General features: G+C 39.4%; 56 protein-coding genes and 1 other annotated feature (2 of these 57 running past the window's edge). Of the genes, 11 read left to right on the top strand and 45 right to left on the bottom strand.

Annotation, left to right across the window (positions count from 1 at the left end; genetic code table 11):
- The 10 genes from NFR27_RS01075 to NFR27_RS01030 form a co-directional block, all read right to left on the bottom strand.
- Window positions 1-714, bottom strand: partial view of a CdaR family protein gene (locus NFR27_RS01075; protein WP_251441585.1) — the 5' portion only. 243 nt of this gene lie to the left of the window's left edge; the window shows 714 of its 957 coding nt (coding positions 1-714); it begins with the start codon at window positions 712-714; the stop codon falls past the left edge of the window.
- Complete coding sequence (gene cdaA, locus NFR27_RS01070) at window positions 711-1,529, bottom strand: diadenylate cyclase CdaA (RefSeq protein WP_251441584.1); 819 nt, start codon at window positions 1,527-1,529, stop codon at window positions 711-713. The genes NFR27_RS01075 and cdaA overlap by 4 nt, the downstream gene beginning before the upstream one ends.
- 127 nt (window positions 1,530-1,656) lie before the next feature.
- The gene (locus NFR27_RS01065; RefSeq protein WP_251441583.1) at window positions 1,657-1,971 is read right to left on the bottom strand and encodes an XdhC family protein; all 315 of its coding nucleotides are present in this window, start codon (window positions 1,969-1,971) and stop codon (window positions 1,657-1,659) included.
- On the bottom strand, window positions 1,968-2,690 hold the full coding sequence (locus NFR27_RS01060; protein WP_251441582.1) for an XdhC family protein: 723 nt from the start codon (window positions 2,688-2,690) through the stop codon (window positions 1,968-1,970). Before NFR27_RS01060 ends, NFR27_RS01065 begins: the two co-directional genes overlap by 4 nt.
- An 8-nt stretch (window positions 2,691-2,698) precedes the next feature.
- Window positions 2,699-3,517 carry a selenium-dependent molybdenum cofactor biosynthesis protein YqeB gene (gene yqeB, locus NFR27_RS01055; RefSeq protein WP_251441581.1) on the bottom strand — a complete coding sequence of 273 codons (819 nt, stop codon included), beginning with the start codon at window positions 3,515-3,517 and terminating at the stop codon, window positions 2,699-2,701.
- Entirely contained in the window at window positions 3,514-4,122 is a 609-nt protein-coding gene (locus NFR27_RS01050) for a nucleotidyltransferase family protein (RefSeq protein ID WP_251441580.1), read from the bottom strand. Before NFR27_RS01050 ends, yqeB begins: the two co-directional genes overlap by 4 nt.
- 15 nt (window positions 4,123-4,137) lie before the next feature.
- The gene (gene yqeC, locus NFR27_RS01045) at window positions 4,138-4,896 is read right to left on the bottom strand and encodes a selenium cofactor biosynthesis protein YqeC (RefSeq protein WP_251441579.1); all 759 of its coding nucleotides are present in this window, start codon (window positions 4,894-4,896) and stop codon (window positions 4,138-4,140) included.
- Between the two features lie 56 nt (window positions 4,897-4,952).
- Window positions 4,953-7,262 (bottom strand): xanthine dehydrogenase family protein molybdopterin-binding subunit, encoded by a 2,310-nt coding sequence (locus tag NFR27_RS01040; protein ID WP_251453868.1) that lies wholly within the window; start codon window positions 7,260-7,262, stop codon window positions 4,953-4,955.
- A complete protein-coding gene (locus NFR27_RS01035; RefSeq protein ID WP_251441576.1) occupies window positions 7,259-7,714 on the bottom strand; it encodes a (2Fe-2S)-binding protein in 456 nt (151 codons plus the stop codon). Before NFR27_RS01035 ends, NFR27_RS01040 begins: the two co-directional genes overlap by 4 nt.
- Entirely contained in the window at window positions 7,705-8,493 is a 789-nt protein-coding gene (locus tag NFR27_RS01030) for an FAD binding domain-containing protein (RefSeq protein ID WP_251441575.1), read from the bottom strand. The genes NFR27_RS01035 and NFR27_RS01030 overlap by 10 nt, the downstream gene beginning before the upstream one ends.
- A gap of 74 nt (window positions 8,494-8,567) precedes the next feature.
- On the opposite strand from NFR27_RS01030, the gene NFR27_RS01025 reads away from it, so the two are divergent.
- Window positions 8,568-9,536: an epoxyqueuosine reductase gene (locus tag NFR27_RS01025; RefSeq protein WP_251441574.1), complete on the top strand. Its 969-nt coding sequence runs from the start codon at window positions 8,568-8,570 to the stop codon at window positions 9,534-9,536.
- Here NFR27_RS01025 and yfbR read toward each other — a convergent pair.
- From yfbR to NFR27_RS01010, 3 genes are read right to left on the bottom strand one after another with little or no spacing between them, the layout of a single operon-like run.
- Window positions 9,515-10,123, bottom strand: coding sequence for a 5'-deoxynucleotidase (gene yfbR, locus NFR27_RS01020; protein WP_277612516.1), 609 nt, complete (start codon window positions 10,121-10,123; stop codon window positions 9,515-9,517). The two genes, NFR27_RS01025 and yfbR, sit on opposite strands and share 22 nt — an antisense overlap.
- A 39-nt stretch (window positions 10,124-10,162) precedes the next feature.
- Complete coding sequence (locus NFR27_RS01015; RefSeq protein ID WP_251441573.1) at window positions 10,163-11,041, bottom strand: D-alanyl-D-alanine carboxypeptidase family protein; 879 nt, start codon at window positions 11,039-11,041, stop codon at window positions 10,163-10,165.
- Window positions 11,042-11,053: 12 nt separating this feature from the next.
- Entirely contained in the window at window positions 11,054-11,974 is a 921-nt protein-coding gene (locus NFR27_RS01010; protein ID WP_251441572.1) for a mechanosensitive ion channel family protein, read from the bottom strand.
- A gap of 214 nt (window positions 11,975-12,188) precedes the next feature.
- Between NFR27_RS01010 and NFR27_RS01005 the strand changes: the two genes are divergently transcribed.
- The gene (locus NFR27_RS01005; protein ID WP_251441571.1) at window positions 12,189-12,956 is read left to right on the top strand and encodes an adenosylcobinamide amidohydrolase; all 768 of its coding nucleotides are present in this window, start codon (window positions 12,189-12,191) and stop codon (window positions 12,954-12,956) included.
- A 10-nt stretch (window positions 12,957-12,966) separates the two neighbouring features.
- On the opposite strand, the gene NFR27_RS01000 is transcribed toward NFR27_RS01005, so the two are convergent.
- Window positions 12,967-13,950 (bottom strand): asparaginase, encoded by a 984-nt coding sequence (locus tag NFR27_RS01000; protein ID WP_251441570.1) that lies wholly within the window; start codon window positions 13,948-13,950, stop codon window positions 12,967-12,969.
- 211 nt (window positions 13,951-14,161) lie between these two features.
- Between NFR27_RS01000 and NFR27_RS00995 the strand changes: the two genes are divergently transcribed.
- The gene (locus NFR27_RS00995) at window positions 14,162-15,598 is read left to right on the top strand and encodes an aminoacyl-histidine dipeptidase (RefSeq protein WP_251441568.1); all 1,437 of its coding nucleotides are present in this window, start codon (window positions 14,162-14,164) and stop codon (window positions 15,596-15,598) included.
- Between the two features lie 197 nt (window positions 15,599-15,795).
- Here the strand turns inward: NFR27_RS00995 and NFR27_RS10080 are convergent, their stop codons facing one another.
- Window positions 15,796-15,939, bottom strand: coding sequence for a hypothetical protein (locus NFR27_RS10080; RefSeq protein WP_277612515.1), 144 nt, complete (start codon window positions 15,937-15,939; stop codon window positions 15,796-15,798).
- Between the two features lie 69 nt (window positions 15,940-16,008).
- On the opposite strand from NFR27_RS10080, the gene NFR27_RS00990 reads away from it, so the two are divergent.
- Window positions 16,009-16,524: a flavin reductase family protein gene (locus NFR27_RS00990; RefSeq protein ID WP_251441567.1), complete on the top strand. Its 516-nt coding sequence runs from the start codon at window positions 16,009-16,011 to the stop codon at window positions 16,522-16,524.
- Window positions 16,525-16,652: 128 nt separating this feature from the next.
- On the opposite strand, the gene NFR27_RS00985 is transcribed toward NFR27_RS00990, so the two are convergent.
- Window positions 16,653-17,057, bottom strand: coding sequence for a MerR family transcriptional regulator (locus NFR27_RS00985; protein ID WP_251441566.1), 405 nt, complete (start codon window positions 17,055-17,057; stop codon window positions 16,653-16,655).
- Between the two features lie 216 nt (window positions 17,058-17,273).
- On the opposite strand from NFR27_RS00985, the gene NFR27_RS00980 reads away from it, so the two are divergent.
- Together NFR27_RS00980 and NFR27_RS00975 are read left to right on the top strand one after the other, a co-directional pair.
- Entirely contained in the window at window positions 17,274-17,462 is a 189-nt protein-coding gene (locus tag NFR27_RS00980; protein WP_251441565.1) for a MerR family DNA-binding transcriptional regulator, read from the top strand.
- Complete coding sequence (locus tag NFR27_RS00975) at window positions 17,452-18,105, top strand: MerR family transcriptional regulator (RefSeq protein ID WP_251441564.1); 654 nt, start codon at window positions 17,452-17,454, stop codon at window positions 18,103-18,105. Before NFR27_RS00980 ends, NFR27_RS00975 begins: the two co-directional genes overlap by 11 nt.
- A 136-nt stretch (window positions 18,106-18,241) precedes the next feature.
- On the opposite strand, the gene NFR27_RS00970 is transcribed toward NFR27_RS00975, so the two are convergent.
- From NFR27_RS00970 to NFR27_RS00885, 19 genes are all read right to left on the bottom strand, one after another.
- Entirely contained in the window at window positions 18,242-19,519 is a 1,278-nt protein-coding gene (locus tag NFR27_RS00970; protein ID WP_251441563.1) for an O-acetylhomoserine aminocarboxypropyltransferase/cysteine synthase family protein, read from the bottom strand.
- A 198-nt stretch (window positions 19,520-19,717) separates the two neighbouring features.
- On the bottom strand, window positions 19,718-20,665 hold the full coding sequence (metA, locus tag NFR27_RS00965; RefSeq protein WP_251441562.1) for a homoserine O-acetyltransferase MetA: 948 nt from the start codon (window positions 20,663-20,665) through the stop codon (window positions 19,718-19,720).
- A gap of 201 nt (window positions 20,666-20,866) precedes the next feature.
- Window positions 20,867-21,120: a binding site (T-box leader), on the bottom strand.
- A gap of 399 nt (window positions 21,121-21,519) precedes the next feature.
- A complete protein-coding gene (locus NFR27_RS00960) occupies window positions 21,520-21,936 on the bottom strand; it encodes a F0F1 ATP synthase subunit epsilon (protein WP_251441561.1) in 417 nt (138 codons plus the stop codon).
- A gap of 3 nt (window positions 21,937-21,939) precedes the next feature.
- Window positions 21,940-23,364: a F0F1 ATP synthase subunit beta gene (gene atpD / locus NFR27_RS00955; protein ID WP_251441560.1), complete on the bottom strand. Its 1,425-nt coding sequence runs from the start codon at window positions 23,362-23,364 to the stop codon at window positions 21,940-21,942.
- A 30-nt stretch (window positions 23,365-23,394) separates the two neighbouring features.
- Window positions 23,395-24,261: an ATP synthase F1 subunit gamma gene (gene atpG / locus NFR27_RS00950; protein ID WP_251441559.1), complete on the bottom strand. Its 867-nt coding sequence runs from the start codon at window positions 24,259-24,261 to the stop codon at window positions 23,395-23,397.
- Window positions 24,262-24,265: 4 nt separating this feature from the next.
- Complete coding sequence (atpA, locus tag NFR27_RS00945) at window positions 24,266-25,801, bottom strand: F0F1 ATP synthase subunit alpha (protein ID WP_251441558.1); 1,536 nt, start codon at window positions 25,799-25,801, stop codon at window positions 24,266-24,268.
- 2 nt (window positions 25,802-25,803) lie between these two features.
- Window positions 25,804-26,370 (bottom strand): ATP synthase F1 subunit delta, encoded by a 567-nt coding sequence (atpH, locus tag NFR27_RS00940; protein WP_251441557.1) that lies wholly within the window; start codon window positions 26,368-26,370, stop codon window positions 25,804-25,806.
- A 5-nt stretch (window positions 26,371-26,375) separates the two neighbouring features.
- Window positions 26,376-26,867: a F0F1 ATP synthase subunit B gene (gene atpF / locus NFR27_RS00935; RefSeq protein WP_251441556.1), complete on the bottom strand. Its 492-nt coding sequence runs from the start codon at window positions 26,865-26,867 to the stop codon at window positions 26,376-26,378.
- A 72-nt stretch (window positions 26,868-26,939) separates the two neighbouring features.
- Window positions 26,940-27,197, bottom strand: a complete 258-nt coding sequence (atpE, locus tag NFR27_RS00930) for a F0F1 ATP synthase subunit C (RefSeq protein WP_115310381.1) — start codon at window positions 27,195-27,197, stop codon at window positions 26,940-26,942.
- Window positions 27,198-27,270: 73 nt separating this feature from the next.
- Complete coding sequence (gene atpB, locus NFR27_RS00925) at window positions 27,271-27,942, bottom strand: F0F1 ATP synthase subunit A (RefSeq protein ID WP_251441555.1); 672 nt, start codon at window positions 27,940-27,942, stop codon at window positions 27,271-27,273.
- A gap of 58 nt (window positions 27,943-28,000) precedes the next feature.
- The gene (locus NFR27_RS00920) at window positions 28,001-28,390 is read right to left on the bottom strand and encodes a hypothetical protein (protein WP_251441554.1); all 390 of its coding nucleotides are present in this window, start codon (window positions 28,388-28,390) and stop codon (window positions 28,001-28,003) included.
- 13 nt (window positions 28,391-28,403) lie between these two features.
- Complete coding sequence (locus NFR27_RS10130; protein WP_371875183.1) at window positions 28,404-28,610, bottom strand: AtpZ/AtpI family protein; 207 nt, start codon at window positions 28,608-28,610, stop codon at window positions 28,404-28,406.
- 546 nt (window positions 28,611-29,156) lie between these two features.
- A complete protein-coding gene (wecB, locus tag NFR27_RS00915) occupies window positions 29,157-30,302 on the bottom strand; it encodes a non-hydrolyzing UDP-N-acetylglucosamine 2-epimerase (protein ID WP_251441553.1) in 1,146 nt (381 codons plus the stop codon).
- A gap of 85 nt (window positions 30,303-30,387) precedes the next feature.
- Window positions 30,388-31,437 (bottom strand): glycosyltransferase family 4 protein, encoded by a 1,050-nt coding sequence (locus tag NFR27_RS00910; RefSeq protein ID WP_251441552.1) that lies wholly within the window; start codon window positions 31,435-31,437, stop codon window positions 30,388-30,390.
- Between the two features lie 24 nt (window positions 31,438-31,461).
- Window positions 31,462-32,820 carry a PFL family protein gene (locus tag NFR27_RS00905; RefSeq protein WP_251441551.1) on the bottom strand — a complete coding sequence of 453 codons (1,359 nt, stop codon included), beginning with the start codon at window positions 32,818-32,820 and terminating at the stop codon, window positions 31,462-31,464.
- An 8-nt stretch (window positions 32,821-32,828) separates the two neighbouring features.
- Entirely contained in the window at window positions 32,829-33,098 is a 270-nt protein-coding gene (locus tag NFR27_RS00900; protein WP_251441550.1) for an ACT domain-containing protein, read from the bottom strand.
- A gap of 87 nt (window positions 33,099-33,185) precedes the next feature.
- Entirely contained in the window at window positions 33,186-34,865 is a 1,680-nt protein-coding gene (locus tag NFR27_RS00895; RefSeq protein ID WP_251441549.1) for a phosphoglucomutase, read from the bottom strand.
- Between the two features lie 132 nt (window positions 34,866-34,997).
- Complete coding sequence (locus tag NFR27_RS00890) at window positions 34,998-35,906, bottom strand: YitT family protein (RefSeq protein WP_251441548.1); 909 nt, start codon at window positions 35,904-35,906, stop codon at window positions 34,998-35,000.
- Window positions 35,907-35,930: 24 nt separating this feature from the next.
- The gene (locus NFR27_RS00885) at window positions 35,931-36,893 is read right to left on the bottom strand and encodes a YitT family protein (protein ID WP_251441546.1); all 963 of its coding nucleotides are present in this window, start codon (window positions 36,891-36,893) and stop codon (window positions 35,931-35,933) included.
- Window positions 36,894-37,063: 170 nt separating this feature from the next.
- Here NFR27_RS00885 and ispE point away from each other — a divergent pair, with 170 nt between their 5' ends.
- From ispE to NFR27_RS00870, 3 genes are all read left to right on the top strand, one after another.
- A complete protein-coding gene (gene ispE, locus NFR27_RS00880; protein ID WP_251441544.1) occupies window positions 37,064-37,948 on the top strand; it encodes a 4-(cytidine 5'-diphospho)-2-C-methyl-D-erythritol kinase in 885 nt (294 codons plus the stop codon).
- Entirely contained in the window at window positions 37,948-38,637 is a 690-nt protein-coding gene (locus tag NFR27_RS00875) for a GntR family transcriptional regulator (protein WP_251441543.1), read from the top strand. Before ispE ends, NFR27_RS00875 begins: the two co-directional genes overlap by 1 nt.
- Before the next feature lie 386 nt (window positions 38,638-39,023).
- Window positions 39,024-40,523, top strand: coding sequence for an SLC13 family permease (locus tag NFR27_RS00870; RefSeq protein ID WP_251441542.1), 1,500 nt, complete (start codon window positions 39,024-39,026; stop codon window positions 40,521-40,523).
- Between the two features lie 239 nt (window positions 40,524-40,762).
- On the opposite strand, the gene NFR27_RS00865 is transcribed toward NFR27_RS00870, so the two are convergent.
- From NFR27_RS00865 to dapF, 6 genes are all read right to left on the bottom strand, one after another.
- Window positions 40,763-44,527: an ESPR-type extended signal peptide-containing protein gene (locus NFR27_RS00865; RefSeq protein ID WP_251441541.1), complete on the bottom strand. Its 3,765-nt coding sequence runs from the start codon at window positions 44,525-44,527 to the stop codon at window positions 40,763-40,765.
- A gap of 837 nt (window positions 44,528-45,364) precedes the next feature.
- Window positions 45,365-46,501, bottom strand: a complete 1,137-nt coding sequence (locus NFR27_RS00860; RefSeq protein ID WP_251441540.1) for a DUF2827 family protein — start codon at window positions 46,499-46,501, stop codon at window positions 45,365-45,367.
- A gap of 274 nt (window positions 46,502-46,775) precedes the next feature.
- Complete coding sequence (locus tag NFR27_RS00855; RefSeq protein WP_251441539.1) at window positions 46,776-47,246, bottom strand: pyridoxamine 5'-phosphate oxidase family protein; 471 nt, start codon at window positions 47,244-47,246, stop codon at window positions 46,776-46,778.
- A gap of 9 nt (window positions 47,247-47,255) precedes the next feature.
- Window positions 47,256-47,516 carry an HPr family phosphocarrier protein gene (locus NFR27_RS00850; RefSeq protein WP_251441538.1) on the bottom strand — a complete coding sequence of 87 codons (261 nt, stop codon included), beginning with the start codon at window positions 47,514-47,516 and terminating at the stop codon, window positions 47,256-47,258.
- Between the two features lie 273 nt (window positions 47,517-47,789).
- Window positions 47,790-49,529, bottom strand: a complete 1,740-nt coding sequence (gene ptsP / locus NFR27_RS00845) for a phosphoenolpyruvate--protein phosphotransferase (protein WP_251441537.1) — start codon at window positions 49,527-49,529, stop codon at window positions 47,790-47,792.
- 44 nt (window positions 49,530-49,573) lie between these two features.
- Window positions 49,574-50,404 carry a diaminopimelate epimerase gene (dapF, locus tag NFR27_RS00840; protein ID WP_251441536.1) on the bottom strand — a complete coding sequence of 277 codons (831 nt, stop codon included), beginning with the start codon at window positions 50,402-50,404 and terminating at the stop codon, window positions 49,574-49,576.
- 882 nt (window positions 50,405-51,286) lie between these two features.
- On the opposite strand from dapF, the gene NFR27_RS00835 reads away from it, so the two are divergent.
- Window positions 51,287-52,909 carry an L-lactate permease gene (locus NFR27_RS00835; RefSeq protein ID WP_251441535.1) on the top strand — a complete coding sequence of 541 codons (1,623 nt, stop codon included), beginning with the start codon at window positions 51,287-51,289 and terminating at the stop codon, window positions 52,907-52,909.
- A gap of 180 nt (window positions 52,910-53,089) precedes the next feature.
- Here NFR27_RS00835 and NFR27_RS00830 read toward each other — a convergent pair whose 3' ends face one another.
- The gene (locus NFR27_RS00830; protein WP_251441534.1) at window positions 53,090-53,680 is read right to left on the bottom strand and encodes a 2-thiouracil desulfurase family protein; all 591 of its coding nucleotides are present in this window, start codon (window positions 53,678-53,680) and stop codon (window positions 53,090-53,092) included.
- A 63-nt stretch (window positions 53,681-53,743) separates the two neighbouring features.
- The gene (locus NFR27_RS00825; protein WP_251441532.1) at window positions 53,744-54,652 is read right to left on the bottom strand and encodes an EamA family transporter; all 909 of its coding nucleotides are present in this window, start codon (window positions 54,650-54,652) and stop codon (window positions 53,744-53,746) included.
- 147 nt (window positions 54,653-54,799) lie between these two features.
- Between NFR27_RS00825 and NFR27_RS00820 the strand changes: the two genes are divergently transcribed.
- On the top strand, window positions 54,800-55,309 hold the full coding sequence (locus NFR27_RS00820; RefSeq protein WP_251441531.1) for a GNAT family N-acetyltransferase: 510 nt from the start codon (window positions 54,800-54,802) through the stop codon (window positions 55,307-55,309).
- Between the two features lie 137 nt (window positions 55,310-55,446).
- Here the strand turns inward: NFR27_RS00820 and fic are convergent, their stop codons facing one another.
- Window positions 55,447-56,049: a protein adenylyltransferase Fic gene (gene fic / locus NFR27_RS00815; protein ID WP_251441530.1), complete on the bottom strand. Its 603-nt coding sequence runs from the start codon at window positions 56,047-56,049 to the stop codon at window positions 55,447-55,449.
- A gap of 214 nt (window positions 56,050-56,263) precedes the next feature.
- A protein-coding gene (gene guaA, locus NFR27_RS00810; protein ID WP_251441529.1) for a glutamine-hydrolyzing GMP synthase crosses the window boundary here: on the bottom strand, window positions 56,264-57,671 show its 3' portion. The gene runs 128 nt beyond the window's last position; 1,408 of the gene's 1,536 nt are visible here — the last part of the coding sequence; the start codon falls outside the window, past its right edge; the stop codon is at window positions 56,264-56,266.

Raw genomic sequence — 57,671 nt, 5'->3', positions numbered from 1 at the left:
CTCATTGCTCACTGTCCCGGTTACATTAGCCACTACAGGTAAATTCTTTTCAAAGCGAATTTGTTCCAGCTCAATCTGAGCTTGCCCTTGTCGTGGTGTAATCGTTACATTATCTACAGTCTTACCAGCCGCATCAACGGCAACCATCATACCAGAAGCAGTAAAGTTAGCTCGACGATCATTCATTTTAATACGCAAAATTACATGCGCAACGCTTTCTACTTCTTGTTTAGCACCACTAATCGTCACTACTTTAGGTACTGTATTTACAGATTTAATGGCAATGTCTTCTGGCACTTTTCCCAACTGTTGCACCTCTACCGGCACTTCTTTGAGCATGTATTCATCCACATTTACATTAACTGTATCCGGTGTCATACTTACCACGGTAACACCTGCTGGTGGTGTGAATAAAATTTGTAAGCTCTGCTGCCCTGGCGACACATCACCCATATCTAAATGCGCTTTTAGCGAGCTTTGATTAATCGATAGAATGGAGTTACGAGGTCCCCGTAAATGTACATGAACCTCTGATGGTATATTATCTACCACATACTGCGAGTTCAAATTCTGTACTTGTACAGGCACGGTATAATTAATATCTACAATAGGATTTTGTTCTTTCATAACGAAGAACCATAATAGAATGGCACCCAATAGGGATAAAATTTTTGCCATCCAATGACCTTGAATTTTGTGGAAAAATTGCATCATTTTTTAGCCCTCCATTTCTTTAAGAAGGACAAGGCTGATTTAGGACGTTCCATAAAGGCACGTAAGGATTCACGCAATTGCTCTTCAGGTAAATGACGATAAATATGCCCCCCATAGGTATAAGAAATTTTACCCGTCTCTTCACTAACAACTAGCACCACTGCATCAGCCTGCTCACTCAGACCAATCGCCGCTCTGTGGCGCGTTCCCAATTCAGTACTTAAACTTCTATCCTGAGTTAATGGTAATAAACAGGCCGCTGCCATAACCCGATTGTTGCGAATAACAACAGCTCCATCATGAAGGGGTGTATTAGGAATAAATATATTATTTAACAATTCACGGGATACTTTACCGTCAATTTCAATGCCCGTATCAATAATTTCTCCCAAGCCTACTTCGCGTTCAAATACGATAAGGGCCCCTATTTTTTCACGAGACATAACCTTAGCTGATGCCATGACTTCATTGACTAGACTTTCAATCTCCATTTCACTTACATCTTGGGATTTGGAAAATAGTCGGCCACGACCTAATCGTTCCAAAGCCCGACGTAATTCTGGTTGAAATACCACTGGCAATGCAACCAATAGAACGGTCATACCTTGTTGTAATATCCAGCTAATTACATGTAAATCAAAGAATCGGCTGGCTACATTAATTAACCCTAGTACAACCAACCCTTTTAACAGGGCCATAGCTCTAGTATCTCTAATTTGTTTGTATAAATAGTATATTAAAACCGCTACGGATAAGATATCGACTAAATCTCCAAAGCGGAATGTTTCAATTAAGCCTTGCAGCTGTGTCATCATATAAAACCACTCCTCAAGGGGTACGAAAATAAATAAGAGTACACTGTGTATAATGCACAGGTACTCTTTTATTTTACCTTATTTTCAGTTCGCTGTAAAATATTGTCAACCAAGGATGTAACCTATTTTATACATTTTGGGTTTCAATCCAAACATCTAAATTGCCACCGCAAACCATACCTTCTTTAACGGCTACATCATCATTAAGGTCTACTAAAATACGGCGATGATTTTCTTTTTTTTGCAAAGCGTCTAATGCGTTTAAACGAATTTCGTTCTCTGCACGGCCACCACCAATCGTACCAAAAATAGAGCCATCAGGATGAACTACCATAGTTGTCCCCGCCTTACGCGGCGTAGATCCTTTCGTTTGCAAAATAGTGGCCACCGCTAAGGTATCGGTTTCACGACCTTGCAAATATTTAACAAATTCACGTTTCATCGACCTTGACCTCCTCGCGATAAAAATCCTGCCTTACGACCACGCGTTACGGCCAAGAACTCACTCACTATAGATAGAGCAATTTCTTCGGGTGTTTCAGCCCCTAAGGATAGACCTATAGGCGCATAAATCTTATCTAATTCAGTTTGCGTCCAGCCACTTTCTTTCAATACTTCAAAAGCATGGAATACACGTTTATGACTCCCCATAACGCCCATGTAGGTAGTATCTACTAAATGACGCACTTGATTTAAACAAATACTATCATATTCATGTGCTCTCGTTACTATGATAATCCCTTTATAACTATTTAAAGGTAATTGAGACGCCAAGTCATTAAAATCTAAACATAAACGGCGTACTCGTTCATCAAAGAAATCAGGCCTCAAATATTCAGCTCGATCATCCACTACCGTTACATGACAACCAATAAATAAAAGCATATCCGCAATACAACGACTGACATGACCCGCGCCGAGTACTAATACTTCTGGGTCTTTTTCAACAGGCTGGACAAAACATTCCATAGCGCCTAGATTTAATACACTAGGCCGCTGATCTGGTTTTATCGCCAAACCGTCGATGGGCTGACCATATACAACATCGCCCGTTTCCCCATATACTACTTTATCCCCTTGACGTTCTCCCGTCAGCACCGTTACCATAATTGACTTTTTATCTTCACTAAGGCGCTGCTCAATTACATCATATACATTCATAAGTCTCCTCATTTTGTTGTTATTTCTTGTTCTTGCTCATAACAAAAGGCTAACACAGCTTCTAAAACACCACCAGCTACAGCTAATGCTTTATCAGAAATCGTATAACAGTGAAATTTTTCACACCGCGCATCCACATCAGCTAATTTAAAGCCTTTAGTTACCATCAAACCGGATGCCAAAACGCCTCGCAATATACCGGCAATTTGCGATTTAACTGGTGTTTCATCTACAAAGCCAATAATTTCACCAGCTTCAACTTCCTCACCAATATGACGCTTTGCCGTAAATAAACCTTCACAAGGAGCATGCATTACCCGTTCAATGGTATAACCACCCACACTACCAGGGATACCCGTATTAGGCAAAGCCGCCCCTTCATAAATACAGCGTCCCAAAGTATGACCACGCATAGTTTCCACTACGACATCAACATCCTCACCAGCCACAAAACCAGGGCCACAAGCGATAACTAATGCTGCATCATCATTATGTGTACCTACATTGCGTTTAGCTAAAATCGCATCGACAACAATATCTGGTTGTAATGTTTTTAATACTGTTTCATACGCTTCTGTTACTACGGGAATAATATCATGCCCTTCTTGTACCATGGCCTGTGCTTCAGCCAACGTTACATGACGAGCTGCTAATCGCTCTAATAACACTTCACCACGATGGACAGCGGCACCATAACAAACTTTGCGCCGAATCATCGTAGGAATGGGTAATTCATTAATTACAACACGAAAACCAGCGCGACGCAAGCGGTATACACAGCCAGAAGCAATATCACCGCCGCCACGCATCAATACTAAAGGTTTCATAGTTTACCCCACATATTATACAACTGTTCATATTCATCAGGCGTATCTACATCTACGCCTGCCGGTTCTTTAATTTCGACGAACCTAATATAGGGTTTACCAATTCCCTGCAAAATTTCTCGACCGCCATGATCAGCGGTAATGTTTTGAAGCCCTTGCTTCCAATACGGACCAAAGATAACCGGATTGCCCCGCTCTTTACTAGGGCCATATAACGGACAAATAATAGTCTTACCATCCTGAGCCTCTTGTTCATAAGCTTGTACTAACGCTTGAACAATCGCCTCAGTCATCAAAGGTTGATCCACAACAGCACATAATACAGGATTTGCTGTTGTATCTACTGCTTGTATACCAAGCGCAAGTGATCCCCCTTGACCTAATTCAGGTTGCTCATTCACCACAACTTGAAATCCATAAGTATGTGCAAGAGGCTTCATTAAATCCGCCTCTTTTCCAACTACTACAATGCGCTGGCCACTTAAATGCCGATATACTTTACAAGCTTGCTCTAACAAAGTCCCTTCGCCCCAAGGCAACAGACCTTTACAAAGCCCCATGCGTCGACTAAGACCAGCCGCTAATATAACTACATCTATGACCATATCAATATGCCTGCCTTATTGCCAACGAATAACACGGGCAATTTCACAACTTGCTTTATAACCATCAGCTAATACTACCATAGCCAATTTACTATCAGCTAAGCGGTCTAAAAAGTCATCAATAATGCGATGCTGCACCGTATCGTAACCAGTACAGAATAATATACGGCGACCGCGGCTATATTGGAATAAACCTTCTGGATGAAGCACTAAGCGAGCCAACATAGAAGGCGTAACAACTGCGCCTTCTGGGCGTTCCATAATGGCAGAAACCCCTTCTAAATTATGCACATGCTCTTCCGTAAGTTGTGTCCCTAGCATCTGTAAATTTACAACCCCAATGGTAGTAGTCGTTTTAGCAGGAATCACTGGCTCAGATGTTTTAGGTGCTTTCAACCATTTTTCTTTCGCCCCATCAGCCTCAACTAAAATCTGCCACTTAGGATGAACCATATGCATTTCATCAATGGCATTCGCAGATAAGGAAGTCACCTTTGTCCCTTCTATGCCACTAAACCAAGCAGCACAGCGACCTCGATGCATAGCTTTATGACAGGCCTCTTCAGCCTCATTAAAATCAGTACCATAATAAGGATTCCACAAAGCCACTTGTGACTCATATAATTTTGTCGTAGTCGTCACTAATGTTGGTTGCCCTTGTAACCCACCATATTCTACCAATTTAGCGAGTACCGTTGTTTTACCACCAGCCCCTACAATGGCTGTAATGCCTGGTTGAATCAACGAACTCCAATGTTTTGCTTGCATCGTCATGGCTATTCCTCCTCAGTGCGAGCCTACAGTTCTGCTCGAAATTAAATACCTACCCTTTACTCTTTCGCCATCAAAGCCTGAAATACCTTTTCTGAATTCATAGGTAATGTTGTTAATTCCGCACCACAGGCATTTAAAATAGCGCCTTGAATCGCCGGACAAGAAGTATTAATAACTACTTCACCAATGGATTTAACCCCAAAAGCCCCCGTTGGCTCATGAGATTCTACAAAATCTACATGAATACGACCTATATCACGACGAGTTGGTATTTTATAACTCATAAAGTTATTAGTCTCTAAGACACCACGCGAGGAATATCGTATGTCCTCTGTCAAAGCCATACCAATACCTTGTACTATACCACCCTCTGCTTGAACTCTTGCTAACGCTGGATTTACGATGGTACCACAGTCAACGACCGCATAAAAATCAAGCGGCGTCACTTGGCCCGTTTCCATATCTACACTCACTTCAGCAATCCCTACCATAAATGGTGGTGGTGATGTATGGCTACCCCAAGTAGCAAATCCTACTAATTGTTCTGGCTTATGACCTAAACTAACCATTAATTTAGGCGCTAATTCTTTAGTAGTCATCGTTTTACTACCATCTTTTGTATTTGCCATAACGCCATCAAATTCAATATCTTCTTCAGGCACCTCTAAATAAGTAGCAAAGGTACGAATTAATTTGGCTTTTAAATCTTCAGCTGCCAATTTAGCCGCTGTGCCTGTTACATAAGTAGTACTCGATGCATAAGAGCCTGGATCAAAAGGCACAACATCTGTATCCGCTTCATAACAGGTCATATGATCTAACGGACAGCCTAACACTTCACAGGCCATCTGTAACAATACGGTATTAGCACCCGTCCCCATATCGGTAGAGCCAGTGTATAACGTATAATAGCCATCATCTTGTAACTTTATTTCTACCGAGGCTGTATCAATTTTAGCTACTCCAGAACCTTGGAAAGCCAACGCCATACCTAGTCCACCCCGATGGGTTTCATCAATTTGCCAACTATGAGGTCGTTCATCCCAGCGAGCCATTTTTTTAGCTTTTGCAATGGCTTCTTTTAATAGACCAGATTCCAATATTTCATCAGGCTCATAAACTAAGGAAGTTTCGCCTACGCCAATCAAATTTTTTAAGCGTAATTCACTCTCATCCATATCCATAGCTTTAGCCAACTTAGTAACAGCACATTCTAATGGCCAAAGAGCTTCGGTTGCGCCATAACCACGGAAAGCCCCCCCTGCCATATGGTTTGTGTACACAATATTGGACTCATAGCGCACGGCTTTGCCTTTATTATACAAAGGCACTGACTTATGTTCGCCAGCTGTAAAAGTAGTAAACGCATGCGTGCCATAAGCACCCGCATCAGATGTTGCTACCATGTCAATCACTTGAATAATGCCATCCTTAGTAGCCCCTAAACGCACCTTCCACTCACGGGCATGACGACTGGTTGAGCAATTGCTTGCCTCATGACGGCTATACACTAATACAGCGGGCTTCTTCAAAGTCCAAGTTACAAAGGCACAATACAGCTCTGTACACGCGGTTTGCTTAGAACCAAAGCCTCCGCCAATACGCGGTTTAATAACGCGAATTTTAGTGGCCGGAATTTCCAAAGCACGTGCAATGTGACGTCTTACATGGAACGGAATTTGCGTCGAACTAGTACACACTAAACGACCAAACTGATCGATAGTACAAAATGTTCTAAACGTTTCCATCGCTGTTTGCAATGTCGCTTGGTCAAAATAAGTTTCTTCTACCACATAGTCACAGTTAGCTAACTCGCCTTCTAAATCGCCAGCTACACGACTATAGGAGCATGCTAAGTTTCGTTTTGGGTCGCCCCCTACCGGCAAATTATAATGCAAATCATCTTCTGGATGAACTACCGTAGGATGATCTAACGCTGTATGAATATCTAATACAGGCTCCATCACATCGTATTTTACATGAATGACCTGCATAGCTTGAAAGGCTGTTTTTTCATCTTTAGCTACTACAATAGCTACGGCATCCCCTACATAGCGCACATATTGATCAAGAATTAACGAATCATACGCCGATGGCTCTGGATAGCTTTGCCCTGCCAAAGTAAAGCGTGTCTTAGGCACATCTTTATATGTAAAAATAGCCTCTACCCCAGGTATACGCAAAGCAGATTTTAAATCAATATCAATGATTTTAGCCATTGCATAAGGACTACGTAAAATTTTAATAACTAACGCATGAGGGGGAATAAAATCTTCCGTATACGCAGGACGACCACTTAAAATCGTACTGGCGTCTACTTTTTTATAGGATTTACCTACATGCTTTCGCTGTTGTTGCTCCCTCATGCTTCCACCTCCGCTAAATAGCGTCGAATACCACGTAAATGAGATTCATAACCAGTACAACGACATAAATTTCCCACTAAAAAGTCTTTAATTTCCTCATCTGTAGGATTGGGATTTTTACGGCGCAAAGCCATGGCACTCATCATCATGCCCGTAGTGCAATAGCCACATTGATCGGCCCCTTCAGCAGCTAAACAATCTGCTAACAAAGCCGCTTCATCCGCCAATCCTTCTAATGTGATTACTTCATGGCCATGAGCCCGAAATGTAGGATAGGAACATGACAAAATTGTATTTCCATCAAGCCACACTGTGCAAAGACCACAGTTCATAGTATCGCAACCACGGCGCATGCTGAAATAGCCTTGCTTGCGCAATGTAGTCAATAACATTTCATCGGCTTCAATCGTAGTTTCTAAAACTTTCCCATTAACAGTTAATTTTACGTCCACTGCTCTACCTCCTGCACCAAGCGTTTCACTATTACTTTTGTCATCGCTTGGCGATAACTAGACGACGCATGTGAATTAGTTTGAAACGGAATTTCCCTAGCAGCTGCTTCCATAGCCTCAGTTAAACCAGCCGTCCCTTTAGCTGTTAAAATCTCGCCTGCCTGGACGGCTTCTCTTGCCACCGCCGGCCGACAGCCAATATATAGGTGGTAACCCGTCTCATCTTTACGCAAAGCCCCCGTTAAATACGGAAAATCAGACACAGATTTACGTAAATTTTCAGCCGCTATAATGGCTTTTGTTTTAGGAATACGAATTTCGACTAACACATCACGCTCCCGCAACGCCAAGAACTCAGTTAAGCTCATAATCCCATGCTTATATAAGACTACGTCTGCCTGTAACGCTAATAACGAAGGAATAATATCAGAAAAACCAAACCGAGCCGCTACAGAACCACCCATCGTAGCCATATTACGAAATTGTACACCTAGTACGGAATGCACAACCTTAGGTAACACGCCATTGCCAAAGGTCTGAAATGGCTCAAATCGCTCCACATCACCTTGAGTCGCCATAGCACCAATAGCAAAATAGGTATCGTTTTCACGAATATAATCGAGTCCTAAACCAGACATATCAATAACCATAGGCCAGCGCCAACTACCTAAGCCAATCCAAGCACCGCCAGCCAGAAGTGGCATAAAACGATATTTCATCGCCAAATCATAGGCTTCTGCTACCGTTTTCGGTTGCAATAATTGCCGATACATCAACATGATGAGCCTCCTACATCTATACCTGTAAAATAAGTATCGCTTTTTTTCACGAAATTTGTAATAATAACTTTATTATGATAACACGAAACGATTTGAATAAAATAGCAAAACAATTAAATATTCCGGCTTTTGGGATTGCCCCTTGGCCCTTACCCAAAGAAGCCACTCAATTTATCGCAACCGATAATCCTTGCCCTTTTATTAATGGCTCTTTAGAAGAACGCTTAACGGGGAACACGCAACTATCTCAACCTCGAAGTGCTATTGTGTGCCTCTTTCCCTACTATATACGGCCTGAGGATATGCCCGTTGAGCAACCAATCAACCTACCTCGTTATGCTTGGGGCCCTGACTATCATTTAGTCATTCCTGACTACTTAACACGATTTGGCAAAGCTTTGCAAGCACTAGATGAAACAGTAGAATTTGAAATCCACTGCGACACCTCCCCCTTAGCCGACCGTTATATGGCCTATCTAGCAGGTCTTGGTGTATTTGGTAGAAATCGAGCTCTTATCCATCCTACTTGGGGGAGTTACACCTCTATCGGCACCTTACTCACTACTTGCCCCCTACCGGCTGATACACCTATGGAAGGAGCCTGCATGAGTTGCAATAGTTGTGTTAGAGCTTGCCCTGGCCAATCACTGGGACGTTCCGATTTTGGCTATGAAACTTGCAAAAGTTATCTTACCCAAAAGAAAGGCGAACTAACCAACGAAGAACTAACGATTCTACGCCGTTCTCCCCTAATCTGGGGCTGCGATATTTGTCAAGAAGTGTGTCCTCATAATCGAGACCTTCCCACAACCCCAATTCCTGAATTCCGTCACATTGAACCCTATGTGAGTGCATCGGAATTAGAACCTTTGACTAATAGAACCTTTAAGGCAGCCTTTGGTCACAGGGCTTTTGCTTGGCGCGGCAAGGCTACTTTACTACGCAATGCTCACATTATGGAAAACACATCGTCTTCCCCAAGTAGCAACAACACGCCGTCTTCCGAAGGGATTCAAAGCATTCAATCTTCTAAAGAAGAATAATTCAAAGTATCTAAGGACGCTGTTAATGGCTCCATATATAAATCTAAAAATTGCTCCACTGCTGGTAACTCCATGGCGTGGAGCTTTTTTAATATACTCTCATAAGCCTCATTAAACTCCCCATTGCCAGCCTGCTTCTCTATGGCACATTTCATAAAGGCCGCCAAAGTATCAGCCGCTTTTAATAACTTAGCCTCTTCATCACTCATTTTACCTAATAGCATAGGTTCATAAGCAGCTTGTAATTCTGGGGGTAATGTATGGAGAATTTTTTCCTGCGCCAATCGTTCCACCTCACCATATAATTCACGTAACGTAGGGTGAAAATACTTAATAGGCGTAGGCATATCACCAGTAAAAATCTCACTTACATCATGATACATAGCCAATACGGCCAACCGATTCACATCGACTTGGCCACCTTTTAAATTATGTAACAAGCCTAAATTATGAGCAATAAAGGCTACATCTAAACTATGTTCTTGATTATTTTCTACTTCCGTATTACGCATAAGGCCCCAACGACGAATAAAGCGCAATCGCCGTAAGAACGCAAAAAACGCACTTTTTGTCTTTGTTAGTTCCAAACTAAACTCCTCTTATCTCCTCACTTATTATTTATCACATTACTTATTACTATTCAATACAGCAAAGCCATAGTCTAATAAAGCTGGCGCATCAACCCAACGATTATCGTCATTTAACAATACAACGATTAATGTACGGCCATCACGAGTCGCTGAAGCAATCAAACATTCTCCAGCGGCCTCTGTATATCCAGTTTTTAAACCATTAGCACCAGCATATTTGCTACGAATGAAATGATTCGTTGTTCTCACCCATTGTGGCGATCTATTTTCATAAGGCACCTTATAAAAATCATCGCCCACAAAGTCACGGAACATAGGCATGCGCATACCATACGCCGCTATTTTAGCTAAATCCATAGCCGTCGAATAATGCCCCATTTCAGTTAAACCATGAGGATTTAAGAAATAACTATTCGTCGCCCCTGCTTCTTTAGCCATTTCGTTCATAGCCAACGAAAAGCGATATACAGAGCCACTTACATTCTCCGCTACCACTACTGCCGCATCGTTGCCACTGGCTACCATCATACCTTCAGCCACCGCTTGTAGTGGCAACTGGTCGGTCGTACGAACCCCTAAATTAGATTCCTCCATAGACGCTGCATAAGGGCTAATAGTTGCCAACTCATCAAGGCGTGTACCTTGATGCTTTAACGCCGTCAATAAAGTCACCATTTTAGTCGTACTCGCTGGATGAAGGCGTTTATTAGCATTATGAGAAACTAAAACCCGCCCCGTTTCAGCTTCAATTAATACTGCCGCTTCAGCTGCAAAGGAAGGTACTGGCAACGCATTACTCACCACTACATCGTTAGCCGATGTAGTGGCCGCCAATACTGGCACTTCAGTCATACTAAAACTACTCACAAGTAAACCTACTAACATAGGCCACACAATTTTTTTACAACACTTCATGCTATTAAATCCTTATTTCATATACTGACTCATATCACCTAAAGGCTTAGCCCCTTCATCCATCCCACTGCGCTGCACATGCACTACTCGTTGTGGATATGGAATATCAATACCTTCTTCATCAAAGCGATCTTTCACCGATGACATAGTGTCATAAAAAACAGCCATATAATCACCATTTTTTACAACAGGATATGCAGAAATGCGAACGGAGTTCTCTCCAAATTCACTAATACCAATCTCAACAGTTTCTCGGTTTACTATGCGCTCATCATTTTGCATAATTTCTTTAATCACTTCAATTGCTTGATGGTGGTTGTTATTATAGCCTATGTCAAAGACAAAAGGAACCACTCTCGTTTCATAATATGTACTATTAGTAACTTGCTGAGACGTTAACATAGAATTAGGAATAAATACAGTACGCATTTCCTTAGTCATAATCGTAGTATTCATAAATTGAATGCTTCGTACTGTCCCTGAAATTTCCCCTACTGTAATAAAGTCCCCTGCTTTAAATGGCTTAAAAATCAGAATTAATAAACCCGATGCAAAGTTTGATAGATTGTTTTGTAAAGAAAGGCCAATGGCTAAACCAAAGGCACCAAAGGCGGCCAATAACGAATTTGTTGGGAACCCTGCCGAGTTTAAAGCTGTTAATAAAACAATCGCTAGAATTCCATAGTAAATAATTTGGCTTACAAAGGAAATAACTGTGTGGTCATAATTAGCACGTGTCATCATGCGCATCGCCACATCACGAATAAAACGTGCAATATACATACCCACTAAAAATATAAGAATAGCGACAATGATACTAGGACCATGGTCTAAAAAAAAGTCTATCAATTTATCTAAATAACTTACACTATCTGCCACTTGTGTTTTTACCGTAGTCGATACAGACTCAGTTGTTGCACTAGCTAATAACATACAAACTCCTCTCTCCCCATATAAGCCCCATCAAGGATGACACTTACACAGAATTAACATAAAACAATGATGACAAAAACTAAAAAAGCATATATGATAACAATATGCTAAGATATATTAATAGGCTAACAAAAAGCCCTTTTACTTGCATTTAAAATGTATGCATACCTCAGTATATACTATCTATACGAATGTATCATGAATCGGAGTTCCTATGACTAAACATCCTGTTAATAACCCTTACCAAGTGCCTGCGCACTTAGCGGTTGGTGGTCAAGTAACCGTAAATAATACGTCCATTGTTGTCGCTTTTGACGAAGTTCGTTATAGCCTCAGCACAGGACCATTAAACGGTGGCCTTCATCACATAATGGCCATTCGCAATCAAAATTTACCCTTCTTTGTGAATACAGAAAAGGAATTACCTGGCGGTTCTGCGGCAGGCTATTTAAGCGCTGAATTTGAGCAAGAAGATTATCCCTTAAACTTTTGCACGGGCCTTATTACCAGTGCCACTATGGAATTTCATGTCTATGCCCAAGTAACGGCAGGCGATGTAATTGTTGAAACGATTGCAACCGCCGGCTTTGAAGCTACTGCTCACTGTGCCGGAGATGGCTTCTACTACGAAGAAAAAGATGGTGAATTCCATCAACCGGGCACCATCAATTTACTAGTGTTCACCAACAAAGCCCTTACTGATGGTGCTTTAACCAAAGCTTTGATTACCATTACAGAAGCTAAAAGTGCAGCCTTTAGAGACGCAGAAATTAAAAGTCTAATTAGTGGTGCCTATGCCACTGGTACGGCTACTGATGGTGTCATTCTTACTATCGATACCAATGGGGATGTATTAACTGACTCTGGCACCTATTCGCTCTTTGGCGACACCTTAGCCAAATGCGTGCGTCTCGCTATGGCACGGGCTTTTGAGAACATTGAACGGAAAGCTGAGCATGAACGTGCTCTTATAAATCAATAACAAGCAAGAATTAATATTCGTGAAAATAACGTTGTAACTGCTTTCGATCTGAGGTTTTCGTCAAACCTAACATCAATAATAAACGCGCTTTCGATGGTGTTAAGGTATCGCTCACAATAAAGCCATCCCGACTATCACTTGCCATGGCTGATACCATGCCACTACCCGTGCGTGAAGCTCGAACAATAGGAATATCACTGTGTTCTACAATTTGCTGAATTTTTTTAGGCAAAATGCCATGACCAAGCCCTGCGATTACCAACCCGCGGGGCTTTCCTTGTAGTACATAGTGAATTAACTCTGGATCTACACCACCATACAAAGTAAGTAATACTACTTTAGGTAAAGGCTCCGCAGTTAGTGGGGCAAATTCACTGTGTAAGGTATGTGTACGCAATGACTGATAATAAAAATGAGCCTCCCCAGCTTGCACAAAACCTAAATGACCAAAAAAGGCATTACCAAAAGCATCGACATCGGTTGTATGTTGCTTCACTACATCACGAGCACAATTAATCGTCCCATTTAAAGTAACAAGCACGCCCTGTCCTTGTGCTTGAGATGAACGGGCAACCTGCACAGCTTGCAATAAATTTAAAGGTCCGTCTGCACTAATGGCAGTGGCGGGGCGCATAGCCCCCACCATAACAATGGGCTTCTCCGTCCGTACTGTCAAATGTAGAAAATACGCCCCTTCTTCTAATGTGTCAGTGCCATGAGTAATTACCACAGCAGCCACATCATCTCGTTCCACATAAGTCTGCACCTTGCGTGAGAGCTCCGACCATATAGCAATTGTCATATCAGAACTATCTATATTACACAGTTGATGGCTTTCAAAAGGCCCATAGCCTTCTACACCAGGTACTGTTGCTAATACTTGGTCAATACTCAATTCACCAGCCTGATAGCCCGTTAAATCTTCGGCAGCCGAACTTTGTCCTGCAATAGTACCTCCAGTTCCAATGACAACAATTTTTTTGTCATAGACCATAGCGTAACCTCCTCTATGTTTACAGTTTTTTCATATCTATTATAACAAAGATTACTTCCTACTGGCTATGGAAAGAGAGGATTTTTCTCCTAGCGCTATCATATAAACTATGCAAGATTTTTATTACAAATTCTCGTAAATATGATACTATTAAAGTATGAAAATATTGTAAAACAAATTGTTAACCCTATTTAAAAAACGAGGTGTAACTATGAGTGCAACAAAAGTATTAGAATTTTTTAAAGCTATGAATCAAATCCCTCGCGGCTCCGGCAACGAAAAAGCGGTTAGTGATTGGCTCGCACAATTTGCCAAAGACCGTCAACTCGAAGTGAATCAAGACGAGGCGTACAATGTAATTATTCGTAAACCAGCAACACCAGGCTACGAAGATCGCCCAAGTGTAATCCTTCAAGGCCATATGGATATGGTTTGTGAAAAAAGTGAAACCTCTACCCACGACTTTACAAAAGATCCGATTGAATATATCGTCGATGGTGAATGGCTTCATGCCAATGAAACAACCTTAGGCGCTGATAATGGTATTGCTGTCGCTATGTCCTTAGCCATTTTAGACTCTGATAGCATTGCTCACGGCCCATTAGAATGTCTTTTCACAACAGCAGAAGAAACTGGTATGGACGGGGCCCTAGCAATCAAAGAAGGACAAACTCACGGTCAATATTTATTAAACATTGATACTGAAGTAGAAGGCGAATTTGTTGTTAGTTGTGCCGGTGGTTGCCGTGTAGATGTAGAAATTCCACGTTTACGAGATAATCGCGATTCCCAATTCACTAAAGCACTCAAATTAACCCTTAACGGCTTTTTAGGGGGCCACTCTGGCATTGAAATTCATAAAGAACGAGCTAATGGCAATCAAATTCTTGGTCGTCTACTTTATGAATTAGCTGGTCAATACAACTTCCAATTAGCCTCCTTCACTGGTGGCACTAAACACAATGCCATTCCTCGTGTAGGTTCCGCTACTATTTTATTAAAAGAAGCCGATGTTAAACCAGTAATGGCTTGGATTCAATCTAAAATAAAATCCTATCGCAGTGAGTATACACCACAGGATGAAAATATCGATATTCTCATTAGTGATGCAGACTTACCAGACACTGTATACGGTGGTGATACAGCAGAATCCTTATTAACCTTCTTATACTTAGCACCTAATGGTGTATTCGCTATGAATCATTCCTTAAAAGGATTAGTAGAAACAAGTAACAATGTAGCCATTGTAGAAGAATTGGAGCATAATATTCATTTGCTCATTTCCATTCGTAGCTTATCAGCTAGCTCCTTAGATTTCTTAACAAAGAAAATCCAATTATTAGCTAGCACCCTTGGTTTACCTGTCAAAATTGCTGGCGCTTATCCAGCATGGGAATATGAACCAGGTAGCCCATTAGAAGAACAAGCTACTGCCATTTATGAAAAAGTAACTGGTGAAAAACCAACTGTAACCGCCATTCATGCAGGCCTTGAATGTGGTCTCTTAAAAGCTGTTATGCCTAAAACACAGATGATTAGTTTTGGCCCAACAATTACCCATGCCCATACCCCTCAAGAACGGTTACATTTACCATCAGTAGAACATATCTATGAATATTTAAAAGTGTTGTTGAAAGAATTGAAATAAGTCTTTTAATGCACTGACACATAAAAGACAAGACAGTCCCTTTTACGCCCAGAGCTAACATGTAGCAATGGTCGTTTCAAGGGACTGTCTTTTTTCATTTTTTCTTTTTTTCATTTTTTTGTTTTACGTTTTTCTTATTAGTTTAAATCCTATTACAATGCTTCCCAGCACAAAGGATCCGAACTAACAAATTTTTATTAATCCTTGGTTCTAAAACCTGTATCATCTGGAACAAGAATTTGAATGGTTTCACCATCTTTACGACGTTCTTCAATTAAATTGGTACCCCAATCAGACATTTTTTCCAATATATGCCGTAAACTACAACCTCGTTCTGTCAAGCTATATACAACTCATTCTTATTAATCAATATATAATTAAACAAAGTAAATTAAGAAAGGACATCAACTATGAAAGAAATAGCAGTAAGTGAATTAAACTTAAATCCTATGACATTAATTGCCAAAGACTGGTTATTAATTACAGCTGGTAATGAAGAACGCGGATATAATACTATGACCGCTAGTTGGGGGCATCTAGGCGCGCTTTGGGCTCATAATAACGGCTTACCTACAGCCATTGTATATGTGCGTCCGCAACGATACACCAAAGAATTCATTGACCGTGAAGGCGAGTTTACCCTCTCATTCTTTACGAAAGAATATAAACGGGAGTTAGCTTACTTAGGGACTCACTCAGGCCGTGACGAAGATAAAGTTGCTAAAGCCGGTTTGACACCTGTATTTGACGGCGACCATACCTATTTCGGCGAGGCAGATTTAGTGCTTGTTTGCCGCAAAATTTATAGAGCCCCTATTATTGAAGAAGGTTTCATTGACAAAAAGGTGATGGAAGACACTTATCCTGAACGTGATTTCCACGATATGTATGTTGGTGAAATCACCAAAGTTCTTGTTAAAGACTAAGATACAAAACTAAAAAACAGGCGCAATCTTTATGTACTTACTTAATGTATCTTATACATAGTAATAAAAAAGGTTGCGCCTGTTTTCTTTTATACTATCCCGCTATTTTTTATCAACAGAATAAAGTTTTATTCATTTTCCTGTGTTGCTTTCCAATCATCCACTAATTTAGCCGTTGCTTGATTGCAGTCTTTATATACAACATCAATTTTATAATCTAATACTTTCAAACATTCTTGAATTTCGTGGAATTTTTCTAATAACTGTTCCCTCGTTTCCACCAAAATATCGCGCCGAGCTTCTTGGGTATGATCCCCTTCAATAGCCAATTTAACATATTCAACAATGCTCTCTAATGGAACTCCGGCTTTTTTAAAACAGAGGACAAATTCAAGCCATTTTACTGTAATTTCATCAAAATCACGAATCCCTGATGCGGTGCGTGGTACGGCGGGAATTAAACCAATGCGTTCATAATACCGCAATGTATCTGTTGTAATATCAAATTGCTCGGCTACTTCTTTAATTGTCACTATATCATCTCCTTATGCCTATTTTAAACTGACTTCATTTCAACATCTATTTGTTATCTATTGTAATACTTGAAGTAGACTCCAAGTCAAGTCTATCTTTCTAAAAGACTATCTTCCTTCTATTTGCTGTATACCTATCATACAGTAGTATAATATAGTATTATACTTACACTAAGTTCATGATAAAAACTATCAAAATTACTGTTGGAGCGTATTATGAAAGAGTTAATTTCGATCAGTGAAATGGCTAAACTACACGGCATGAGCCGACAAACCTTAATCCATTATGATAAGATTGGCCTTTTTAAGCCAATATATACTAATAATCGTGGCTTTCGCTACTATAGCAAACAGCAAATTCCCTTTATGAGAAAAATTGACTTTTTAAAAAAACTTGGGCATTAGTTTAAAAGATATTGCTGATTGTGTGCAGGATAATAAATTAGACAATACACTAGCTTTACTACAAAAACATCGAACTCATATAGCCGAAGAAATTGCTAATTTACAAATTATTGAACAGCGTATAAGCCAACAAATTAATTTACTGGAAGATGCTCGCGAAGTAACAAGTCAATCTGTACATACGCCGTTCATAACTAAACGAAGTGAACATCAAATTATTTACAAAGAATATATTAAACCGATTAGTCGCGAAAACTTAAGTTTAACACTGGTCAATTTATGGCACGAATTATTTAAAGGACAACTACTACCGTCCGCTGGCTTCGGTTCATATTTCCCAAAAGACAGCATAATCAAAGGCCAACCCTTAGAAGGGGCCGGCAGTTGTATCTTCGTCCCCCTTATGGATTTGCCGCAACTGCGTACCGCCACTTTGCCCGCCGGACTATATGCTTGTCTTTATAAATATGGCATGCCTTATGAAACAAAACACATAGAATACTTGTACGACTGGCTCACTCAAGAAGGCTATGAATTAGCTGGCGGAAGTATCGATACCTGCCTATTAGATACTACCCTTTATGACGGTAATCAAGATGTAGATTTTTGCCTCTTAGAAATGCCGATTAGAAAAAAAGTATAATTAAATATTGCCTATTAAAAAGGCTGTAACAACCTAAGGATAGTATCCCCATGTTGTTACAGCCTTTTATCAATCTATTAATTAATACCACCAATACTCTGTATATGCATATGGATTCTTAATAGTTTTTATCTCTTTATACGTGTTCCAAAGCTTGTGCCAAGTCATCGATTAAGTCCTCCACATTTTCAATCCCTACAGAAATACGAATCATGTCTGGCGTTACCCCTGCCGCTTTTTGTTCCTCTTCATTAAGCTGTGCATGAGTTGTACTGGATGGGTGAATGACTAAGGATTTAGCATCCCCTACATTTGCCAAATTAGAGAAAATCTGAAGTTCATCTACAAATTTAATGCCTTCCGCTTTACCACCTTTAATGCCAAAGGTAAAAATAGAGCCAACTCCTTTTGGATAGTATTTATCAGCCAATGCTTTATACTTACTATCCTTTAATTCAGGATAATTAACCCAAGCTACTTTCGGATGATTAACAAGGAAATCAATAATTTTGCGCGTATTGGCTACATGTCGTTCTACACGGAGCGATAATGTTTCAATCCCTTGAAGAATTAACCACGCTGCTAATGGTGTTAATGTGGCCCCTGTATCACGAAGCAATTGAGCACGTACCTTCACAGTAAACGGAATTGGTAAATCACCATATACAAGGCCATTATAATGTACATCCCCAGCTACAAAATCAGGATAACGACCACTCGCTTTATAATCAAAAGTACCACTTTCTACAATAACCCCAGCAATAGTTGTACCATGACCGCCTAGGAATTTAGTGGCAGAGTGAACCACCACATCAGCACCATGTTCAATAGGACGAATTAAATAAGGTGTACCAAAGGTATTGTCTACAATAAGAATAATGCCATGTTTATGTGCAATATCAGCTACTGCTTGAATGTCAATTAGATTAATATTAGGATTACCAATCGATTCAATATAAATAGCTTTAGTATTCTCATCAATAGCTGCTTCATATCCAGCTAAATCATCAGGATCAACAAACTTAGTGGTAATGCCAAAGCGTGGCAAGGTTGCACTAAATAGATTATAAGTACCACCATATAAAGTAGAGGCTGCAATAATGTTGTCCCCTGTACCAGCCACATTTTGAATAGCATAGGTAATCGCCGCTGAACCAGAACCTACTGATAAAGCGCCAGCCCCACCTTCTAAAGCAGCTACACGTTTTTCAAGCACATCATTCGTTGGTGTACCAAGGCGAGAATAAATAGCGCCTGGATCACGTAGAGCAAAGCGGTCAGCTGCTTGCTGAGCATCTTTAAAGACATAACTTGTAGTTTGATGGATAGGTACTGCACGAGCCCCTGTCTCATCAACAACTTGACCTTCATGTAATTGAATTGTTTCGAATTTGTACTGTTTGTTGTTGCTCATAATAAATCTCTCCTTTTTCTCTCCGTTAGTGTTTCCGTCGGTTTCTCACGCCGACTTCCCTCTTTTCTCAAATACTTCTTATACCTCTCCAGCTAAGCTATCATTGAAGGCATTTATTTTATTTTATTTTATTTTTTATTTTATTTTTTATTTTATTTTTTATTTTGTTTTAATTTCTAATTTCGAATTAGCCTTAACTTAATCGCGATGAAGTCTTTGTCGCTTCATCTTCTTTATTTGCTCAATAATATACGGTGTTTCTTGGTACACATAATAATTAAGCCAATTGGTAAATAATAAAGTACCAGTGGAACGCCAACGCACAATGGGTTCTTTAGTAGGATCATCATCAGGATAATAGTTTTCAGGAACCGTTATCCCTAAGCCTAAGCCAATATCTCGTTCATATTCGCGCTGCAATGTATCCCTATCGTACTCAGAATGTCCAAAGACAAAAATATGTTTATTATCTAAACTTCGTACAATAGCAGCCCCCGCTTTATCTGAAGCCGCTAAAATTTCCAACTGTTTATTCGCCCTAATTTCATCGATGGATACTGTCGTATGCCTAGAATGAGGCATATAAAACACTTCATCCATACCACGTAATAACATAGGCTGTGTATTCAATACATCATTTTCAAAAACACCAAATAATTTAGTTGGTAATACACTCTTATCAATACCAAAGTGATAATACAAACCCGCTTGCGCCCCCCAACAAATATATAGGGTAGAGTATACATGATCTTCACTCCACGCCATAATCCGTGTTAGTTCGTGCCAATAATTAACTTCTTCAAAAGGCATTAACTCAATAGGTGCTCCCGTAATAATCATACCATCAAAGAATTGCTCTTTAATTTCATCAAAGGTCCGATAAAAAGAAATTAAATGATCTTCTGACGTATGCGCTGCTTTATGTGTCACCATGTGAAGTAAGGTAATATCTAGCTGCAACGGCGTATTGCTTAAGGCTCTTAAAATTTGTGTTTCTGTAATTTCCTTAGTAGGCATCAAATTCACAATTAAAATTTGTAGCGGTCGAATATCTTGCGATTCAGCTCTTACCGTATCCATGACAAATATGTTTTCTTCTGCCAACCTAGCAATAGCCGGCAAATCTTTGACTACTGTAATGGGCATTTACTATCTCGCCTCCCCCTATACCTCAACTCTCTGTTTTCTCTAAACTCTCTACTTTCTCAATCCCCTAATTCTCTCTTTTTTCTCAAGCACTACTTTCATCCCATAAAATTTGACGTTTGCAAAAGGTCTCTCACCTCTTTTGTTCCGTCTAAAGCCACAAATACAGGTATAAAAAAACATCCTCTATTCACAATCGTGAACAAGGACGTCAAAAACGTGTTACCACCTTGATTTAGCTAAACTTCACAGTTTACCCCTCAACCAGTACGTCTTATTTATCAATAAGATTATACTGTGGCATTGTAACGGTTGCATCCGCCGAGACTAAAGCTTACGCATTCCACCTCGGATACTCCAAGACCATTTTCCTCGCAATCTTTTGCATCCCCTTCCACCTACCGGGACTCTCTGTGCCAACGCCATACGAATACTTATCTCTTCATCGTCAATTCTGTATTTGTCTGCTATCGATGTCATATTGTTGTTGTATCGATGTGATTACTATACCAGTGGACAAAAAAACTGTCAACACAGTTTTTAAGGCAGTCCATTACAAATGGACTTTCCTAGCATTACTTAATCTACCACTATCTACCTCTTATTCTGAATGCAACCAACCTTAATCCTATACATACTCTAGGAAATTTAATAATCAAGTATAATTAAATTCCCCATTTGCTATAGTCTCAAACTATAACAAACCACAAAGAAGAACTATAAACTTGTCCACTCCAGATATAACAAAAAAAGTTGCTTATATAAATTCTAAGAGAAATTATATAAGCAACTTTTGAATACATTCTTACCTATTACAGTCTAAACAAAGTATTAAACTAATTAACAAACTTTAATTAGCCTACTTTATTTTTAATATCTAAACGTAATAAGGAGCGTTTTAGGGCTAATTGGGCACGTTGGAAATCTATTTCTTCGCTTTTACTTTGCAAGCGTTCTTCCGCCCGTGCTTTAGCTCGTTTAGCACGTTCTACATCAATATCTTCCGGCAATTCACAATTTGGCGTCACAACAGTGATTTCATTATCTTTAATTTCTAAAAAACCACCAAAGTTAGCTAAAAATATTTTTTTACCTTCTACCGTATCAATGCGCAAAGGTGCAATTTCTAAAGCAGCTACTAAATTAGCATGACGTGGTAGAATCCCTAAATCACCAATTTCTGTACGGGCTACTACAAAACTAACGTCACCAGAATAGACTGTCGCATCTGGGGTGATAATATTCAAATGCATAGTTTTACCACTACTCATGAATTATTCCCCCTTCTCCAACAATTCCTTTCCTTTTTCAACCGCTTCATCAATCGTGCCGACCATATAGAATGCATTTTCTGGTAAATTATCGTGTTTACCTTCCAAAATTTCTTTAAAACCACGTAAGGTTTCTTTTAATGGCACATATTTCCCTGGCGAACCAGTAAATACTTCAGCTACGAAGAATGGTTGGCTGAGGAAACGTTGAATCTTACGAGCACGTGCTACTGTTAATTTATCTTCTTCAGACAATTCTTCCATACCAAGAATAGCAATAATATCTTGCAAATCTTTGTATTTCTGTAATACTTCCTGTACACCACGAGCTATTTTATAATGTTCTTCCCCTAATACTAATGGGTCAAGAATACGACTCGTTGAATCCAATGGATCCACCGCTGGATAAATCCCGATTTCTGCAATAGAACGAGATAATACAGTCGTAGCATCCAAATGCGCGAATGTAGCTGCTGGCGCTGGGTCAGTCAAGTCATCGGCTGGTACATATACTGCTTGTACAGATGTAATGGAACCTTCTTTAGTAGACGTAATACGTTCTTGAAGGGCCCCTACGTCATTTGCCAAAGTTGGCTGATACCCTACGGCAGATGGCATACGACCTAACAATGCGGATACTTCAGAACCGGCCTGAATGAAACGGAAAATGTTATCTACGAATAACAATACGTCCTGTTTCTGCACGTCACGGAAGTATTCTGCCATAGTCAAACCAGTTAACGCTACACGCATACGAGCTCCTGGTGGCTCATTCATCTGACCATATACTAAGGCAGTCTTAGAAATAACGCCAGATTCCTTCATTTCATTCCAAAGGTCATTCCCTTCACGAGTACGTTCCCCTACACCGGAGAAAACAGAATAACCACCATGTTCTGTAGCGATATTATGGATTAATTCCATGATTAATACGGTTTTACCTACACCGGCACCACCGAACAAACCAATTTTACCACCTTTTACATAAGGTGCAATCAAGTCAACTACTTTAATACCAGTTTCAAGAATTGTTGTTTCTGGTGCTAAATCATCAAATTTAGGTGCTGGACGGTGAATTGGCCACATTTCCTCAGACTTAACTGGTGTATCATCATGGTCAACAGTCTCACCAAGCACGTTAAAGATACGGCCAAGCACGCCATCACCAACTGGTACAGAGATAGCAGCACCTGTATCGACTGCTTCCATACCGCGAGTAAGGCCATCGGTAGAGCTCATAGCAACGGCACGAACTGTGTCGTCCCCTAAGTGTTGCATAACTTCAACTACAATCACTTCTTCTTTACCGGAGTCGCTTGTCTTTTTAATATGAATTGCGTTGTAAATAGCTGGTAAGTTCCCTGCCGTAAAAAGAACGTCAACTACTGGTCCAATAACCTGTACAACTTTACCTATATTATTACTCATTTAAGAGGTCTCTCCTCCTTTGTCGTTACCCTATTGCAAGGCATTCGCGCCGCCCACAATTTCCGAAATTTCGTTTGTAATGCCAGCTTGGCGTAGTTTATTGTATTCCAAATTCAATGTACTAATTAATTCACCTGCATTATCGGTTGCGGACGTCATAGCCGTCATACGAGCACCAAGCTCACTAGCAGAAGCCTGCAATAATGCATTATACATAGTAATTTCTAAATATTTAGGTAACAATTGATCGTAAATGGTTTCTACATTTGGCTCATAAATATATAAATCATTTAATGCGCCATCCTCATGTGCTTCTGTTTCAATAGGGAGTAATTTAAGACTTTGCACAGTCTGTGTTAAAGAATTAACAAAGTGTGTATAAATCAAAACTACTTCATCCACAGTGCCTTCTAAGAATAGATTCGTCGCTTCTTGTACGATTTGACGGGCATGGCTATATTCAGGTTTATCTGAAAAGCCTACATGGGAGTGAGCAAGATCATAATGATGATATTGCAAGAATTCCGTTGCTTTACGGCCTACTGTAATAGTTTCAAAATTATTTGCATCTTTACCTTCGGTAGCTTGCAAAAAGAATTTAATCAAATTACTAGTATATGCACCAGCTAAGCCTTTATCAGCACCAACCAAGATATAACACGTGCGATTAACTTCTCTCACCTGCATCAGTGGATAGGCGGCTAATACTTCACTATCTAATGTACTTGCTACATTAGTAAGAATCTGACCTAGTTTTTCCGCATATGGTTCTGTAGATTTGGCTTTGGTCTGTGCACGGCGCAATCGAGCAGACGCTACCATCTTCATGGCTTTAGTAATCTGCTGCGTATTAGACACACTTTTGATGCGCTTACGCAAATCTTGTGCACTACTCATAACCCTATGCCTCCTCAGTAATTAAGTGATGGGATTCGCCAAAAGCTTTAATGCATTCTTGAATTGCTTTTTTCAATAGTTCTTCAGTTGCTTCATCTAATTTTTTAGAAGACGCAATGTTAGTAAGAATTTCACTATAATTACCATGTACATAGCGCAATAATTCAGTTTGGAATGCTGGCACATCGGCTACTTCAATAGTGGCAAAATAGCCATTAATCCCTGCATATAAACATACAACCTGCTCTTCTACCTTCAATGGTGAATACTGTGGTTGTTTCAACATTTCAGTCAAACGTTCACCACGATCAAGTTGTGCTTTTGTGGATTTATCAAGGTCAGAACCAAACTGAGCAAACGCTGCCAATTCACGATACTGTGCTAAGTCAAGACGTAATTTACCAGCTACTTGTTTCATCGCTTTAATCTGAGCACTACCACCTACACGGGATACGGATAAACCAACGTCAACGGCTGGTCGAATACCAGAATAGAACATATCTGTGCCAAGGAAAATCTGACCGTCCGTAATGGAAATTACGTTCGTAGGAATATAGGCTGATACGTCACCAGCTTGCGTTTCAATAATTGGCAACGCTGTAATGGAACCGCCACCTAATTCATCAGATAATTTAGCAGCTCGTTCTAATAGACGAGAATGTAAATAGAATACGTCACCAGGATATGCTTCACGTCCTGGTGGACGACGAAGTAATAAACTCATGGCACGATATGCGGCCGCTTGTTTGGATAAGTCATCATATACGCAAAGTACGTGTTTACCTTGATACATGAAGTGTTCACCCATAGCAACACCAGCATATGGCGCAATATACTGCATTGGTGCCCCTTCAGAAGCGCCAGCAGATACTACAATCGTGTAGTCCATAGCGCCTGCTTCTTGTAATTTTTGTACTACACGAGCTACCGTAGATTCTTTTTGACCAATGGCTACATAAATACAAATAACATCTTGCCCTTTTTGATTCAAGATTGTATCAATAGCAATCGCAGATTTACCTGTACCACGGTCACCGATAATTAACTCACGTTGACCACGACCAATTGGAACCATAGCATCAATCGCTTTTAAACCAGTTTGTAATGGTTCAAATACAGATTTACGGTCAGCAATACCAGGTGCAGGATATTCAATTGGACGATGACCTTCTGGCGTAATCGCCCCTTTGCCATCAATTGGTTGACCTAAGGCATTAACTACACGGCCAATCAATTGTTCACCTACTGGAACCTGCATGATACGACCAGTACGACGCACTTGATCGCCTTCTTTAATTAAAAAATCATTACCTAGTAGTACAGCCCCTACATTGTCTAACTCTAAGTTCTGTACCATACCATATACACCATGAGGTAATTCTAACAATTCACCTGCCATGGCCTTTTCAAGACCGTAAATATGTGCAATACCATCGCCTACTTCAAGCACAGTACCCACATCATCAACGTTAAGTTCCACATCGTAGTCCTGAATCTGCTGTTTAATTATGGCAGTAATTTCTTCAGGCTTCATTTTCATACTTAACCATTCACCCCAATCTCTGTTGTATCGGATTTAAGCAAATGCTTCTTCAAATCATCCATACGACGCAATACACTGGCATCAATGCGTGTATCGCCAATTTGGATAATTAACCCACCCACAATCGTAGGATCTACTTTAATGGTAAAAACATATTGCTTACCCGTAATTGCTTTTAATTTATCTGCCAACTGTGTATATACTTCTTCTGGCATAGCTTGACTCACTGTAACGGTGGCTGCAAATATACCACGGGCTTCCCGTGCTTTATTAATAAACTCTGCAATGGTAGCCTGAATATACCGTATACGCCCTCGTTTCACCATGATATACAAGGTATTTAACGCCATTTTATGAATTGCTTGACCAAAAATTTTAGTCAATATATCACATTTGGCTTGTGCTTCTAGGGCAGGGTACAACAACAATGTGCCTAGTCCAGGTTGCGTATCCATAACTTCTTTTACGTAGGAAAGATCCGTTTCCATTTGTTCAAGGATTTGCTGTTCCTGCGCCAATTCAAAGATAGCGGTACTGTATTTATCTGTTACAATGTTTACGCTCATACCAATCACCCTAATGCTTTACTGTCAAGCTTAGCAATTGCTTCTTTTACAAGTTCCACATTAGCTTGACTATCCATATTTTTAGCCACAAGTTTGCCAGCAATAGCTACCGACAAGGTAACCATGTCTTCACGCATTTTTTCTAATGCTTTGGCTTGTTCACGGGCAATTTCATTACGAGCTTCTTCTTTTTCACGTACTAGCTGTTCTTTTAATTCCTTAATTTGAGCTTGCGTATTACGCTCTGCTAACTGAGCTGCTTTTTCAACAATAGCTTGTGCTTCTTTACGAGCATTTGCTAATTGCGCTTCATATTCTTTACGAGTCGCTTCTGCTGAATCTAATGTAGCTTGAGCATTCGCTAAATCGCCTTCAATCTTTTTGCGTCGTGCTTCCATAACGCCAACTAAAGGTTTAAACGCAAATTTCGCTAAAATCGCCACTAAAATAAAGAAATTGATAAATTGAACCAGCAATGTACCGTTTATTTCTACCAACGGCGTAACCCCCTCTTAAACTTGGAATTATAACTTGCCTTGTTGTATTCGTTCAATTTAAAAATCATCTAATTATAGTTTACCAATAACTACATCCGTGAATACAAGAACGATGGCAATAACTGTTGCAATGATTGGAATAGATTCAATCAAACCGATGGAAATAAATAAATTAGTCATGATCTTACCAGCCATCTCAGGTTGACGAGTCATCCCTTCAAATGCTTTACGAACTGCCAAAGCATCACCGAAGGCAGCTGCCAATGCGGCTAAACCAGCTACTAAACAAGCACTGAATACACTCACTGACAATAAGATTGCTTTTTCCATAATAAAATTCCTCCTAAAAATGTAATTTAATACTATCTAATATCTACTTAATTAGATTGTAAAACTATGGTGATTAATGTTCTTCTGAAACCGCCATCCCTAAGTAGGATGTTACTAAAATAGTAAATACAAAGGCTTGAATAACACCAACAAAAAGACTAAATACAATCCAGATAATCGGTGTTAAATATGGTGCCAATCCATTTAACAATTCCAACACAATTTCACCGGCTACAATGTTGCCAAAAAGACGGAAACTAAGCGTAATCGGTTTAGAAATCTCTTCCATAAGATGGAAAATTACGAAAACGGCAAACGGTTGAAAAAAGTGCTTGAAGTAAGCAGGCCCTTTGATACGTGCCCCAATAACCCAAATACTAAATGAACTAGCTAGTGCCAGTCCTAACGTCGTATTCAAATCATTAGTAGGCGATACCAAGATATGTGGGCTTGGTATTAATCCCAATTCATTACTTACTAAGATAAAGAAAAAGAACGTAAATAGTAGCGAACTTACCTTATTAAAGTGCTTACCTAAAGGTCCCTTCAACTGGTTGCCAATAGCTTCTAATATAAATTCCACAACATTCTGAACTCCTGTGGGAACCATGTTAACTTGTCGTGTAGCAAAAAAGGCAATGACAATAAGAATACCAAATACAAGCCATGTCATATATAGGGTATCCATATTAAATGCCATTCCCCACATGTGAACAACGGTATGGTTACCGGTATGTAACTCCATAAGGTTCACCTCCTTTCACGAATTTTAGCTACTATTTATCTAAATTTACGAATATGCACTAAATTAAACTATTCCAGCCATTCTGCATGTTATACCGAATTCGTTCTATGATAGATAAGGGGCGCCACGCCAACAGACCTAACATATATGCAACGAACGGAAAATTATCAAACAGAAAAGCTGCCAATATGGTTCCAAAGGCAACTAAGGTAAGCCGCACTGCAGATCCCGCCTTGGTTGCTTTTTCTATAACGCGAATATCCTTATGACGAACTCGATAAATCCACAGCCCTAAAACAAGCAAGTATAAAAAATTAATGCCACATCCCCAAAGCCAACCTAGGATGTACTGTTCATAATCCAAAACTTCTAGCAATAACATAATGCTAATTGTTGTGAAAAATAAATAGGCTGTCATACGCTTTAAAAATTCCACAAAATCCGCCATGCTCTATCCCCTTTCAGGAAACAACTCTCAAGTAAAGAGAGTATAAGCCTCCTAAGCCTCCTATAATGCCTCCTATCAGAGTCCCCCACGGCGATACATCAAATAGATAATCTATGCCGCGTCCTATTGCTATACATCCTAAAATAGATACTAGCAAAGAAAAACCTGCTGATAGCGCTACATTTAAAGCTTTTAAAGTAGTGGAATCTAGTCGCTTCATAGCATCACCTACACTTTGTTAACTAATATGATAACCTCCCCACTATACTGTATGGTTCAAGTATAAAATAAGGAAATTTAACAGTCACTAAATTATAACATTTTGTCATTACTTTAGCCAATGCACCTATAGCAACTATAATTTATAGCTTTTTCACTTCACAAAATATTTAAATATATACGATACGCAAATAACGATTTTTCTCTATATATAACAAACGCTTTATTTTATAATATCGAATCGCCTATTTAATTTATATCTTCGTCTCAATTCATCAAATAATATAATCACTGTGATATATTTTTATGATTACTAACTCGAATTTCATTCATGCTTGACAAGAATAATGAAGGCTATTTTTAGGCCTTTTTGTATAAATTAATATAGCTAATCAAATAAAATTTTTAAGTTCCAGCTATACATCAGCCCTCAATTATTAGTGTATCCACTAATTAATTACTATATGCTGATTAACTTTAATAGCTAAATTCATTAACTTCAATAAGCCATCTGGTTAACTACAATAACGCAAATGACCTATTATGATTAATAACCAAAACGACTTGGCTTCTTGCCACTCTGCAAAAATTCATATCGCAAAGCTTCAATAATGCGTTGTGACGCAATACCATCCCCATAAGGATTTACTGAGTTTGCCATCACATCATAGGCCTCTTTATCAGCTAATAAACGATGGGCTGTATCATAAACAGTATTTTCATCAGTCCCTACTAAACGTACTGTACCTGCTGTAACAGCTTCTGGACGCTCCGTTGTATTACGAAGCACAAGCACAGGTTTCCCCAAAGCAGGTGCTTCTTCTTGAATGCCACCAGAGTCTGTCATCAATAGATAAGAGCGAGCCATTAAATTAGCAAATGGTTCATAATCTAAAGGATCAATTAAATGGACATGATCTACACTCCCTAATTCTTCGTTAACAATGCTTCGTACTTTTGGATTTTTATGAACAGGGAATACTACTTCAATATCCTCAAAGGCATCAACTAAGCGACGAATTGCTTTATATACATGACGCATTGGTTCACCAAGATTTTCACGGCGATGAGTGGTAACTAATACAATCCGACGCCCCTTATAATCCAATGTATTCAATAAATCTTCTTCAAACTGATAATTCTCTTTTACCGTCGTTTGAAGAGCATCAATAACAGTATTACCAGTCACATATAAATGTGCCGAACTTACATTTTCTTTCATTAAGTTCTTTTCTGCACTCGAAGTAGGTGCAAAATGATAAGTGGCTAAAGAGCCTGTCAATTTACGATTCATTTCTTCTGGGAATGGGGAATAAATATTGCCCGTACGCAAGCCAGCTTCCACATGACCTACAGGAATTTCTTGATAAAAAGAGGCCAAAGCGCCAGCAAAGGTAGTTGTCGTATCACCATGAACTAATACTACATCAGGTTTAGCTTCCATCAGCACATCTTTAAGTCCTTCTAAGGCACGTGTAGTTACATCATACAAAGTTTGCCCCTGACTCATAATATTTAAATCGTAGTCTGGTGTAATAGCAAATAAATCTAACACTTGATCTAGCATCTCGCGATGTTGCGCAGTAACCGTTACAATTGCTTCCATATCTGGCGCTGCTTGTAACGCTTTCACTACAGGTGCCATTTTAATTGCTTCTGGTCGTGTACCAAAGACTGTCATTACTTTTAACATAATTACCTCCCATAAATCGCTAGCCACAAGATAAATCCCTGTATGCTATGAAGGCGCCTGTACAATCCGTACAAGCGCTCGCAGATTACCGTCTATTTGTAACTGTTTCTTCTTTTGCTACTACTTCATCTTTAGCAATCATACCAAGCTTAGTAGCAATAAACACACAAACACACAAAATAGCTAGCACAATAGCAATGCCAACTAAAATATTTACTTTTGCTAACAAAATAGCTATATAACCTAATAAAGCAGTTACGGCATACATGAGTAACACCGCTTGTTTTTGAGATAAGCCCAACGCTAATAAACGGTGATGCATATGTCCTTTATCAGGCTTAAATACTGGACGTCCATTAATTTTACGACGAATAATAGCAAATGTCGTATCTAAAATAGGCAAACCTAATACAATAACAGGAACAACTAGAGAAATTGTCGCAGCGGTCTTAACAGCCCCCATAACGGAAATGGTAGCCATAGTATAGCCTAATAACATACTTCCTGTATCACCCATAAAGATTTTAGCAGGATTAAAGTTATACCGTAAAAAACCGCAAGCAGCACCAGCTAGAGCCAATGCAATACAAGCTAAATCAGTTTGTCCCATTTGCCAAAGTACCGTGAATATAGCAATGGAAGAAATCAACGAAATACCAGCTGCCAATCCATCCAAACCATCAATTAAATTCACGATATTAGTAAAACCTACAATCCAAAAGATAGTTAGAGGAATTGAAAAAATGCCCAAATAAAAGACATGCCCCCAAGGATTAGTAATAAATTCTACTTGATTACCAAAGGCCACGACTACTGCAGCCGCTAAAATTTGACCTGTTAATTTTGTTTTAGGACCAATTTGTTTCACATCATCCCAAATGCCAACAGCTACAAGCACCACTGAGCCAATTAATAAGCCCATTTCAGCACTTAAATCGTCTACTGAGTAGATAACGGAAATCATATAGCCAATAAAGATAGCTAAGCCACCTAAGCGGGGAATCGCCCCATGATGCACTTTACGCGCATCTGGTTTATCCATAGCCCCAATATTAATCGCCAACTTTTTAATTAGCGGTGTAATCGCAAACGTAATGACTAAAGCAATTATGAATGCCCACACGTACACCGTCATTACTGCACCTCCTCGTGCTTATCCTTAGTTTGTAAGACTACGAATAGGTGCTGGAATTCGTCCACCTCGTTGAATGAACTCTTCTGCCCCAAACGGACTTACTTCAATAATTGGGCAATATCCCAATAAACCGCCAAATTCAACCATTTCTCCCACTGTTTTACCAGGTACAGGAATAAGTCGAACAGCAGTTGTTTTATTATTAATCATACCAATAGCAGCTTCATCAGCAATAATAGCCGAAATAGTGGCTGCCGATGTATCGCCCGGCACCGCAATCATATCTAGACCTACGGAACATACGCAAGTCATAGCTTCTAATTTGTCCAAACTTAAACTACCTACTGATACAGCATCGATCATACCTTTATCCTCACTAACAGGAATAAAGGCACCACTCAAACCACCTACATGAGAAGATGCCATGAGGCCACCTTTTTTCACGGCATCATTAAGCAAGGCTAATGCTGCTGTAGTACCATGAGCCCCACAGGAGGTAATACCCATTTCTTCTAATACATGCGCTACGGAGTCGCCCACAGCAGGCGTAGGAGCTAAGGATAAATCAATTATCCCAAACTGCTTACCTAATCGCCGTGAAGCTTCCTGAGCCACTAATTGGCCAACGCGTGTAATTTTGAAGGCTGTGCGTTTAATCGTTTCGGCCACCTCATCAAAAGGTCGTCCACGCACAGCTTCCAATGCATGTTTAACAACCCCTGGTCCACTGACACCAACGCTAATCGTAGTATTACCTTCTGTGACACCATGAAATGCTCCTGCCATAAATGGATTATCTTCGACAGGATTACAAAAAATGACAAGCTTAGCACACCCAAATGCATCACGGTCTGCAGTAAGCTCTGCCGTCTGTTTTACAATTTGTCCCATTTCAGCAACAGCATCCATATTGATACCTGCCTTAGTGGAACCAATACCAACAGAACTACATACCAAATCTGTAGTCGCTAGTGCTTCTGGAATCGATGCAATTAAACGACGATCCCCTTCTGTATACCCTTTACTTACTAAAGCAGAAAACCCGCCAATAAAATTAACGCCCACTGCTTTAGCTGCCTTATCAAGGGCTTCCGCTACTGGTACATAGCTTTTTAAATCACTACCTGCCGCAACTAAGGAAATAGGTGTAACCGATACTCGTTTATTGATAATTGGCACCCCATATTCTTGCGCAATCGCTTCGCCAGTAGCTACTAAATTTTCAGCTTCCTTAGTTATATGGTCATAAATGCGCGTACAAAGCGTCTTACCATCAGACGCAGTACAACCTAATAAACTAATGCCCATAGTAATCGTACGAACATCTAATTTATTATCACGAATCATCTGGTTAGTTTCAATAATATTCTCGATGCTTAACATAGTGTCACCTACCCTACGCGATGCATGCTAAGGAATATATCCGCATGTTGCGCCATAATTTGAACACCTAACTGTTCCCCCTCAACAGTTAATGCTTCTTGCACCTTTTGAAGCGCTGTCGGATCTGCGGCTTCACACATCATAATCATGTTAAACATCCCATCTAAAATCGTCTGGTTGATGGATACAATATTTACATTATTTTCTGCCAATACGGTAGCAACGCGGGCAATGATTCCCACTCGGTCTACCCCTACTACAGTTACAACTACTTTCATGTGATTCACCTTTTCCTTAATACCTAATTCAACGTTTCTCTCTGTATTTCAATAATGTTATATTATATCACAATTTATTTTACAATTCTACCGTGCAGTAACCTCGTTTACAAGGTCTTGACCTGCTTTTAACAAAGAATTTAAGGCGTCTTCGCCATTGAAACTTTCTGCATATACTTTGTATAAATCTTCCGTTCCAGAAGGACGTGCTACTAAAAAACTTTTTTCTGTCGTAATACGTAAACCGCCAAGTCCGTATTCACCATATAACGAAGTAGTACGAATTGACTCAATCGGCTCACCTGCTAATTCTGTAGCCTGCACATCACTAGCTTGAAGTTGGCTCAAAGCCTCTTTAGTCACTTTGCTACATGGAGTATCAATACGTGTAAAAATAGGACTACCATAACGCTGCGTCAAAGCTTCATATAATTGATCCGGAGTTCGTCCTGTAACAGACCACATTTCCATAGCAAGTAAAGCCATAATTATGCCATCTTTGTCAGTAGTCCAAACAGTGCCATCCTTTTTAAGGAAAGAGGCTCCTGCACTTTCTTCGCCACCAATGCCAATAGTGCCATCGAATAGAAGGGCGGCAAAATATTTAAACCCTACAGGCACTTCATATACAGTAATGTCATTATCAGCACAGAATTTATCCACCATACCAGTGACAACGGCGGTTTTCCCAAATCCTTTGCCCGCCCACTTACGATTATAAAATAAATACGCTCCTGCAGTTATCAAAAAGTGATTAGGCGCCATTAGCCCAGCTTTAGTCACTATGCCATAACGATCATAATCAGGATCATTCCCCACAGCTAAATCAAATTGCCCAATCTGTTTTACCACATCAGCCATAGCATAGGTGGAAGAACAATCCATGCGAACTACCCCATCATGGTCATAAGGCATGAAACTAAAAGTTGGATCGTATTCATTATTAATAATTGTCAAATCAAGGTCATATGTATCACTGATAGCTTCCCAGTATTCCATACCACTGCCACCAAGTGCATTCACCAATACCTTAGGCTTAGCTTTACGAATTGCTTCAAAATTAATAACTTCTGCTAATTCCTTCACATATAAGCCTTTATAGTCATATTCCCATTGAAGACCTGAATCAATCTCATCAATAGCCACACGGCGAATCCCTTCACCGCCAGCTTTAATATACTCATTAGCTTTTGTTTCAATCCATTTCGTAATGGTAGTATCTGCCGGCCCACCATTAATCGGATTATATTTAATGCCCCCTTGATCCGGAGGATTGTGAGAAGGGGTAATAATAATGCCATCGGCTTTACCTTGACCAACTTTGTCTTTTAAAAAATCAGGCACAAAAGCTACAGTCGATTGCGTATCTATAATTTCATTGTAACGAATAATCGCACGTGAAACGCTAGGCGTTGGTACAAACCCATTTTCCCCATCTACCGCTGCCACCACACCATTAGCAGCCAATACTTCTAACACCGTTTCAATCGCAGGTTCTGACAAAGCATGTGTATCGTGACCTACAAAACAAACACCGGTAGCCCCAAATTCTTTACGACCATCACAAATCGCTTGTGTAATAGCTGCCACATGCAATTCATTAAAACTACCTGTCAAAGACTTACCTCGATGCCCTGATGTACCAAAAGAAATTCGTTGCTCTTTATTCTCATACTGCGGCGCTATTTCATAATACGCTTCAATAATAGACTCTAAATCAATCAAATCTTCTGAACGCACCAAAGTGCCTGCTAATGCATGTGCCATAAAATCCTCCATTACACATCACCACACTATTAACCGATAGGTTAACTATTATGTGATTTCAAAACAATGATTAAACTATGTCAAACTATATCAAGACTATATATATATCAAATAATACTCAAAAATGAGTAACTACTCATTTACTTCAACACGAGCTCGAATACGCTCAATTGCTTGCTGGGTTTCCGCTTTTGACGGTAACGTAAAACCACCACCAATAACTTCCGCCACATCAGTTACCATTAAAAAGGCTGTTGGATCTTCTTCCTCTACTGCCTTTTTAAGTTTAGCAACCTGCATTAAGCTAACCACTACTAAAATTACCTGCTTATGCTGATGAGTATAAGCACCTTCCCCATTTAAAATGGTGGCACCACGACCAATCTGATTAATAATCAAATCACAAATTTTATAAGGCTTATAGGATATGATAAAAACAGCTTTACGCTGGTCAAAACCAACAATAACACGGTTTGTTAGCATAGCCGAAATATACAAACTCACCAAAGTAACAGCGGCCGCTTCAATATTAACCACAAATGCCGCAATGGTTAAGATTACCATGTTAATGCCTAACACAATACTACCAATTTGCAAACCATAATACTTTCGAATAATCAAGGCAATAGGATCAAGCCCCCCTGCATTACCGCCCGAGCGATATACAGTACCTACGCCAATACCGCAGAATAAGCCCCCCAAGATAGCGCCCACTAATGGGTCAGACGTTAAATTATAGTCCGCCAAAAATCGCAACATATTAATGAATACGGAGGATACTACAGTACCAAAAATCGTTATCATTACATGCCAACGACCTAACCAGCGATAAGCTGCATACAAAACGGGAATGTTTAAAAGTAAATTCAATGTACCGACTTGAATGCCCGTTAAATAATACAGCATCAACGCAACCCCACTAATACCACCACTAACTAACTTATGTGGTACTACAAAGGCGTTAATCCCTATAGCAAATAAGAATGTACCCAACGTGACCATAGCCATTACATATAAAGTTGAACTCCACTTTTTAAACATGTCGCCTCCTAATTCTCAAATCCATTAACTTTTAGGGGTTTCTGCAATCGTCCCTTCTGGCGCCTCTGGCAACGCATCACTCATAGCCCCTGTCTGTACAGACCGCTCAATAGCTGCATTTACAGACTCCGGTGTAGCTATAGGAACTGTAAACCCTTGTCCAATAACCTCTGCTGCATCTGAAATAATCATAAATGCTGCTGGGTCTTCTTTTTGAACAGCTTCCTTTAATTTAGCTACTTGCATCAACCCTACTACTACTAAAATTACTTGTTTATGCTGGTGTGTATAAGCGCCTTCCCCATTTAAAATCGTAGCGCCACGCCCCAACTGATGAATAATAACATCACAAATTTTATATGGTTTATAGGAAATAATATAAATAGCTTTACGCTGATTAAAACCTACTACCACTTTATTCGCAATCATAGCCTGTACATAAATACTAATTAATGTAATCGCGGCCGCTTCCACACTAATTACTAACGCCGCGGCAAATAATACAAGCACATTAATTCCAAAAATAATACTCCCTATTTGCAAACCATAATGTTTACGAATAATCATAGCAATGGGATCTAATCCCCCAGTATTACCACCAGCTCGATATACAATACCAAGTCCAAGACCACACAAAATACCACCTAACAAAGAGCCTACTAGAGGATCCGATGTTAATTGGTACTGCTCCATAAATTCCACAGCATTAATTAAAAATGAAATAACTGCAGTCCCAAATATAGTAATCATCAAATGCCAACGCCCGAGCCAACGATAGGCTGCATATAAAATAGGCACATTTAATAGCAAGTTTAAGGTACCTACTTGAATACCTGTTAGATAATACAACATTAACGCAATACCGCTCAAACTACCACTTACTAATTTATGCGGCAAAATAAAAGCATCAATACCAATAGCAAATAATAAAGAACCTAATGTGGTCATAACTAAAGCATTCGTCGTGCGGCCCCACTTAAACTGCATAGCTCCTCCTGGAAATTGAAATTTCTCACTTAATAGCGTATAATAAATTGATTAAATATAAAAAATTCCTTAGGTTAATATGCCTATGTCCATCTTAACCTAACCACCTTATAATTTCAACTACTAAAGCAGTTTCGTCTGTAAGTTCACCCATGCAAAGGAGGCTCCCTATGGAGCAATTAAGCTTCAGTAAAATTAACATTGGTTTAGCTATTCTCAATAAGCGCGAAGACGGCTATCATAATATTGACACAATTTTCCAATCTATTTATTTAGGCGATTCTATTTATTTTGCCAAACACCATTCCGTTGTATTCTCTGGCATGGCACCAGAATTACCAACATACATGAACGATATGATTCCTTACGACGAATCAAATCTAGCCATGAAAGCACTCCGTGCTATTCAAGCCTATACAGGTTGTACAACCGGCGGCGCCATCCATTTACTAAAACGTGTTCCACCAGCGGCTGGACTTGGTGGTGGTAGTTCCGATGCCGCAGCCATGCTACTAGGCTTAAATAAATTCTGGGACTTACGTCTTACTGATGACGAACTTATGAAATTGGCTCAGGACTTAGGTTCAGATGTGCCGTTCCTCATGAAAGGTGGTACCGCTCGTGGCACTGGGCGAGGCGAAATTCTTCAGTATTTGCCTACAGATAAACCTCATTGGCTCTTAGTAGTAAAACCTGAATTATCCGTTTCTACAGCTGCCGCTTATCATCGTTTTGACAACCAATCCAAAGTAACCAGTGAAACGATTGATGAAGTGGAAAAAGCTATGCGTATTGGCGACGTCAAAAAAGCCATGCAAGTCAGCGGCAACACCTTTGAAGAATTACTATTCCCACTCCATCCAGAGCTTATCACTTGTAAAGACTTTTTCACCAGTCGTGGCTATACAACCATCATGACAGGAAGTGGCCCAACTATGGTGGTCTATCTTGATACAGCCCTTGAAGCCTTAACATTACAAGAAGAAATCAAAAAGGCTGGACATACTTGGTTATCCTTAATTACTAAAACCCACGGTAAGGAGGCATTATCCTAATGAATAAAGATTTAGGGCGCTTACAGCCTATCGTATTAACATCCTACAAACCATTACGTGAAGTCGTATGTGAAACTTTGCGCCAAGCAATTCGCGATGGGGTCTTCAAACCAGGCGAGCGTCTCATGGAGGTGCCATTAGCTGAAGAACTCGGTGTTAGTCGTACACCGGTACGCGAAGCGATTCGCAAACTCGAGCTAGAAGGCTTTGTGGTAATGATCCCTCATCGTGGTACTTATGTAGCAGATATTTCCTTAAAAGATGTTACACAAGTTTTTGAAATTCGTTCTGCCTTAGAGGAATTAGCAGCTCAATTAGCAGCCGAACGAATTACGCCTGACGAAATTGAATTCTTAGAGCGTATGCTAGTAGAAATTGGCACCTTTATGGAACAAAAAAATATGGATAAAGTGGTAGAAGCTGATATTAACTTCCATGAAGTGTTATACAAAGCCTCACGTAATGAGCGCTTAGTAGAAATTATTCATAATTTACGGGAACAAACTTTGCGTTTCCGTACTATGTCTATGAACCAACCAGGCCGTTTAGTAAAAACCTGGGAAGAGCACCGCATGTTAGTAGAAGCTATTGCTGAACGTAATCCTGCGCAGGCTCGTGAAATTGCACGCCTTCATATGGAACACTCCGAACAAGCCCTACTAAAAGGCATGAATATCGATAAACAATAATCAACTATAAAGCTTTCACAAAAAGGTCTGTAACTTACATGACGAATAATTCTGTATTCGAACAGTAAGCTACAGACCTTTTTATATTCAAATACCGATACATTTAAAATTCTAAATTTACTCATTACATCATCTCTCACATATTTATATCGAATTTTACCACTTTATTAACTACATATTTACTATAAAATACCTATTGGCATAGGATTTTTCATTTCGTGGATTTTAGCTTATTTTTTAACACTTTCTTGCAGGTAATATAATTTCTTTGTCGAAATCTTACACTATAACACTTTGATATAATTCGATATACTTATTAGCATATCGCTTAAAATCAATTTTTATTATGTATTTAGTATAATCACAAGAAAGTGAGATGATTACAAATGACACAACCAGCTTCACCCGCTCCGGCACCTGCTAAGGCTCGTTCCAATAGTCAAAACATTGGCTTGATTCTTAGCTTCTTGGTTCTACTCGGCATTCTATGTATTCCTACACCGAGCGACTTATCTACAGCAGGGCATCGCATGATTGGCCTTCTTTTCTTTGCCATCGTGCTGTGGATAACAAGCGCTGTTTCCTACCCTGTTAGTGCTACTATGTTAACAGCCCTAACAGCCTTATTATTAGGTACTGCACCTAATATGGATGATCCAGCCAAAATACTCGGCACCAGTAATGCCTTAAAAATAGCTATCTCTGGTTATTCCACACCAGCTTGGGCGTTAGTTGCCGCAGCTATGTTTATTTCTGTAGCAATGACTAAAACAGGTCTTGATCGCCGAATTGCATTAAATGTACTTTCACGAATCGGAACCAAAACAAGTCATATCTATATTGGTGTAATTTTCACAGGCTTCATTCTTTCCTTCTTCGTGCCAAGTGCTACTGCGCGCCTAGCTTGCTTAGTCCCTATCATCATTGGTATCTTAGATAGTCTTGGAATTAATCGTCAAAGTAAATTAGCCGCTTTACTCGTAGTTGGTGCTACCCAAGCTGATACCGTTTGGAACATCATGGTCCAAACTGCGGCGGCCCAAAATTTAGTAGCTGTCGGCTTTATTTCTTCACAGCTTAATACATCTGTTTCTTGGCTAGATTGGTTACTAGCTGCCGCACCATATTCATTAGTAATGATCGTCATCTACTACTTCTTATCCATGTGGCTTTTAAAACCAGATGAACATGACCTAGAAGGTTCACAACAAGAACTACAACGACATCTAAAAGAACTAGGTCCTATGACCTTTAACGAAAAGAAACTATTAACTTTATCTCTTATTTTACTTGGTTTCTGGGCTACTGGTGGTCACTTACATAAATACGATACATCTACTACCACAATTGTAGCTATTGCCTTATTCTTAATGCCGGGCATAGGTATCATTGACTGGAAATATGCCCAAGGACGTATCGATTGGGGCTCTATTGTTATGTTCGGTGCTGGTATTAGCTTAGGGACAGCCCTTTTAAAAACTAAAGCGGCTACATGGCTGGCAAATGCATTTGTTCACATGTTTACCCTTGAAACTTTATCAGTATTCATGTTAATTGGTACAATTACCTTCTTCCTCATCGCCATCCATTTAGGATTCGCTTCAGCAACGGCCTTAGCCTCTGCCATGATTCCTATTGTTATTTCTATTGTGCAAGCAGTTCATATTCCTGGTATCAATCCAGTAGGCCTCACTATGATTGCACAATTCTCCATTTGTTTCGGTTTTATTCTACCCGTTAACTCACCACAAGGTATGGTTGCTTACAGTACAGGTACCTTTGATGTAAAAACTTTCATGAAAACCGGGATTCCTATTACCATCATCGGATATGCTTTACTTGTAGTATATGCCGCTACTTACTGGCATTGGATTGGTTTAGTATAAGAACCTAATATAAATTTTCAAAATATATACTATTATATACAAATATATACAAACCACCTCTCTTATATGTATATGTAAAAACCCCTCTCTCAAATTCGAGAGAGGGGTTTTGTATTGCCGAGATTAATAAATTGTCAAAACTACCAACTATTTCTGAAGAACCGCTTGCATAGCTGCTTTTAACTCATTAATTTCAGCTTGTTGTGCTTGTAAACGAGCTTCTTGATCAAAATTTATACTTATTTTTGAACCAATTGCTGTACTAATGCTTCTAATTTAGCAATACGTTCATTTTGAGCACTTAATTCAGCCTGCTGTTCTTGAATTTGAGTTGCTTGTGCTGCATTAGCCGCACTTAATTGGCTAATACGCTGTTGTGCTTCTTTACCTGCTAATTGTTGTACTTCTGCTTTTTCACGTTGTGCTGATGTACCAAATTTCCAAGTTACGCCAGCATTAGCCATTACTTTAGCATCATGATCACCATAAGCAACCCCAATATTGAACATTGTAGAATCGTTTACATAATGAGCTACACCAAGTGCCATAGAGTTATGACCTCGGTAAGTACCTACAGCAGCCATAATTTGAGTTCGCTCAGCAGCATCATATTGAATTGGTTTTAAGCCACTCAATGCAGCACTTAAAGAGCCCACATTTCTAATTTCTTTTGTAAGAGAACTATTCATAGAATTCAATTGGCGCACATTGACAGCATCAGTATCATTAACACCATCAGCGACATTAGTAATGCGGCGTTCATTACCTGCAGATCCAACAGATACTGTATTTTCTTCATTAGCTATAGAGTTTGCACCTAATGCTACAGAATTAGAAGCCGTTGCAGACGCGCCGTTACCAAGTGCTGTAGCATTGTCGGCTGTAGCAGATGCATTAGCTCCTACGGAAGTAGCACCACTACCAATAGCTACAGAATTAGCACCTAAAGCAGATGTATTGTCACCAGTTGCATTAGCATTAGCACCTAGTGAAGAAGCATTGTCACCATCAGCAGTAGCACCCGCACCTATAGCAGAGGCACCTGTACCAGTAGCTGTAGCACTATCGCCCATAGCAGTGGCATTATCACCAGCTGCTTCGGAATCACTACCTACAGTAGTTGCACCCTCACCTGTAGCTGTGCCACCTGTAATACCACTATCCACTAAATTTTGCACAGCTGTAGATACGGCTGTAGAAACTGAGCTTGCTGCCTCAGATGCACTAGACGCTGCTTCGGTTGCTGTAGAGGCTGCTTCAGCCGCAGAAGTAGCTGCTTCAGTAGCTTCAGTCGCAGAAGAACTAGCAGCCTCAGCACTTTCAGAAGCACTACTTGCACTGCTGTCAGCTGCTGCAGCACTCGCTTCTGCACTGGACGCACTATCAGAGGCCTCTGTCGCACTTGTAGATGCTACACTTGCACTTGTAGCTGCACTAGATGCACTACCAGATGCTTCTGTTGCACTTGTGGATGCACTAGATGCACTATCGGACGCCGCGCTTGCACTTGTAGCTGCATTACTTGCGCTCGCAGAAGCATTCGTTGCACTATCAGATGCTGCTGTTGCACTAGAGTTGGCAGAACTTGCACTTGTAGATGCTGCACTAGCGCTTTCAGATGCACTAGATGCACTACCAGATGCTTCTGTTGCACTTATAGCAGCATTGCTTGCGCTAGTAGCCGCATTCGTTGCACTGTCAGATGCTGCTGTTGCACTAGAGTTGGCAGAACTTGCACTTGTGGATGCTGCACTTGCACTTTCAGATGCGCTAGATGCGCTATTAGATGCTGAACTTGCACTTGTAGAAGCACTAGACGCACTATCGGATGCAGTACTTGCACTTGTAGCTGCACTACTTGCGCTCGTAGAAGCATTCGTTGCACTGTCAGATGCTGCTGTTGCACTAGAGTTAGCAGAACTTGCACTTGTAGATGCTACACTAGCGCTTTCAGATGCACTAGATGCACTATCAGATGCTGAGCTTGCACTTACAGAAGCGCTAGACGCACTATCGGAAGCAGTTATTGCACTTGATTCTGCATTAGATTCACTTGTACTTGCTGCTGTTGCACTGGATGCTGCATTGCTTTCACTTACTGCTGCACTAGAAGCGCTTGTACTTGCTGCCGTTGCACTAGACGCTGCATTAGTTTCACTTACTGCTGCATTAGCTTCACTCGTACTTGCTGCTGTCGCACTAGATGTTGCATTACTTTCACTTACGGCTGCGTTGGATTCGCTTGTACGTGCTGCTGTCGCACTAGACGCTGCATCAACAGCACTAGATGTCGCCGTACTAGCACTTGACTCTGCATTTGATGCACTAGTGCTTGCTGCATCAGCACTAGTTGATGCATTGTTTTCGCTTACTGCCGCATTAGAGGCACTTGTACTTGCTGCTATTGCACTAGAATCAGCAGATGATGCACTCGTGCTTGCTTGATTTGCCCAAGATTCAGATACTTCCGCACTAGATAAAGACGAAGATGCACTGCTGCTAGCTACCGTAGCACTAGATTCAGCACTAGAAGCGCTACTGCTTGCTGCAGTCGCACTAGATTTAGCATTATTTTCACTTACTGCTGCATTAGACGCGCTTGTACTTGCTGCCTCAGCACTAGAAGATGCATTACTTTCACTTACGGCAGCATTTGATGCACTTGTACTTGCTGCATCAGCACTAGAAGATGCATTACTTTCACTTACGGCTGCATTTGACGCACTTGTACTTGCTGCATCAGCACTAGTTGATGCATTGCTTTCACTTACGGCCGCATTTGACGCACTTGTATTTGCTGCTGTAGCACTAGAATCAGCAGATGATGCACTCGTGCTTGCTTGATTTGCCCAAGATTCAGATACTTCCGCACTAGATAAAGACGAAGATGCACTGCTATTGGCTGCTGTAGCACTCGATGCCGATGCAGTTGCACTAGATTCTGCATGGGATGCGCTAGTGCTGGCTGCTATCGCACTAGATGTTGCATTACTTTCACTTACGGCTGCGTTGGATTCGCTTGCACTTGCTGCGGTCGCACTAGACGCTGCCTCAACAGCACTAGATGTCGCTGTACTAGCACTTGACTCTGCATTTGATGCACTAGTACTTGCTGCATCAGCACTAGTTGATGCATTGCTTTCACTTACCGCTGCACTTGAAGCACTTGTACTTGCTTCCTCAGCACTCGAAGATGCATTACTTTCACTTACGGCTGCATTTGACGCGCTTGTACTTGCTGCCTCAGCACTAGAGGATGCATTACTTTCACTTACCGCCGCATTAGATGCACTCGTACTTGCTACTGTAGCACTAGAGTCAGCAGAAGATGCGCTAGTACTTGCTACAACGGCACTAGAAATAGCAGTTGATGCACTACTACTTGCTTCGGTAGCACTAGAAACGGCGTTGCTTTCACTTACCGCCGCATTAGATGCGCTGGTACTTGCTTCAGCTGCACTAGACACAGCATTACTTTCACTAACACTTGCTGCCGTAGCACTGGATGTTGCACTAGAGGCACTAGTACTTGCTTGCTTTGCCCAAGATTCAGATACTTCCGCACTGGATTGAGAAGATGAAGCACTTGTACTCGCATCTATAGCACTTGACGCTGCACTAGATGCACTAGTAGATGCTAAAGTTACACTAGAAGCAGCTGTGCTAATAGCAGTTGTTGTTTCATCATCTAAACCAATGGTTAAAGTCATACTTTTTGAAGTGCCTGTACCCGTTGCATCACTAGTAGTAACCGTGACACCATCGCTTCCAACCACAGTAAGAACACCAGTTCCAGCAGAACCAGCTGACCAATCTTCACCACCAACTGTAATTGTCGTGGCAAATGTAGTTACTTGTGGTGCTAAGATTAAAGCAGCCATAACGGCAGCTGTTAAACGTCTTGTGCGTTTAGCCCCACCGGTTTGATAACTTTTAGCAAATTCAGAGGCTACAACATAACACCCTTTTGTTTTACTCCATATAACTTTAAAAATTCTATTCATTAATTGTGTCGCTTCCTCTCTTTAGATCAAACACAGAAAAAAGAAAAAACTAACACACTCACCCAATCCCCAGAATGCATTCCTTGGTCGCCATATCTAATTTTGAACCTAAAAAATGCATATCTTATCATAAACGCTCGATAAAATATGCATCATAACAATACATCACCGGTATTGATTATGTTAGCTATGCGACTATTTACTAAAAGTATATTGTTAATAAAAACTGAAGTCAATATAAGCAATTCATCTTAACAAACCATTCATTAATTAATATTTTTAATAAAATCATCGCAAATAATTAGCTTCATTTTCTATTTATCATTTTTCAAACTTTCTCTTCATAATCAAATCGATATATAATCTATCTTTATCGTTTTATTTTCTATTTTTCATGAAAAACAATCTTTTTTATGCCATTTCTATCATCATTTATAAATTACACAATTCGTTTACTTTTAACACATTTCCATAAACTAGGTTCATAATTTGCTCACCACTTTTTTGCATGAACTTATTTTATTTTAATGATAACTAAACTTCACACAACTTTATGCGCAACACGAAGACACCGTTATAACCTAGATTATAACGGTGTCTTTTACATTTAATATTGACAATATCCATTTTTAAAAATAAATAAACGGTATTCACATTTTACGATTATTAACTAAAAAAATCAATTTTATAGCAAAATTAACTCTTCATATTTTGAAAATTAACACTTCATTTAATTAAATAATATATTAAGACTTTATTTAGTAAATCATTAACTATCAAGAAATTGAACAGTCTCCTCATTTACAATATATATTGACCTAATTATGGAGTTCTTGCTCACGCTTCAAGTAATTCTTGCAATAATGCTCTATGCGCCATTACTACTTCAGTGTTATATGGCGATAACGTTTCAAGAAAAGCTTTATTCTTTGCCTCATGCAACTCAAACAACTCATCATAATGATTAATTACATCAAGCAAAACTTCAGCCCCTTTATATGCATCAAAACCAGGATAATAGAAACCCACCCCTGCTTCTTGCAGAATTTCAGAATTATGCACTAATGGATAATTACCGTACAAGGCCTCATAATATGCATAATTTAAACCCAATTGCCATTGGTAAGACAACACAATATCAGTATACCTCGACAAAAAGTAAGGCATTAAATGACGACTTTCTACAGTCATTATATTTTCCTTAACTAACTGAGTATAACCAATAAATTTGTGAAAACCACTCACATCCTTTAGATGATATGTATTACATAAATATACATGTGCTAAAGCTGTTTTGTCTTCTTTGTACGCTGCTTCTGCAATTAAAACAGGCATATAACAATTTTTTACCACAGACGTGTTAGGCTCAAATACAGATACCCGTCGACCTTTCTTAGTCTTATCAGGGTTATAGCCAAAAGCTAAACCTTCTTGTAGCTGCGCCACTTGTCGGTCAAAGAAAAAAGAATTCCAAATATGTGGCACTTTATACACCTTTGTGCCCGTCATAATACTCAAATAATCTCTATTTGATTCATACACTTGAGGAATAAGCCAAGCTTGATCATAAGTAGTCCCATTAAAAGCTCGACCACCATCTTTACCTACAAGGAACTTCTCCATATCCCAAATAAAATCATTCCCCATACGATAGGTAACAATTTTTGCGCCATACTTTCTAAATTCTTTTTCATAAAAAGGCTCCAACGTCAATGTACCTTCAATAAGTATATCTGTCGTTTTTACAACATCTTCATAAGGATAAACCTCAATCCCCATAGCATCTACTTCTAACTCTTTTGGCAACGTCTTTAAATCATTGCCCCAAAACACAAAATACACATCTTCAACTTCGGGAATTTGCATCAATGTTTCTCGAAGAAAATACATATTTTGCCCTGCTCCATTAGACCAAATATGTTTATAGGAGTCTCCCCAAAAAAAAGTAATCCCTATGTGTAAACCAGATTTCATACATTCCAACCTTTCTAACAATTACCCACTACATTGCGAATCTCATATTATTTACTTATAACTTATGGCGCTTATGGTTCATAGACTTCTAATCACTAGTTAGCCTTATTCAATGCAGCCAGTCGTCCTCATTATTGCACGAATACTATATCATATTTTAGATGATAAATATGTGAAATATTCTCATCTATATTCACTGATTAATACAATAAAAAAGACTGCAATAAAGCTCAAACTACGCAACTTTATCACAGTCATCATAAACTACCCTTATTTAATTATGTTCTTTGCAGGTCATTGATTCGCAAACAAGTTTCAATACAGCTGTATTCTTCACAGCTGCTATAGGCATCTCCCAATCCGCTTTATGCGTATAATGCTTCATAATCATTTGCAACGCTTTTACTTTCTCTATTTCATCTTCGACAAACGAAACTTGACCGTCTCCAATAATACTAAAAAAAGTAGAAGAATAACCACAAGCAACCGCTGCTGGTATTACCTCATAGCCACCATCTAACTCAAAACCTACATAACCATTTGTTTTTAGTAAATTAATCTTTTTACCTTCTGAGGCACCATGACAATAGAATACATAGCGCCCATCCTCCCGTTCATAACCAAAATGAAGGGGCACAATGTAAATTCGCTTCTCATCATGAATACCTAAACGAATAATTTGACAGGCTTCTATAATTTCTTCAATGCGCTGCTCTGAGGTAACGGCTCTATCACTTCGTCGCATTTTAAACACCTAGTCTTGATGAGAAGTTAAAAACTCTGCTAATTTCTCAACTGCCTCTGCTTCATCAGGACCATCAGCCGTTAATACCACTTCAGTCCCTTTCGTAGCACCTAATGTCAATACAGTTAAAATTGATTTTGCATCCGCTTTCTTTTCACCAACTGCAATAGTAATTTTAGATGCAAATTTAGCAGCTAACTGCGTAAAAAGCGTAGCAGGACGTGCATGTAAACCCGATTCATTTGTAATAACTACTGTTTTTTCAGTCATAACGAATACCTTCCTTTATAAAAAATGCCCTCAATGCGATTCATACATACTCAACGTAGACATTGCTTAGCCTTGCTTAAAAGCTAAAAACAACCTAATCTACTATACTCTATATCTTATAAAACTTTGCCTATTATAGCAAGAAAATTTTAATGCGTAGCCTTAGATATACCATGACTTAACGACAAATAATAGACCTAAGTATTCTAAGAGTATATATACTAATACTATATGCATCCATATTATATAATGCATCCATATTACATACACCAACTATAAGGCAAGACCTTTTTCAGCCAATACCCCCTGTGCATAAGTCATAATCTCACTGGCCGTGCTCATAGTGAGCACTTTTTGTACTACTGCCTCACATTCAGCAACAGTTACTGAACGAATAATATTTTTTATAACGGGGATGGCCGAAGCACTCATGCTAAATTCGTCAAGACCGAGGCCTATCAAAATCATAGTAGCCACTGGATCGCCCGCCATTTCACCACACATACCAGTAATCTTGTTAACGTCATGACTAGCTTCAATAGTATGTTTAATCAAACGCAAGACTGCCGGATGAAGTGGCTGATATAAATGACCAATTGATTCATTCATTCTATCTACCGCTAATGTATATTGGCACAAATCATTAGTACCAATACTAAAAAAATCGACATAAGGAGCGAATAAATCGGCACTTACAGCAACGGCTGGAATTTCCACCATAATCCCCACTTGAATATCTTCATTAAAGGCAATACCCTCAGATCGCAACTCCTCTTTAGCTGTTTCAAGCACGGCATTAGCTGCTTTCACTTCTTCAACAGCAGCAATCATCGGATACATGATTTGAATATCACCAAATGCACTCGCCCGCAAAATCGCACGCAACTGCGTTTTAAACACATCCGTATTTGCTAAACTAATGCGAATTGCTCGAAAGCCTAAGAAAGGATTCATTTCATGAGGTAATTGTAAGCATTTTAATTCTTTATCGCCCCCAATATCCATGGTGCGAATAATGACTGGCTTGCCATGTAATGCTTCAGCTGCCTCTTTATACGCTTCAAATTGTTCCTCTTCGGTTGGCAATGTATCATGCTTCATATATAAAAATTCGGTGCGGAATAAACCAATCCCCTCTGCTCCCATCTGACAAGCATGAGTAACATCTTGAGCCTTGCCAATATTACCAAATAATAGAATTTCTTTGCCATCCTTAGTAACAGCAGGCAATGCAGCCGACTCTTTTAAACATTGCAACTGTTCACGATACTGAATTGCTTCCTTCGTATAGATGTCAAAGTCTGCGTCAGAGACAGAAAGCAACACTTCTCCTTCAGTTCCTTTTACAACGGCCTTTTCGCCACTTTGTAAAGCAGAAATATCACCTAAGCCCATAACAGCAGGAATTTCTAAAGTACGCGCCATAATGGCAGCATGACTTGTAGGGCCACCACTAGCTGTTACTAAACCTTTCACAATCTGCTTATCCAACGAAGCTGTATCAGAAGGCGTCAAATCCTCAGCTACAAGAATAACTTCCCCCGTTAAGTGGGCAAGCCCTCGTGGATTCATGCCTAACAAATTACGGAGCAAACGGTCACCAATATCTTTTATATCAGCCCCACGCTCACGCATATAAGGATCATCCATGGCTAAAAACATATCAGCAAAGGTATTAATAGATTGTTCGGTAGCAGCTGCCGCGGACTGCAAGCCATCTGTAACGAGCGCTTTTATACCATCTGATAAAGAAGGGTCTTGAACAATTAAGGTATGTGCTTCAAAAATTGCCGCTTCCTCATCGCCCATGGTTTCACGAGCTTGTTCCTTAATCGCTTCTAACTGCGCTACCGTTGTCGCTAACGCTGTTTCAAAGGCAGTTAATTCACTCCCTACCTCTTCTTCCGTAATCATGCGCTTAGGAATTATAATCGGCTCTTGTTTATATACATAAATTGTGCCAGTACCTATACCACGAGCCCCTGAAATTCCTTTAAGTGTTACTTGCTCCATATCGTTCCTCCAGCATCTTACACGCCTCTATGCCCCACATCTATTTAAATTGCCAATTCAGCCTCAAATACTTCAGCTGCAGGTCCTGTCATAAATACAGTCCCATCATCTGCATACTGAATATGTAAAGTGCCTAAATATACTTCAACAGCTACCTCTCGCCCAGTAAAACCATTTTCATGTGCCATTACAACACTGCTACAACAGCCAGTCCCACAAGCTAAGGTTGCGCCAGCCCCACGTTCCCAAGTACGCACTTTAATATGACTATCATCCACTATTTGTACAAAATTAACATTCGTACCTTGTGGAAATAGAGGGTGTTTTTCAATAGCCGGCCCTAAAGTCGTTAACGGCACTTTAGTAACATCTTCTACAAATACTTCTGTATGAGGCACCCCTAATAACATAGAACTTACCTCATAATTTTGCCCTGCCACTTCAATCGTAAAGTTTTTAACTATTGGTAACTCTGCTTTCATAGGAATATCTTTAGCTGCAAAACTTGGTTTTCCCATATTTACTGTCACCTGTTCAACATGGCCGTCTTTAACATGCAAAGTAGGCTCCATAATTCCAGCTAAAGTCTCAATAGTAAAAGTTTCTTTGAAAACAATCCCTCGTTCATACACATATTTAGCAAAGCAACGAATGCCATTGCCACACATCTCAGCTTCACTACCGTCTGCATTAATAATACGCATCCGCGTATCTGCCACATCAGAAGGAACTACTACAATTAAACCATCGCCACCAATTCCGGTCTGCCGATGACATAAACGTTTAGCTAACTCTGTATAATCTTTATTGGCCCCCGCTTCATCAGTGAAGAATATAAAATCATTTCCAAGGCCATGCATCTTTGTCAATTTCATAGGTTAACTCCTGTCGAACAAATACTTAAAATTTTTTATTACATAATTTTATTAGCATACATAATTAAATGCATATATAACTAAACAATAAATTAACTCTGTAAAAATATATGAAAAATATATAAAATACAACTTTACTAAATTTTACCCAATTATTGAAAAGAATTTACCTTAAAAGAACTAGTAAATCTTTAAGTAAGCATTGAATATATAATGTATTACGCTTATTATATCATATTTAAATCCACATCATGTATGCAAAACGCTCATAAACAATCACTTTCAAACAAATTTAATCATATAAAAATCATTTACGATACGTAACAATTAATAAAAAAGTCTTTTTCTAATGACCTTTTGGCATTCTTATGCAGACGTTATAACTAATCTGAATAGTGCAGTATTCCAATTCTTTGATTTCTATGCTATACTGACAGTATCCTAATCTGACAAACTTTCTATAGAGTGTATTCAATTCGGAGGAAATGGCCTACGCTTGTCCCCAACTATTAATAAAGTAGTGCTTTATTACTTTTTAAAGTACGCTTTATCTATAGGCCCCTTAGACTTGTCTATGCTCTTATCTTTTAGTATTTAGAAGGAGGTCCCACAGTTCTAGTAGTATCATAAACACATAAAATAATTTTATGCAGGCTATAACGGCCTCCTTTCAACATAGGTGCTTTAATAAATAAGCCCTTTGCTCAATTATTTTTTTACCATTTGTCATTATTTTAATTTGTAGATACCCAAGCATTTAGGAATATATTTCATGAATGCAAAATAAGAGAATGAAGTATCTATTATCATCATTGTAAAGAAGTTATTGTGAAGAACTTGAAGTAAGTTTGTATTCTGTATCGTGAGAGGATGATTTCACAAATGTTGACTACATTTTTAGCATTATTGCCAATTCTTTGGCTTATTGTAGCCTTAGCCATTCTTAAAATGCCTGCCTGGAAAGCTTGTTCCATTGCAGCGATTGGCTCCTTTATTATTGCCATTACGCACTTTGAAAAAGCGGCTGGCATCATGTTCTCTGGCGCCTTAGAAGGTGTTGCCCTTGCTGTATGGCCTATCTTGCTTGTTATTACAGCCGCTATTTTTACTTATAATTTAGTAGTACACACTAAAGCAATGGATACTATCAAAATGATGCTATCCTCTGTAACATCAGATATGCGTATCTTAGCCTTGTTATTAGCTTGGGGCTTCGGTGCTTTCATGGAAGGTATGGCTGGTTTTGGTACTGCCGTAGCAATTCCAGCAGCTATGATGGTGGCTGTAGGTTTTGACCCATTAAAATCTATCTTAGCCTGCCTTGTAGCAAACTCTGTACCAACTACATTTGGTTCTATCGCCATTCCAACAACAACATTGGCATCATTAACAAACCTTGATCCAATTCATCTTGGTACATTTATTTCTTCCCAATTATTTATTCTTAACATAATCGCACCATTCTTCGTAGTAGGTATTATTGGTGGCGGTTTCAAAGCTTTAAAAGGCGTATTCACTATCACGCTATTATCAGGTCTTGCCTTAGCGGTACCTGAATTACTTATCAACGTAGCTGCTGGTCCAGAATTATCCGTTATGGCTTCTTCCGTTATTATCATGGGTGTCATTATCTTAGGTGCAAAATTCTTACCAACCAATGACCCTCAATACCAATTTGAAGCAACAACACATAAAGTAACAGGCAAAGAAGGTTTCATCGCTGCTTTACCATTTATCTTAATCGTTATTTTATTAATCTTAACATCTAAATTAGTACCTGCTATTAACGGCCCACTTGCTAGTATTAAAACAGCTGTGCCAATCTATCAAGGGGAAGGTGCTAAACCATATACCTTCGTATGGGTAGCCACACCAGGTATCATGATTTTCATTGCAGCCTTCCTTGGTGGCGCTGTTCAAAAATCTGGTTTTGGTGAAATGTTAGGCGTTCTTGGTAAAACAGTTTCTAACTTGAAATTTACCTACCTCACTATCATCACAGTAGTAGTAACTGCCAAATTAATGACTTACTCTGGTATGACAGCAGATATTGCTAGCGCCTTAGTATCGGCTACCGGTTCTTTATATCCAGCGTTCGCTCCATTAGTTGGTGCCCTTGGCGCCTTCTTAACTGGTTCTGGTACCAATGCAAACGTATTATTTGGACCATTGCAATTAGCCGCTGCTCACGACTTAAATCCAAACTATGCAGAGCTTCCATTATGGTTAGCTGCTATTAACTCTGGCGCTGCTGGTATTGGTAAAATGTTCTCCCCTCAAAGTATCGCCATTGCTATCGGTGCTGTAGCACCTGCATTGGATGCTTACATTGAAAGCAACAAAATAGACAGCACTAAAGCAAATCAATTACGTGAAAGCATTAAAGCAAATGTAATCATGGTGTCCGTATTAAAATACTTCTTGATTTTCATCATCGCTAACGGTGCTATTTCCTATTTTGGACATAACTTTATTGAACATATTCAAGTTCTATTGTTTAAATAAAAGTTAGCATACGTAACTTAATATGTGTAACTTAATATGTGTAACTTAATATATGCAAGGAATTTAATATATATGAGTTCACGTAAAGCCCCCGTATAAACGGGGGCTTTTTTATAATTTATTCCACTTTTAATTTTACTTTTATTTCAGAATTAATCTCTCTCTTACAGACTTACATGCCTAAATGCCCAAATCTTCTACATCAATTACTTCAATACCATGCTCTTTTAATAAAGAAGCAAATATACCTGAACCAGCTATGCGTGTGCCTGAAAAAGTACCATCATAAATTTCGTTCACGCCACAAGAAGGACTGCGAGATTGTAAGATTGCTACATCAATGTTTTCCGCCAAGGCAATCTCTAATGCTTTCAAAGCGCCCTCTCTAAAAGCCTTGTCTACAGAATGACCATCTCGTGTTAAAACTTCACCATTCACAATTTCAGCTGGCGTACGAGGCGTAGGCAAACCGCCTAACACTTCAGGACAAACTGGAATAATTTCTACAGGCGTATAAATACTTGAGTCTAAATCTGAACTTGTAATTGTATCTATGCTTGTATCTATACCTGTATCTACACCAGTATCGCCCTCCGTAGCAATACGTGCCATAGTTTTACTAATCACGTTACTATCTATAGATCCCTTATCATAAGACTTAGCCATTGATCGTACTTGCTCAATATAACGAGCTAATGTTTCACTATAATTATGACCGCCGTTATATTTACACGTTTCACCTAGCAAACAAGCACTACACAATATCTTCATAGCCAGTCTCCCTATTGCCAAGACATAATATACAAGGTCTCATATTTTTAAATAAACACTCTACTAAGAATGGCGTTTCACAAATATATTAGCAAAATTGGTAATCATCAATCCTATAATGATGATTGCGCCACCAAGCCACTGAATTAAGGATAACGTTTCGCCCAATACAAACTGTGCTGTCATCAGCCCAACTACAGGAACTAATAATGACAAAGGAGCCACCTTATGAGCCAAATACTTTGCTAATAACATACTCCACAAACCATATCCCATAATCGTCGCTAGAAAAGCAAGATATAATACTGAAAAAATAGCCGCTCCAGAAAGGCTCTCATACGTCAATAAAGCTAACTGTTCACGTTCTAAATAAAATGATGCGACTAACATAGGAATTGGTGGAATCAAACTCGACCATACCACCAAACTTAACATATTTAACGGTTTATTTTCTGTAGACGCAAGCATAGATAATTTACGCACTACAATATTAGACAATCCCCAAAAAGCGGCGCCTAACAAAGTCAATAAAAAAGCGCCTACAGGAATGTGAATGCTATCAGCAAGGCCCGTAACACCACTTATACATACTAGCCCTATAGCAGCTACAACTAAGCCTAATATTTGACTCCTCTTAATATGTTCTTTAAAAATAATGGCCGTAAACAATATAGTAAAAAATGCTTGTGCCTGTAATACTACAGAAGCTACACCGGCTGGCATTCCTACATGAATGGCATAAAATAAGCACGAAAATTGTCCAACTCCAACAAATAGCCCATAAGCTAAAAGCCAGCTTAACTTAACATTAGGACGTTTCACAAATAAAATGGCGGGAAACGCAGCAAATATATATCGCAAAGCCACTAAAAGTAAAGGTGGTATCTCACTTACACCCCATTTTATAACCGCAAAATTAAAGCCCCATACAAGAATAACCGACAACGCTAAGACTATATCGCGTAATTTCATTATATAAACTCAAGTCCCTTCCTAATAGCTATTATATAGCTACATATACTATCTATGATATCCAGTGGCATATAGCCATTTATAATAAATTCAATTATACTAATTATAACATAACTAATAAATTCAACTATTATAAGGCGGTGTATAATGATTATTCGACAAGAAAAGCCCTCTGACTATGAAACAGTCTATCAGCTTATCATTGAGGCTTTCAAAGAAGCAGAACACAGCGATGGCAATGAACAAAATTTAGTAGTTGCATTACGTCAAAGTCAATCCTTTGAGCCTAAACTATCTTTAGTTGCTGAAATCAACAATATAATTGTCGGCCATATTCTATTTACTAAAGTGGAAGTCGGGAAAAAAGTAGCGCTTGCCCTTGCGCCATTATCTATATTACCTGACTATCAAAAGCGAGGAATTGGCTTAGCCCTAATAAAAGAAGGTCATACTATTGCCAAACAACTGGGCTATACCTACATTATTGTCTTAGGCCATCCCCAATATTATCCTAAAGCAGGCTATCAACTTGCTAAAAACTATAATCTCAAAGCACCTTTCGAAATCCTAGACGAATACTTTATGGCTATTAAGCTTGATTCACAAGCAGAACCTATAGAAGGAATTGTAACATACGATCCTGTATTCAATATTTAAAATCAAAAACAATAATACATCCTCTATAGAACATTCTTCTACACATTTAGTGCCAAAAGAAGACCATACATCTTTCGTAGTAACCATTGTTGCATAGCACCGCAGGGACCGAGGAAGATATATGGTCTTTTTATTAATCACAACTCTTCAGTTTTATATGTCATATAGCCTTCGTAATAATAACTAGCATCTAATCCCTTAAAAAAAGTGCCCTTACTCAAATCATCTGTCAACGCTTGTTGCAATAAATATTTTAATTCACCAGTCGCAACATGACTGCGAATCATAGCCTGTAAATATTCATCTTTATCTACCTGATTCCAATCTATAATTTTTCCTAATTTAGAGCGCAACATAGCATCAAGCCATAATCGAGTCGATCGACCATTCCCCTCTCTAAATGGATGGGCCACATTCATATCTGAATACTTATCTATAATCTGATCAAATGTCTCATGTGGCAATTTATCGATATAATCTAGGGATTGTTGTAAAAAAATACGTGGTGCAAACTGAAAGCCATCCTTAGCAATATTTACATCACGTATTTCACCAGCAAACTCATAAATATCTTCAAAAAGCGTTCTATGAATATCTGCTAAACCTTTAAACGTCCCTATTTCAAAAGAAAATAGACGGCCCGTTTCAAAAAGCATCTTAGCCTTTTGCTTACTAATACGTTCCTCTTCACGTCGGAATTCCATACTATTTTCTAAACCTAATTTATTATGTAATACCATTAGCAACTCCTTGAACTAACGTTACATCCCTATAATGTTTTCTTCAATCCCACTCAATCAATTCATACATTAATTATATCATATAATGAGCTAAAATTAGTTTCTTCCCTCACCCTCTTACATACAGAAAAAGACCATACATCTTTCGTAGTGACCATTGTTGCGTAGCAACGCAGGAAACGAGGAGGATGTATGGTCTTTTTATTATTTTATCTTATTCCCACTCAATCGTAGCTGGTGGTTTAGAAGTAATATCATACACGATACGGTTAATATGTTGTACTTCATTTACAATACGAACCGAGATTTTATCAAGCACGTCATATGGAATGCGAGCCCAATCGGCTGTCATAAAGTCCGTAGTGGTTACACCACGAAGTGCCAAGGTGTAATCATACGTACGGAAGTCACCCATAACACCAACAGTACGTGTGCTAGTAAGCACAGCGAAGTACTGATTAATGGAGCGATCAAGTTTTGCATTAGCAATTTCTTCACGGAAAATAGCATCCGCATCACGAAGAATATCTAACTTTTCACGAGTAATTTCACCCATTACGCGAATCGCCAAGCCAGGACCTGGGAATGGTTGACGCCATACAAGATAATCAGCTAAACCAAGCTCAGCTCCCAATTCACGAACTTCATCTTTAAATAAGTTGCGAAGTGGTTCAATAAGGCCTTTAAAATCAACAACAGCTGGCAAACCGCCAACATTATGATGACTTTTAATAACCGCTGCATCACCAGCACCAGATTCAATTACGTCAGGATAAATTGTACCTTGTGCTAAGAAATCAACAGACCCAATTTTTCGGCCTTCATCTTCGAATACACGAATAAATTCTTCGCCGATAATTTTACGTTTTTGTTCTGGTTCTTCAACGCCAGCTAAACGGCCAAGGAAACGATCTGCCGCATCTACACGAATAAAATGCATACCAGAGTCTTTGAAAGCTGCTTCTACTTCATCACCTTCATTTTTACGCATTAAACCATGATCAACAAAGATACAAGTTAATTGCTCACCCACAGCTTTAGAAATAAGAGCAGCTGCAACGGAGCTATCTACACCGCCAGATAAAGCTAATAATACTTTGCCGTCACCCACTTTGTTACGGATTTCTTCAATCGCTACTTTGGCATAATTAGCCATTGTCCACTCACCATGGCAACCACACACTTCAAATAGGAAGTTATGAATCATTTCCTTGCCATGCTCACTGTGAAGTACTTCTGGATGATATTGCATAGCATACAACTTACGTTCTGTATTCTGCATCGCTGCTACTGGACAGTTAGCTGTATGACCTACAATTTCAAAACCTTCTGGTACAGAGGCTACATAATCTACGTGACTCATCCACACAATTTCATTTTCACTAAGCCCTTTGAAAAGTGGAGAATCAGTCTTTACTGTTACAGGGGTTTTCCCAAATTCACGAGCTTCAGCGGATTTAACTTCGCCCCCTAATGTATGCGCCATCAATTGCATACCATAGCAAAGACCAAGTACAGGAATACCTAATTCAAATACTTCTTTTTCAATGCGTGGCGAATTTTCTTCATACACGCTATTAGGACCACCTGTAAAAATAACGCCCATTGGATTCAATTCTTTG

The sequence above is a fragment of the Veillonella intestinalis genome (assembly GCF_943192895.1).
In the GTDB taxonomy this organism is placed as follows: Bacteria; Bacillota; Negativicutes; order Veillonellales; family Veillonellaceae; genus Veillonella_A; species Veillonella_A intestinalis.
This window is presented reverse-complemented; position numbering and strand designations above follow the sequence as displayed.

What these genes read in the sequence shown, in the direction of transcription:
- cdaA (WP_251441584.1), bottom strand. Translation starts at nt 1,529, where the DNA reads ATGATGACACAGCTGCAAGGCTTAATTGAAACATTCCGCTTTGGAGAT.
- NFR27_RS01065 (WP_251441583.1), bottom strand. Translation starts at nt 1,971, where the DNA reads ATGAAACGTGAATTTGTTAAATATTTGCAAGGTCGTGAAACCGATACC.
- NFR27_RS01060 (WP_251441582.1), bottom strand. Translation starts at nt 2,690, where the DNA reads ATGAATGTATATGATGTAATTGAGCAGCGCCTTAGTGAAGATAAAAAG.
- yqeB (WP_251441581.1), bottom strand. Translation starts at nt 3,517, where the DNA reads ATGAAACCTTTAGTATTGATGCGTGGCGGCGGTGATATTGCTTCTGGC.
- NFR27_RS01050 (WP_251441580.1), bottom strand. Translation starts at nt 4,122, where the DNA reads ATGGTCATAGATGTAGTTATATTAGCGGCTGGTCTTAGTCGACGCATG.
- yqeC (WP_251441579.1), bottom strand. Translation starts at nt 4,896, where the DNA reads ATGACGATGCAAGCAAAACATTGGAGTTCGTTGATTCAACCAGGCATT.
- NFR27_RS01040 (WP_251453868.1), bottom strand. Translation starts at nt 7,262, where the DNA reads ATGAGGGAGCAACAACAGCGAAAGCATGTAGGTAAATCCTATAAAAAA.
- NFR27_RS01030 (WP_251441575.1), bottom strand. Translation starts at nt 8,493, where the DNA reads ATGTTGATGTATCGGCAATTATTGCAACCGAAAACGGTAGCAGAAGCC.
- NFR27_RS01025 (WP_251441574.1), top strand. Translation starts at nt 8,568, where the DNA reads ATGATAACACGAAACGATTTGAATAAAATAGCAAAACAATTAAATATT.
- NFR27_RS01015 (WP_251441573.1), bottom strand. Translation starts at nt 11,041, where the DNA reads ATGAAGTGTTGTAAAAAAATTGTGTGGCCTATGTTAGTAGGTTTACTT.
- NFR27_RS01010 (WP_251441572.1), bottom strand. Translation starts at nt 11,974, where the DNA reads ATGTTATTAGCTAGTGCAACAACTGAGTCTGTATCGACTACGGTAAAA.
- NFR27_RS01005 (WP_251441571.1), top strand. Translation starts at nt 12,189, where the DNA reads ATGACTAAACATCCTGTTAATAACCCTTACCAAGTGCCTGCGCACTTA.
- NFR27_RS01000 (WP_251441570.1), bottom strand. Translation starts at nt 13,950, where the DNA reads ATGGTCTATGACAAAAAAATTGTTGTCATTGGAACTGGAGGTACTATT.
- NFR27_RS00995 (WP_251441568.1), top strand. Translation starts at nt 14,162, where the DNA reads ATGAGTGCAACAAAAGTATTAGAATTTTTTAAAGCTATGAATCAAATC.
- NFR27_RS00990 (WP_251441567.1), top strand. Translation starts at nt 16,009, where the DNA reads ATGAAAGAAATAGCAGTAAGTGAATTAAACTTAAATCCTATGACATTA.
- NFR27_RS00980 (WP_251441565.1), top strand. Translation starts at nt 17,274, where the DNA reads ATGAAAGAGTTAATTTCGATCAGTGAAATGGCTAAACTACACGGCATG.
- NFR27_RS00970 (WP_251441563.1), bottom strand. Translation starts at nt 19,519, where the DNA reads ATGAGCAACAACAAACAGTACAAATTCGAAACAATTCAATTACATGAA.
- metA (WP_251441562.1), bottom strand. Translation starts at nt 20,665, where the DNA reads ATGCCCATTACAGTAGTCAAAGATTTGCCGGCTATTGCTAGGTTGGCA.
- NFR27_RS00960 (WP_251441561.1), bottom strand. Translation starts at nt 21,936, where the DNA reads ATGAGTAGTGGTAAAACTATGCATTTGAATATTATCACCCCAGATGCG.
- atpD (WP_251441560.1), bottom strand. Translation starts at nt 23,364, where the DNA reads ATGAGTAATAATATAGGTAAAGTTGTACAGGTTATTGGACCAGTAGTT.
- atpG (WP_251441559.1), bottom strand. Translation starts at nt 24,261, where the DNA reads ATGAGTAGTGCACAAGATTTGCGTAAGCGCATCAAAAGTGTGTCTAAT.
- atpA (WP_251441558.1), bottom strand. Translation starts at nt 25,801, where the DNA reads ATGAAAATGAAGCCTGAAGAAATTACTGCCATAATTAAACAGCAGATT.
- atpH (WP_251441557.1), bottom strand. Translation starts at nt 26,370, where the DNA reads ATGAGCGTAAACATTGTAACAGATAAATACAGTACCGCTATCTTTGAA.
- atpE (WP_115310381.1), bottom strand. Translation starts at nt 27,197, where the DNA reads ATGGAAAAAGCAATCTTATTGTCAGTGAGTGTATTCAGTGCTTGTTTA.
- atpB (WP_251441555.1), bottom strand. Translation starts at nt 27,942, where the DNA reads ATGGAGTTACATACCGGTAACCATACCGTTGTTCACATGTGGGGAATG.
- NFR27_RS00920 (WP_251441554.1), bottom strand. Translation starts at nt 28,390, where the DNA reads ATGGCGGATTTTGTGGAATTTTTAAAGCGTATGACAGCCTATTTATTT.
- NFR27_RS10130 (WP_371875183.1), bottom strand. Translation starts at nt 28,610, where the DNA reads ATGAAGCGACTAGATTCCACTACTTTAAAAGCTTTAAATGTAGCGCTA.
- wecB (WP_251441553.1), bottom strand. Translation starts at nt 30,302, where the DNA reads ATGTTAAAAGTAATGACAGTCTTTGGTACACGACCAGAAGCAATTAAA.
- NFR27_RS00910 (WP_251441552.1), bottom strand. Translation starts at nt 31,437, where the DNA reads ATGACGGTGTACGTGTGGGCATTCATAATTGCTTTAGTCATTACGTTT.
- NFR27_RS00905 (WP_251441551.1), bottom strand. Translation starts at nt 32,820, where the DNA reads ATGTTAAGCATCGAGAATATTATTGAAACTAACCAGATGATTCGTGAT.
- NFR27_RS00900 (WP_251441550.1), bottom strand. Translation starts at nt 33,098, where the DNA reads ATGAAAGTAGTTGTAACTGTAGTAGGGGTAGACCGAGTGGGAATCATT.
- NFR27_RS00895 (WP_251441549.1), bottom strand. Translation starts at nt 34,865, where the DNA reads ATGGCACATGCATTAGCAGGCACTTTGGTGCGTTCAGAAGATTTGATT.
- NFR27_RS00890 (WP_251441548.1), bottom strand. Translation starts at nt 35,906, where the DNA reads ATGTTTAAAAAGTGGAGTTCAACTTTATATGTAATGGCTATGGTCACG.
- NFR27_RS00885 (WP_251441546.1), bottom strand. Translation starts at nt 36,893, where the DNA reads ATGCAGTTTAAGTGGGGCCGCACGACGAATGCTTTAGTTATGACCACA.
- ispE (WP_251441544.1), top strand. Translation starts at nt 37,064, where the DNA reads ATGGAGCAATTAAGCTTCAGTAAAATTAACATTGGTTTAGCTATTCTC.
- NFR27_RS00875 (WP_251441543.1), top strand. Translation starts at nt 37,948, where the DNA reads ATGAATAAAGATTTAGGGCGCTTACAGCCTATCGTATTAACATCCTAC.
- NFR27_RS00870 (WP_251441542.1), top strand. Translation starts at nt 39,024, where the DNA reads ATGACACAACCAGCTTCACCCGCTCCGGCACCTGCTAAGGCTCGTTCC.
- NFR27_RS00865 (WP_251441541.1), bottom strand. Translation starts at nt 44,527, where the DNA reads ATGAATAGAATTTTTAAAGTTATATGGAGTAAAACAAAAGGGTGTTAT.
- NFR27_RS00860 (WP_251441540.1), bottom strand. Translation starts at nt 46,501, where the DNA reads ATGAAATCTGGTTTACACATAGGGATTACTTTTTTTTGGGGAGACTCC.
- NFR27_RS00855 (WP_251441539.1), bottom strand. Translation starts at nt 47,246, where the DNA reads ATGCGACGAAGTGATAGAGCCGTTACCTCAGAGCAGCGCATTGAAGAA.
- NFR27_RS00850 (WP_251441538.1), bottom strand. Translation starts at nt 47,516, where the DNA reads ATGACTGAAAAAACAGTAGTTATTACAAATGAATCGGGTTTACATGCA.
- ptsP (WP_251441537.1), bottom strand. Translation starts at nt 49,529, where the DNA reads ATGGAGCAAGTAACACTTAAAGGAATTTCAGGGGCTCGTGGTATAGGT.
- dapF (WP_251441536.1), bottom strand. Translation starts at nt 50,404, where the DNA reads ATGAAATTGACAAAGATGCATGGCCTTGGAAATGATTTTATATTCTTC.
- NFR27_RS00835 (WP_251441535.1), top strand. Translation starts at nt 51,287, where the DNA reads ATGTTGACTACATTTTTAGCATTATTGCCAATTCTTTGGCTTATTGTA.
- NFR27_RS00830 (WP_251441534.1), bottom strand. Translation starts at nt 53,680, where the DNA reads ATGAAGATATTGTGTAGTGCTTGTTTGCTAGGTGAAACGTGTAAATAT.
- NFR27_RS00825 (WP_251441532.1), bottom strand. Translation starts at nt 54,652, where the DNA reads ATGAAATTACGCGATATAGTCTTAGCGTTGTCGGTTATTCTTGTATGG.
- NFR27_RS00820 (WP_251441531.1), top strand. Translation starts at nt 54,800, where the DNA reads ATGATTATTCGACAAGAAAAGCCCTCTGACTATGAAACAGTCTATCAG.
- fic (WP_251441530.1), bottom strand. Translation starts at nt 56,049, where the DNA reads ATGGTATTACATAATAAATTAGGTTTAGAAAATAGTATGGAATTCCGA.